Origin of the sequence: Pseudidiomarina gelatinasegens (assembly GCF_004025325.1) — a bacterium.
Lineage (GTDB): Bacteria > Pseudomonadota > Gammaproteobacteria > Enterobacterales > Alteromonadaceae > Pseudidiomarina > Pseudidiomarina gelatinasegens.
On record NZ_RSFE01000004.1, the window covers coordinates 1 to 57,671 of the forward strand.

Annotated in this window: 48 protein-coding genes, 1 other RNA gene, 1 pseudogene and 1 riboswitch (1 of these 51 running past the window's edge); of the genes and pseudogenes, 17 read left to right on the top strand and 33 right to left on the bottom strand. The window is 50.0% G+C overall.

Going from position 1 to position 57,671, the window contains the following annotated elements:
• Together EGC76_RS06005 and EGC76_RS06010 are read left to right on the top strand one after the other, a co-directional pair.
• Positions 1 to 339 (top strand): integrase core domain-containing protein (locus EGC76_RS06005; protein ID WP_164876804.1); only part of this gene is annotated, 339 nt, incomplete at its 5' end.
• A gap of 90 nt (positions 340 to 429) precedes the next feature.
• The gene (locus EGC76_RS06010; RefSeq protein ID WP_128352108.1) at positions 430 to 1,002 is read left to right on the top strand and encodes a hypothetical protein; all 573 of its coding nucleotides are present in this window, start codon (positions 430 to 432) and stop codon (positions 1,000 to 1,002) included.
• 577 nt (positions 1,003 to 1,579) lie between these two features.
• Here EGC76_RS06010 and EGC76_RS06015 read toward each other — a convergent pair.
• Positions 1,580 to 2,452: a LysR family transcriptional regulator gene (locus tag EGC76_RS06015; protein WP_128352109.1), complete on the bottom strand. Its 873-nt coding sequence runs from the start codon at positions 2,450 to 2,452 to the stop codon at positions 1,580 to 1,582.
• Between the two features lie 167 nt (positions 2,453 to 2,619).
• Here EGC76_RS06015 and EGC76_RS06020 point away from each other — a divergent pair, with 167 nt between their 5' ends.
• From EGC76_RS06020 to EGC76_RS06030, 3 genes are read left to right on the top strand one after another with little or no spacing between them, the layout of a single operon-like run.
• Positions 2,620 to 3,699: an efflux RND transporter periplasmic adaptor subunit gene (locus tag EGC76_RS06020; RefSeq protein WP_128352110.1), complete on the top strand. Its 1,080-nt coding sequence runs from the start codon at positions 2,620 to 2,622 to the stop codon at positions 3,697 to 3,699.
• A complete protein-coding gene (locus tag EGC76_RS06025; RefSeq protein ID WP_128352353.1) occupies positions 3,699 to 6,785 on the top strand; it encodes an efflux RND transporter permease subunit in 3,087 nt (1,028 codons plus the stop codon). The genes EGC76_RS06020 and EGC76_RS06025 overlap by 1 nt, the downstream gene beginning before the upstream one ends.
• The gene (locus EGC76_RS06030; protein ID WP_128352111.1) at positions 6,782 to 7,519 is read left to right on the top strand and encodes a 3',5'-cyclic-nucleotide phosphodiesterase; all 738 of its coding nucleotides are present in this window, start codon (positions 6,782 to 6,784) and stop codon (positions 7,517 to 7,519) included. The genes EGC76_RS06025 and EGC76_RS06030 overlap by 4 nt, the downstream gene beginning before the upstream one ends.
• 14 nt (positions 7,520 to 7,533) lie before the next feature.
• Here the strand turns inward: EGC76_RS06030 and EGC76_RS06035 are convergent, their stop codons facing one another.
• The 5 genes from EGC76_RS06035 to EGC76_RS06055 form a co-directional block, all read right to left on the bottom strand.
• On the bottom strand, positions 7,534 to 10,656 hold the full coding sequence (locus EGC76_RS06035; protein WP_128352112.1) for an efflux RND transporter permease subunit: 3,123 nt from the start codon (positions 10,654 to 10,656) through the stop codon (positions 7,534 to 7,536).
• Positions 10,637 to 11,848, bottom strand: coding sequence for an efflux RND transporter periplasmic adaptor subunit (locus EGC76_RS06040; RefSeq protein ID WP_164876805.1), 1,212 nt, complete (start codon positions 11,846 to 11,848; stop codon positions 10,637 to 10,639). Before EGC76_RS06040 ends, EGC76_RS06035 begins: the two co-directional genes overlap by 20 nt.
• A gap of 75 nt (positions 11,849 to 11,923) precedes the next feature.
• Complete coding sequence (locus tag EGC76_RS06045; RefSeq protein ID WP_128352114.1) at positions 11,924 to 12,268, bottom strand: hypothetical protein; 345 nt, start codon at positions 12,266 to 12,268, stop codon at positions 11,924 to 11,926.
• A gap of 52 nt (positions 12,269 to 12,320) precedes the next feature.
• Positions 12,321 to 14,384 carry a M13 family metallopeptidase gene (locus EGC76_RS06050; RefSeq protein WP_128352115.1) on the bottom strand — a complete coding sequence of 688 codons (2,064 nt, stop codon included), beginning with the start codon at positions 14,382 to 14,384 and terminating at the stop codon, positions 12,321 to 12,323.
• A 15-nt stretch (positions 14,385 to 14,399) separates the two neighbouring features.
• A complete protein-coding gene (locus EGC76_RS06055) occupies positions 14,400 to 14,684 on the bottom strand; it encodes an encapsulin-associated ferritin-like protein (protein ID WP_128352116.1) in 285 nt (94 codons plus the stop codon).
• 202 nt (positions 14,685 to 14,886) lie between these two features.
• On the opposite strand from EGC76_RS06055, the gene EGC76_RS06060 reads away from it, so the two are divergent.
• Positions 14,887 to 15,072 carry a type II toxin-antitoxin system HicA family toxin gene (locus tag EGC76_RS06060; RefSeq protein ID WP_128352117.1) on the top strand — a complete coding sequence of 62 codons (186 nt, stop codon included), beginning with the start codon at positions 14,887 to 14,889 and terminating at the stop codon, positions 15,070 to 15,072.
• 20 nt (positions 15,073 to 15,092) lie between these two features.
• Positions 15,093 to 15,521 (top strand): type II toxin-antitoxin system HicB family antitoxin, encoded by a 429-nt coding sequence (locus EGC76_RS06065; protein ID WP_128352118.1) that lies wholly within the window; start codon positions 15,093 to 15,095, stop codon positions 15,519 to 15,521.
• Between the two features lie 33 nt (positions 15,522 to 15,554).
• Here the strand turns inward: EGC76_RS06065 and lpdA are convergent, their stop codons facing one another.
• The 6 genes from lpdA to ampD all read right to left on the bottom strand — a co-directional run bounded on the left by lpdA (position 15,555) and on the right by ampD (position 23,844).
• Positions 15,555 to 16,979 carry a dihydrolipoyl dehydrogenase gene (gene lpdA / locus EGC76_RS06070; protein WP_128352119.1) on the bottom strand — a complete coding sequence of 475 codons (1,425 nt, stop codon included), beginning with the start codon at positions 16,977 to 16,979 and terminating at the stop codon, positions 15,555 to 15,557.
• A gap of 68 nt (positions 16,980 to 17,047) precedes the next feature.
• A complete protein-coding gene (gene aceF / locus EGC76_RS06075) occupies positions 17,048 to 18,844 on the bottom strand; it encodes a dihydrolipoyllysine-residue acetyltransferase (protein WP_128352120.1) in 1,797 nt (598 codons plus the stop codon).
• Between the two features lie 21 nt (positions 18,845 to 18,865).
• Positions 18,866 to 21,538 (bottom strand): pyruvate dehydrogenase (acetyl-transferring), homodimeric type, encoded by a 2,673-nt coding sequence (gene aceE, locus EGC76_RS06080; protein WP_128352121.1) that lies wholly within the window; start codon positions 21,536 to 21,538, stop codon positions 18,866 to 18,868.
• Positions 21,539 to 21,548: 10 nt separating this feature from the next.
• Complete coding sequence (gene pdhR, locus EGC76_RS06085) at positions 21,549 to 22,304, bottom strand: pyruvate dehydrogenase complex transcriptional repressor PdhR (protein ID WP_128352122.1); 756 nt, start codon at positions 22,302 to 22,304, stop codon at positions 21,549 to 21,551.
• A gap of 194 nt (positions 22,305 to 22,498) precedes the next feature.
• Positions 22,499 to 23,281 carry a regulatory signaling modulator protein AmpE gene (gene ampE, locus EGC76_RS06090; RefSeq protein ID WP_128352123.1) on the bottom strand — a complete coding sequence of 261 codons (783 nt, stop codon included), beginning with the start codon at positions 23,279 to 23,281 and terminating at the stop codon, positions 22,499 to 22,501.
• 2 nt (positions 23,282 to 23,283) lie between these two features.
• Entirely contained in the window at positions 23,284 to 23,844 is a 561-nt protein-coding gene (gene ampD / locus EGC76_RS06095) for a 1,6-anhydro-N-acetylmuramyl-L-alanine amidase AmpD (RefSeq protein ID WP_128352124.1), read from the bottom strand.
• Between the two features lie 241 nt (positions 23,845 to 24,085).
• Here ampD and EGC76_RS06100 point away from each other — a divergent pair, with 241 nt between their 5' ends.
• The 8 genes from EGC76_RS06100 to zapD all read left to right on the top strand — a co-directional run bounded on the left by EGC76_RS06100 (position 24,086) and on the right by zapD (position 31,909).
• A complete protein-coding gene (locus EGC76_RS06100; protein WP_128352125.1) occupies positions 24,086 to 24,670 on the top strand; it encodes a sigma factor-like helix-turn-helix DNA-binding protein in 585 nt (194 codons plus the stop codon).
• 87 nt (positions 24,671 to 24,757) lie between these two features.
• Positions 24,758 to 25,624 (top strand): carboxylating nicotinate-nucleotide diphosphorylase, encoded by an 867-nt coding sequence (gene nadC, locus EGC76_RS06105; protein ID WP_128352126.1) that lies wholly within the window; start codon positions 24,758 to 24,760, stop codon positions 25,622 to 25,624.
• Positions 25,625 to 25,730: 106 nt separating this feature from the next.
• A riboswitch (cyclic di-GMP riboswitch) is annotated at positions 25,731 to 25,837 on the top strand.
• Between the two features lie 192 nt (positions 25,838 to 26,029).
• Positions 26,030 to 26,551, top strand: a complete 522-nt coding sequence (locus EGC76_RS12045) for a pilin (RefSeq protein WP_128352127.1) — start codon at positions 26,030 to 26,032, stop codon at positions 26,549 to 26,551.
• Between the two features lie 101 nt (positions 26,552 to 26,652).
• The gene (pilB, locus tag EGC76_RS06115; protein ID WP_128352128.1) at positions 26,653 to 28,350 is read left to right on the top strand and encodes a type IV-A pilus assembly ATPase PilB; all 1,698 of its coding nucleotides are present in this window, start codon (positions 26,653 to 26,655) and stop codon (positions 28,348 to 28,350) included.
• A 54-nt stretch (positions 28,351 to 28,404) separates the two neighbouring features.
• Positions 28,405 to 29,631, top strand: coding sequence for a type II secretion system F family protein (locus EGC76_RS06120; protein ID WP_128352129.1), 1,227 nt, complete (start codon positions 28,405 to 28,407; stop codon positions 29,629 to 29,631).
• Position 29,632: 1 nt separating this feature from the next.
• Positions 29,633 to 30,502, top strand: coding sequence for a prepilin peptidase (locus tag EGC76_RS06125; protein WP_246013915.1), 870 nt, complete (start codon positions 29,633 to 29,635; stop codon positions 30,500 to 30,502).
• Positions 30,502 to 31,113 (top strand): dephospho-CoA kinase, encoded by a 612-nt coding sequence (gene coaE, locus EGC76_RS06130; protein ID WP_128352354.1) that lies wholly within the window; start codon positions 30,502 to 30,504, stop codon positions 31,111 to 31,113. Before EGC76_RS06125 ends, coaE begins: the two co-directional genes overlap by 1 nt.
• 31 nt (positions 31,114 to 31,144) lie before the next feature.
• Entirely contained in the window at positions 31,145 to 31,909 is a 765-nt protein-coding gene (zapD, locus tag EGC76_RS06135) for a cell division protein ZapD (RefSeq protein WP_164876806.1), read from the top strand.
• 13 nt (positions 31,910 to 31,922) lie between these two features.
• Here the strand turns inward: zapD and mutT are convergent, their stop codons facing one another.
• Genes mutT through EGC76_RS06150 form a run of 3 tightly spaced genes read right to left on the bottom strand, consistent with a single transcriptional unit; the run spans position 31,923 to position 35,976 of the window.
• Positions 31,923 to 32,321 (bottom strand): 8-oxo-dGTP diphosphatase MutT, encoded by a 399-nt coding sequence (mutT, locus tag EGC76_RS06140; RefSeq protein WP_128352131.1) that lies wholly within the window; start codon positions 32,319 to 32,321, stop codon positions 31,923 to 31,925.
• Positions 32,308 to 35,007, bottom strand: a complete 2,700-nt coding sequence (gene secA / locus EGC76_RS06145; protein WP_128352132.1) for a preprotein translocase subunit SecA — start codon at positions 35,005 to 35,007, stop codon at positions 32,308 to 32,310. Before secA ends, mutT begins: the two co-directional genes overlap by 14 nt.
• Positions 35,008 to 35,043: 36 nt before the next feature.
• Complete coding sequence (locus EGC76_RS06150; protein WP_128352133.1) at positions 35,044 to 35,976, bottom strand: M23 family metallopeptidase; 933 nt, start codon at positions 35,974 to 35,976, stop codon at positions 35,044 to 35,046.
• Positions 35,977 to 36,005: 29 nt separating this feature from the next.
• On the opposite strand from EGC76_RS06150, the gene EGC76_RS06155 reads away from it, so the two are divergent.
• Entirely contained in the window at positions 36,006 to 36,482 is a 477-nt protein-coding gene (locus tag EGC76_RS06155; RefSeq protein WP_128352134.1) for a DciA family protein, read from the top strand.
• 133 nt (positions 36,483 to 36,615) lie between these two features.
• Here the strand turns inward: EGC76_RS06155 and lpxC are convergent, their stop codons facing one another.
• The 16 genes from lpxC to mraZ form a co-directional block, all read right to left on the bottom strand.
• The gene (lpxC, locus tag EGC76_RS06160; RefSeq protein WP_128352135.1) at positions 36,616 to 37,530 is read right to left on the bottom strand and encodes a UDP-3-O-acyl-N-acetylglucosamine deacetylase; all 915 of its coding nucleotides are present in this window, start codon (positions 37,528 to 37,530) and stop codon (positions 36,616 to 36,618) included.
• An 89-nt stretch (positions 37,531 to 37,619) separates the two neighbouring features.
• Positions 37,620 to 38,843, bottom strand: coding sequence for a cell division protein FtsZ (ftsZ, locus tag EGC76_RS06165; RefSeq protein ID WP_128352136.1), 1,224 nt, complete (start codon positions 38,841 to 38,843; stop codon positions 37,620 to 37,622).
• Positions 38,844 to 38,908: 65 nt separating this feature from the next.
• Positions 38,909 to 40,141 carry a cell division protein FtsA gene (gene ftsA / locus EGC76_RS06170; RefSeq protein WP_128352137.1) on the bottom strand — a complete coding sequence of 411 codons (1,233 nt, stop codon included), beginning with the start codon at positions 40,139 to 40,141 and terminating at the stop codon, positions 38,909 to 38,911.
• Between the two features lie 17 nt (positions 40,142 to 40,158).
• The gene (locus EGC76_RS06175; RefSeq protein ID WP_246013916.1) at positions 40,159 to 40,893 is read right to left on the bottom strand and encodes a cell division protein FtsQ/DivIB; all 735 of its coding nucleotides are present in this window, start codon (positions 40,891 to 40,893) and stop codon (positions 40,159 to 40,161) included.
• A gap of 1 nt (position 40,894) precedes the next feature.
• Complete coding sequence (locus EGC76_RS06180; protein ID WP_128352138.1) at positions 40,895 to 41,818, bottom strand: D-alanine--D-alanine ligase; 924 nt, start codon at positions 41,816 to 41,818, stop codon at positions 40,895 to 40,897.
• Complete coding sequence (gene murC / locus EGC76_RS06185) at positions 41,818 to 43,311, bottom strand: UDP-N-acetylmuramate--L-alanine ligase (protein ID WP_128352139.1); 1,494 nt, start codon at positions 43,309 to 43,311, stop codon at positions 41,818 to 41,820. Before murC ends, EGC76_RS06180 begins: the two co-directional genes overlap by 1 nt.
• On the bottom strand, positions 43,311 to 44,411 hold the full coding sequence (gene murG, locus EGC76_RS06190; protein WP_128352140.1) for an undecaprenyldiphospho-muramoylpentapeptide beta-N-acetylglucosaminyltransferase: 1,101 nt from the start codon (positions 44,409 to 44,411) through the stop codon (positions 43,311 to 43,313). Before murG ends, murC begins: the two co-directional genes overlap by 1 nt.
• Positions 44,408 to 45,694: a cell division protein FtsW gene (gene ftsW / locus EGC76_RS06195; protein WP_246013917.1), complete on the bottom strand. Its 1,287-nt coding sequence runs from the start codon at positions 45,692 to 45,694 to the stop codon at positions 44,408 to 44,410. Before ftsW ends, murG begins: the two co-directional genes overlap by 4 nt.
• Positions 45,684 to 47,039 carry a UDP-N-acetylmuramoyl-L-alanine--D-glutamate ligase gene (gene murD / locus EGC76_RS06200; RefSeq protein WP_128352141.1) on the bottom strand — a complete coding sequence of 452 codons (1,356 nt, stop codon included), beginning with the start codon at positions 47,037 to 47,039 and terminating at the stop codon, positions 45,684 to 45,686. Before murD ends, ftsW begins: the two co-directional genes overlap by 11 nt.
• Before the next feature lie 3 nt (positions 47,040 to 47,042).
• On the bottom strand, positions 47,043 to 48,125 hold the full coding sequence (mraY, locus tag EGC76_RS06205) for a phospho-N-acetylmuramoyl-pentapeptide-transferase (protein WP_128352142.1): 1,083 nt from the start codon (positions 48,123 to 48,125) through the stop codon (positions 47,043 to 47,045).
• The gene (locus EGC76_RS06210) at positions 48,119 to 49,564 is read right to left on the bottom strand and encodes a UDP-N-acetylmuramoyl-tripeptide--D-alanyl-D-alanine ligase (RefSeq protein ID WP_128352143.1); all 1,446 of its coding nucleotides are present in this window, start codon (positions 49,562 to 49,564) and stop codon (positions 48,119 to 48,121) included. The genes mraY and EGC76_RS06210 overlap by 7 nt, the downstream gene beginning before the upstream one ends.
• Positions 49,561 to 51,054, bottom strand: a complete 1,494-nt coding sequence (gene murE / locus EGC76_RS06215; RefSeq protein ID WP_246013918.1) for a UDP-N-acetylmuramoyl-L-alanyl-D-glutamate--2,6-diaminopimelate ligase — start codon at positions 51,052 to 51,054, stop codon at positions 49,561 to 49,563. The genes EGC76_RS06210 and murE overlap by 4 nt, the downstream gene beginning before the upstream one ends.
• Complete coding sequence (locus EGC76_RS06220) at positions 51,047 to 52,795, bottom strand: peptidoglycan D,D-transpeptidase FtsI family protein (RefSeq protein WP_128352144.1); 1,749 nt, start codon at positions 52,793 to 52,795, stop codon at positions 51,047 to 51,049. Before EGC76_RS06220 ends, murE begins: the two co-directional genes overlap by 8 nt.
• On the bottom strand, positions 52,786 to 53,103 hold the full coding sequence (ftsL, locus tag EGC76_RS06225) for a cell division protein FtsL (RefSeq protein ID WP_128352145.1): 318 nt from the start codon (positions 53,101 to 53,103) through the stop codon (positions 52,786 to 52,788). The genes EGC76_RS06220 and ftsL overlap by 10 nt, the downstream gene beginning before the upstream one ends.
• Positions 53,093 to 54,043 (bottom strand): 16S rRNA (cytosine(1402)-N(4))-methyltransferase RsmH, encoded by a 951-nt coding sequence (gene rsmH, locus EGC76_RS06230; RefSeq protein WP_128352146.1) that lies wholly within the window; start codon positions 54,041 to 54,043, stop codon positions 53,093 to 53,095. The genes ftsL and rsmH overlap by 11 nt, the downstream gene beginning before the upstream one ends.
• Positions 54,043 to 54,501, bottom strand: a complete 459-nt coding sequence (gene mraZ, locus EGC76_RS06235; RefSeq protein WP_128352147.1) for a division/cell wall cluster transcriptional repressor MraZ — start codon at positions 54,499 to 54,501, stop codon at positions 54,043 to 54,045. The genes rsmH and mraZ overlap by 1 nt, the downstream gene beginning before the upstream one ends.
• Before the next feature lie 526 nt (positions 54,502 to 55,027).
• Between mraZ and EGC76_RS12075 the strand changes: the two are divergent.
• Positions 55,028 to 56,791: pseudogene (locus EGC76_RS12075) on the top strand (putative bifunctional diguanylate cyclase/phosphodiesterase); the annotation flags it as partial.
• A 143-nt stretch (positions 56,792 to 56,934) separates the two neighbouring features.
• On the opposite strand, the gene rnpB reads toward EGC76_RS12075, so the two are convergent.
• Together rnpB and rsmI are read right to left on the bottom strand one after the other, a co-directional pair.
• An RNA gene (gene rnpB, locus EGC76_RS06255) (RNase P RNA component class A) lies at positions 56,935 to 57,296 on the bottom strand.
• Between the two features lie 12 nt (positions 57,297 to 57,308).
• A protein-coding gene (gene rsmI, locus EGC76_RS06260; protein ID WP_128352149.1) for a 16S rRNA (cytidine(1402)-2'-O)-methyltransferase crosses the window boundary here: on the bottom strand, positions 57,309 to 57,671 show its final stretch. Its footprint extends 489 nt past the window's final position; the window shows 363 of its 852 coding nt (coding positions 490–852); its start codon lies beyond the right edge, outside the window — the gene reads right to left on this strand; the stop codon is at positions 57,309 to 57,311.

The following is a 57,671-nucleotide window of genomic DNA, read 5'->3' on the forward strand; positions in this document are numbered from 1 at the left end:
GTGGCACGCTTTTTATCGCAAGTTATCGAGGCTCGTAAGAGGCCTGACTCGATTGTTTGCGACAACGGCACAGAATTTACGAGCAAGGCTATGTTCTTCTGGAGCAAAACTGAAGGTGTACGCCTGAGCTTTATTCAGCCAGGGAAACCCACACAGAATGCCTTCGTAGAGAGTCTGAACGGAAAGTTCAGGAATGAATGCTTAAACCAGCATTGGTTTAGAACTCTTGATGAGGCACGTTACGACATTGAGCAGTGGCAGCGTCATTACAACGAAGAAAGACCACACAGTTCACTGAATTATTTACCGCCAGCTGAATATGCAAAACAGGTGGCATAGAAACTGAAATCTCATTGAAAATATGGTGTTATTTCAGGGGAAAGGTCAATGCTTTCACGAATTCAACCGCTCACAAAAGAGTAATACAATATGAAACTAAAAAAATCAGCCAACATATTATCAATCATCTTCGCAGCAACATTTTTGGTCAGTTGCGGAAGTTCAGATGACTCTACAGAGGTGGACGGACTCCCCACCTATATTGTTAATGTTGAATCGACACCACACTATTTTGGCGTAGATTCCGATATTAACATTGACGCAGTTGCACAAGTGCAGAACGGCACTGACACCGTAGCTTCTGACATTTATGGTTTTGAATACGAGTTTGGAACCTCATACGAGTTGCGTGTTTGGCAACTCGAAATTGCAGCATCCGACAGTTCAAGCGGGATTTCAACAGAGCTCGTCGAGGTGATCTCAGCGACACCTGATGCAATTGGCACAAGTTACGTTTACAACGAAGTGACATTAGAAGGAAATCCATTCACCGCGAACGAGCAAACAGCTGGCGTGTATGCATTTTACCAGTATGAATTTCTGTGTGCCGAAAACGTTGACTGTGATGGGCTTGTTGCCATAGCCGACAGTGGTGGTTTGGTGAGTGTTGAGTTTGAATACACCGGTGGCGAGGTTCCCATTACACTGGTGTGGTGGAATTAACCGCAATCCATCTCAAGTTAGTTAACGATTTAAATTAAGCCCTCAAAGCTGGACATGCCAGTTATTCGGGGCTTTTTATTTCTATACATCACAGTAAGAAATTCATCAAAAGTCACTATTATCTGCAAAGAATAAACCTTCAACGCAAAGTGTTCCGAACCAAAACACGCTTTAACACGAAAAACTATTAGCTTCCCCCCAACAATCTCTTAATTCTTCTTATGCTCACCAAAGTGAAAAACATACTTGAACTTCAACTTAGAAACGTCTACCCACTAGCAACGGACCGTTGAAAGCTAATATTTATAGGCCTTTCAAGATTGCTCATTCAAAATAATTTATTAGCGCTTATTATGGGAATTTACACGAATAATGAGCCACTTAAAATTGGGGGATTACACTCTAGCCTATTTCTCAATTTTTGCGGGACAAAATTTCATCTCAGAAGCCTCTATTTGTTTTGAATTACATGACGTAACTAATATTAATAAGCTAATGCTGAATGCAAGCATACTTCTTTGAATCATATTTTAAACATCCACTTTTTGCGTAACCATTCCAGAGCATATTTTCGCTTTTAAAAATAGTCCCAGATAATTTGGGCGGCGGGGCCTGCAATGCGCTCTGCTGAGCGAACAAGATGCACTTCCAGGTGAACCTGGTTGATGAAGTCCGGTATGTCGATGCGGATGAGATCACCGCGCGCCAGCTCATCGCCAATAATGTCACCGGGTACAATACCCCAGCCCATACCGGCTACGAGTAATTCACGCTGGGCGATGGAGTCGTTAACACGTATCCGTTGTTGGCCGGGCATACGAATCATTCGGTCCAAATTAATGCCGACGTCTTGGTTTTGCGGCATCAACATGGGTATGTCGAGTAAATCACGCCGCTGGGTGGGCAAGCCATACTTGGCCACAAGTGCTGGCGAAATGGTGACCAACAATTCAAATGGGCGGACTAACTTGGTTTCAAAATCACCATGCTGCCGAAACACGGGTAACCAAGGCGTTAATGCTAAATCGGCTTCACCTTCTCGAATGGCCCGCAAAGAGCGCAGTTGTGCTTCGCCGTTTAGCAGAAGATCAGTGGTTGGGTAACGGGTTTGCATGGCGCGCATGGCCTCAAATAAGCTGGCGGGTGCGCAGGTGTGATCGTACGAAATACGTAGCACCGGCTCTGCACCATCGCGCAACTGTTGGGTTAAGGATTGCAAACGTTGTTGCTGCCGCAGTACCTCGCGCGCCTGTCGTAAAAATTGCTCACCATAAGCGGTTAATTTTAGCCGATAGCCTTCACGATCAAACAGCGGAAACCCCACCTCGTCTTCAAGCTTCTTAAGTGCCATACTGACCGCTGCTTGGGTTCGGTGTAAGTGTTCGGCAGCCCCCAATAGCGTTCCTGTCTCACTCAATGCATTGAGCATTTGTAGTTGTTGAATCTTCATCGCAAGCGCACCGAATCTAATTAAATAAAACTGAACATGTATTCAAGATTAATTCAGTATTATTTTACATGCAACAGCGTAAAATCATTATCCGTGTTCTCGTTCCAACGAATAACCAATAACTAATAACTAATATCGCTCTCGTTTTTCATCTCACTGGAGGTTTTATGCACATTCGTTTTTTCATCCTCGCCGCCCTTGCGGCTTTAGCTGGTTGCAGCGATGCACCGCAGGAGAAACAGCGCGCGGCAGTCATACAACCGGTGAAGTTGCATACCGTCAGTTTTGCTGATGGTCAGCGTGTACGCAGTTTCCCGGCGGTGGTTGAAGCTGCGCAAGTGGCACAACTGGCGTTTCGCGTAGGTGGTGAAATTCAAGAGTTTCCGGTTAAGGCCGGGCATGAGGTTACACAAGGCCAATTGATTGCCAAGCTCGACCCAACCGATTATCAATTGGTACTGGACCAAGCGCAGGCGCGCTTTGAGTTGGCACAGGCGCAATTTCGCCGCACAGAAAACCTGGTTGACCAAGGGGTGATATCGCCACAGCAATTTGACGAAGTGAAGTCGAACCTTGAAGTTGCGCGGGCGAATGTTGAAACGGCCCGAGCCAACGTGCGCTATACCGAGTTACGCGCACCCTTTGCTGGAACCATTGCCCACGTGTTTGTTGAGCGCTATGAAACCGTGCAGCCACAGCGTCAAATCGCGACCTTGCAAATGAATAACGCAATTGATGTCAGTATTCGCGTACCTGAGGGGCTTTTTGCGCGGGTGCAACGCCAAACGAATTACCAGCCTGACGTGACCTTTGCAGCAGCGCCAGAACGACAGTTCAAGGCCAGTTTAAAAGAGTGGGATTCCACTGCCGACCCTGCTACCAACACCTACAAGGTGGTGTTTACCCTACCCGCGCCAGAAAATTTGAATGTGCTTCCGGGTATGTCGGCAATGGTGTCAGTTGATGCGAATGCTGTGTCACAGCAGGCTGAAGCCGCCATATTAGTGCCCACAGCAGCGTTGTTTTCGCCCACCTCAGATGCGCCTGACCAAGGGCATTTTGTTTGGGTTTTTAATCCTGAAACCGAGCGGGTTCAACAGCGCCAAATTACCGTTCGAGCGGTGACCAACCAGGGCGTTGAGGTTATCGACGGGTTAACGCCCGGCGAGCAAATCGTGATTGCCGGCGTGCATGCGTTGCAAAGCGAACAGCAGGTGCGTCCATGGGTTAAGGAGCGTGGCCTGTGATAAATATCGCTCGCTACAGTATAAAGCGCACCACCACCAGTTGGTTGGTGTTGCTGATTTTACTGCTTGGTGGTGTGGTGGCGCTGCAAAATATTGGCCGCTTAGAGGACCCTGAATTCACCTTAAAGCAAGCCATGGTGATTACCCAGTATCCCGGCGCCACGTCACAGCAAGTTGAAGAAGAAGTAACCTACCGGCTGGAAAATGCCATTCAAGAATTGAGCTACGTTGACCATATTACGTCGGTGTCACAGCCTGGCTTAAGTCAAATCATGATTGAGATGCACAGCACGCTGCGCAAGCATCAAATGCCGCAGGTGTGGGATGAGCTGCGCCGCAAGGTCAACGACACCCGCAAACATTTGCCGCCAGGCAGCGGCGAGCCAATGGTGAAAGACGACTTTGCTGATGTATATGGCATGACGTTCGCGATTACTGGCGAGGGCTATAGCTATCAGGATATTGCCGACTATACCGATTACCTGCGCCGCGAATTGGTGTTGGTTAAAGGGGTTGGCAAAGTACAAGTTTCCGGCAAACAAAACGAACAGGTGATCGTTGAAGTTTCACGTGAAAAACTTGCTAACTTTGGCGTGCCGCCTCAACAAATCGTTAATTTGCTGCAAACCCAAAACACCGTCAGCGATGCTGGCCGCGTGCAAGTAGGTAGCGAACGCATTCGTCTGCAAACCAGCGGCGAGTTTAAAAGCGTTAATGAACTATCCAACTTAATGATCAGCAACCCGGGTGCCGACGAACGTATCTTGTTGCGCGATGTGGCGACGGTAACGCGTGAATACCAAGACATTCCGACGCATTTAGTACGTTACAACGGTGAAGATTCCTTGTGGTTAGCACTGTCATTTGCTGAAGACGTGAACGTGGTCGATGTGGGTGAACGCGTCATGCAACGTCTGGACGAGCTGCGTTATGCACAACCAGTTGGCATGGAGGTTCAAAAAATTTATGACCAGCCTTCGGAAGTGGATAATTCGGTCAATAATTTCCTGATTAACCTCGCTGAAGCCATCGTGATTGTGGTGATAGCGTTACTGTTAACCATGGGCTTACGCTCGGGCGTACTCATTGGCAGTGTATTGCTCATCACCGTGCTTGGCAGCTTTATCTTCATGTACCTGATGGACATTCAACTGCAACGGGTTTCTTTAGGCGCCCTGATTATTGCGCTGGGCATGCTGGTTGATAACGCAATTGTGATTGCCGAAGGTATGCTGGTTGGTGTTCGGCGTGGCCTGTCACGGGTTCAAGCCGCCATTGACGTGGTGCAACAGAATATTTGGCCGTTACTGGGCGCAACCGCCGTTGCCATTATTGCCTTTGCGCCAATAGGCCTGTCACGAGATGCCAGCGGCGAGTATGCCAATTCGCTGTTCTGGGTGCTGTTTATTTCGTTGTTACTCAGTTGGTTCACAGCCATTACGCTGACACCGTTTTTAGGAAACATATTATTCCGCAAAGATGCGCGCGCCCGAACAGCTCGTGAGCAGCCGGAAGACGACGACCACGTTTATAATCACTGGGTGTTTCGTGGTTATCGCATCATGCTGCACTGGTTTTTACGCTGGCGTAAAACAACTGTTGCGGTGATGCTGTTGCTGTTGGTTGTTGCTGGCTACGGGTTTACCACAATAAAACAGTCGTTCTTTCCACCCAGCACGACACCAATGGCGTTTGTCGATTTGTGGTACCCACAAGGCACCGACATACGTGCGACAGCGCAGCAAGTGAAACAGCTGGAACATTACTTGGCCACACAGCGCGTGGATGCGGAAAACCAAAACAATGGCTTAAAATTTGTCGCCTCAACCATTGGTCAGGGTGCGCCGCGATTTACGCTGACCTACCAAGTGGAAAAGTCTTATGAAAGTTACGCGCAGCTTATTTTACGGGCGGAAAGCACCGACCAGCTGCAGGCTATTTTATTGGACTTTGAAGCTTACCTGAAGGTTGAGCAACCTGACGTTGAGTACAAAATGAAGCCCCTGGAAATGGGTCCCACGCAAACCGCGAAAATCGAAGCCCGCTTTAGTGGTTCTGACCCGGTTGTGCTGCGCCAATTGGCCGACCAAGCGCGGTCAATTATGGCACAAGACGACGGTGTGCATAACTTGCGTGATAACTGGCGCCAGCGCACCAAAGTGCTGCAACCTGAATTCAATGAAGCGGCAGCACGGCGCTTGGGCATCACCAAATCGGATGTTGACGATGTACTGAAGCGGAACTTTACCGGGCAAACAGTTGGCGTTTATCGTGACGGCACTGACTTGTTGCCGATTGTGGTGCGCGCCCCGGCCGGTGAACGTACTGATTTGAACAACTGGCAAGAGCTGCAAGTATACAGCTCAGCCTTGCAGCAGCATATTCCGCTTGGTCAAGTGGTGCGTGACATGACCTTGTTGGCCGAGGACAACCTCATACTGCGCCGCGACCGCAAGCGCACAATTACCGTTATGGCCGACCACGATATTTTTGGCGACGAAACCCCAGCTATGGTCTTGTCGCGCGTTCGCCCAGCGATTGAAGCGATTGAATTGCCGGTTGGTTATGAGCTGAGTTGGGGTGGCGAATTCGAGGCCTCAGAAAAAGCCACAGGCGCAGTATTCCAAGCTTTGCCACTCGCCTTTTTAGTGATGTTCATTATTACCGTATTGTTGTTTAGCTCCATTCGTCAGGCCAGCGTGCTCTGGACCACCGTACCGCTGAGCGTTATTGGCGTTACCTTGGGGCTATGGGTAACCAATCAGCCGTTTGGTTTTATGGCCTTGCTTGGTTTCTTAAGCTTGTCAGGCATGCTGATTAAAAACGGCGTGGTGTTGCTGGAGCAAGTGCGCGTTGAGTTGCATGCGGGCAAAGAGGCGCTTAGTGCGCTTGTTGATGCCTCAATTAGTCGCGTGCGGCCGGTCACCATGACCGCAGCCACCACCATTGTCGGAATGATCCCATTGTTATTTGATGACTTCTTTGTCAGCATGGCGGTGGTTATTATGTTTGGCTTGGGCTTCGCTACCCTGTTAACACTGGTGGTGGTGCCGGTTATGTATGCGTTAGTGATGCGAGTTAAATGAACATAAATGTATTAGGCGCCAGCGGCGGCTTAGCTGGGCTGAGCGGCAGCACCTGCCTGCAAATCAGCGAAACCATATTGATTGATGCCGGAACCGGTATCAGTCAATTGAACCTGGCACAAATGCAGCAGGTACGGCATATATTTTTAAGCCACAGCCATAGCGATCATATCTGTTGCCTGCCCATGCTGCTGGCTAACTTATTTAACGCGCTTGACCCGTCTCAGTCGGTGACCTTGTATGGCTCAAAAGACACGTTCGCTGCGCTTAAGGCACACGTGTTTAACTGGGTGATTTGGCCCGATATGACGGTGATGCCGTCGGCAGAAAAGCCACTTGTGCGTCTGCAAGAAATTGCAGCGGGCGAATCCGTTACCATTGAGGGTATAGAGATTAAGACCTTTGCCACCTACCACACCGTGCCCACGTTAGGATATGCAGTGCGCAAAGCTGGGCAACTGACGGCCTTTGTTGCTGACACGGGTTATGCCGAAAGTGTTGTCAGCGCTCTCAACGCATTGGGCCCGCTTGATGCTATTATTCTTGAATGCTCGTTTCCCAACGAACTCGAAGCGATAGCATTGCAGTCGTGCCACTTAACGCCACACCTTTGCGAAAAGCTGCTCGGCGGTTTAACCGAGCAGCCCAAACGCATTTGGATTAATCATCTGAAGCCCGACCTGGCCGAACGCATTCAGCCGCAGCTAGCCCCTGACTGGCAGCTACTGCTATAGATCGGGCTACTCATTTAAGCTGCCTTAACTTTGCGTTGCCAATACAGCCAATAAACCGCCGGTAACACAAACAAACTTAATAGTGGCGCAGCCACCATGCCACCAATCATAGGTGCGGCAATGCGCTGCATCACTTCACTACCAGTGCCCTCAGTGAGCATAATCGGCAGTAGGCCGGCGATAATGGTTATTACCGTCATTGCTTTCGGTCGCACTCGCTGCACCGCCCCTTCCATAATGGCGTCATGCAAGCTGGTGCGGGTACGCTCAGTACGGTCGTGCCACGCATTGTTCAAGTACAACAACATCACCACGCCAAACTCGGCGGCAACACCCGCCAGCGCTATCATGCCCACCACCACAGCGATGGACAGGTTAAACCCGAGCAACCAGATAAACCATAAGCTACCCGCCAATGCGAGTGGCAATGTCGCCATGATCAGCACCGCCTGTTTGAACGAGCGGAAGGTGAAATACAGCAGAATAAGGATGACCGCTAAGGTTACCGGCACCACCTCTTGCAACTTGGCTTTTACGCGTTGCATGGACTCGTATTGCCCTGACCAGCTAACGCTGTAGCGCGGTGGAAGTTGGTACGCATCCACAATAGGTTGGGCGGCGGCCAATACATCACTGACGGGTACATCTGCCGCGACATCTACGAATATCCAGCCGGTAGGCCGTGCATTTTCACTGCGAATCATTGCCGGCCCCATGGTTACACGAATATCAGCAACCTGTTCAAGAGTAACCCAGGCGCCGTCTTTGCTGACCAATGGCATGGTTTTCAAACGTTCAACGTGGTCACGCTCGGCACGCGGATAGCGCAATGTGATTGGGTAGCGTTCTGTACCTTCAACGGTTTCTGCAATGGTCGCGCCGCCGATGCCAAATTTTATCGCGTTTTGAATATCGGCTTGGGTGAGGCCATAGCGCGCCGCTTTGTCCAGTTGCGGCCGTATTTCGATATAGCGGCCACTTGCCGGACGTTCGGCAAAAACCGAACTCACGCCAGGCACATTCTGCAGTACCTGTTCCAGTTCAGCGCCAATACGTTGTATTTCTTTCAGATCAGGCCCTGCAATTTTCAACCCTAACGGCGTTTTAAGCCCGGTGGAGAGCATGTCGATACGGGTTTTAATTGGCTGTACCCACGCATTGGTGATACCAGGCACCTGCACTGTTGCATCAAGTTCCGCGATAATATCGTTAATGGTGATGCCTTCACGCCACTGGTCTTCAGGTTTTAACTGAATGGTGGTTTCCAGCATGGTCAATGGGGCTGGGTCTGTTGCTGTTTCGGCACGGCCGGATTTACCAAATACCGTATCAACCTCGGGCACTTGTTTGATTAACCGGTCAGTTTGCTGCAATAACTTGCCGACCGCGGCAGGGCTCACACCCGGCATAGTGGTTGGCATGTACAGCAAATCGCCTTCTTGCATGGCAGGCATGAACTCGCTGCCCAGCTTACTCAGCGGGTAGTAAGCACTCACTGCGGCCACAATAGCTAACACCAAGGTAAACTTTGGCCAGTTAAGCACCACATTCAATAGCGGCCGGTACACAGCAACCAACATACGCGTAAGTGGGTTACGGTGTTCGCTAATGATTTTCCCGCGCACAAAATAGCCCATCAATACCGGCACCAAGGTAATCGACAGCAATGCTGCCGCCGCCATGGCAAAGGTTTTGGTGTACGCCAACGGGGCAAACAAACGCCCTTCTTGTTGCTCTAATGCGAAAACTGGAATAAAGCTAAGTGTAATAATCAGCAGCGATAGAAATAATGCTGGCCCCACTTCACTGGTGGCTTTAGCAATGATTTGCCAATGCTCAGCCCCCTGCGGGGGCGCGCCATGCTGTTCACGGTAGCGCTCCAAATGTTTGTGGGCATTTTCCACCATCACAATGGCCGCATCCACCAAAGCACCAATGGCAATAGCAATACCACCTAAGCTCATAATATTGGCATTAATTCCCAGCCAGCGCATCACGATAAAACTCATTAACACCGCCAAAGGCAGGGTGATAATTGCCACCAGCGCGGAACGAATATGCAGCAAAAAGAGGATGGTGACTAATGCCACAAACGCCATTTCTTCAACCAGCTTGGTGGTTAAGTTATCAACGGCGCGGTGGATAAGTTGCGAACGGTCATACACCGGCGTTATTTCAACACCGTCAGGTAACCCTTGCTGCAGCGTTTTAAGTTTGTCGCGCACCCGCTCAATTGTAGCTAAGGCATTTTCGCCATGGCGCATGACAACAATGCCGCCGACCACTTCGCCTTCACCATTAAACTCCGCGATACCGCGACGACTTACTGGCCCGCGTCGCACGGTAGCTACGTCGTCTAAGGTAATCGCGGTGCCGGTTGCACTGCGCACATTCAATGGTAATTTACGTAAGTCTTCAAGTGACTGCAGGTAACCTGTACCACGCACCATGTATTCGGCTTCAGCCATTTCAATAATGCCGCCGCCTACTTCGGCGTTAGCCGCTTGAATTGCGTCACGTATGGCGCCCAAGGTTAAACCGTAGGTTTGCAAACGTTCAGGCTCAATGACCACTTGATAGGCCTGCACCATACCACCGACGGTCGCAATTTCTGACACGCCGCTTACGCTTTGCAACTCTTGCTTTAAGAACCAATTCTGCAAGCTGGTGAGTTGCCCTAAGTCATGCTGCCCGGTGCTGTCGGTTAATACATACTGAAAAACCCAACCCACACCACTCGCATCAGGCCCAAGTTCGGGCGTAACCCCCTGCGGTAAGCGCTCTTGTGCTTGGCTTAAATATTCCAATACACGGCTGCGCGCCCAATAGATATCGGTACCGTCTTCAAACAGAATATACAGGTAGGAGTCGCCAAAAAATGAATAGCCACGTACTTCAGAGGCACCCGGTACGGCCAGCATAACGTTGGCGAGCGGCCAGGTGACCTGCTCCTCCACCAGTTGTGGTGCCTGCCCGGGATAACTGGTTTTAACAATCACCTGTACATCGGAAAGGTCAGGAATGGCGTCAAGTGGCGTGCTGGTCATGGCACGCCAGCCAAACCAAGCCGCTAATATGGCCGCAATAATAACCAGTATGCGGTTACGCAGTGAGGCATTAATGATTTGCGTGAGCATCAGTGGCCTCCTGCGATTGTGGATTCTGCATACGGCTGTTGAGTAGCGTCGCTTCTGAATCAAGCAGGAATTGGCCGGCCACAACAACTTGCTCTCCGGCTTCTAAACCATGCAAGATTTCAGCTTGGTCGCCGACCACCAGACCAACATGTACGTCGCGCTGGACAAAGCTATTGTCGTCGGTTTTTACCATCACTCGGTTCGTGGTACCGGTAATCATTAAGCTGCTTAGCGGCACAGTTAGCGCATCACGTTTCGGGCCACCGTAAAGTTCTACTTCGGCTTGCATGCCAACCAGTAAGTTAGTACCCACTTTGCTGTCTGGCATTTTGATTCGTACCCGTTGGGTGCGCGCTTGGGCATCAAGCGCCGGATAAATGTAGTCGATGGTTGTTTCATGCTTGTTCAGTCCAGCTTGCGGCAAGGTCACATCAACCGGTGCACCAGCGCTGAGCCAATCGCTGTAGCGTTCCGGTACATCGGCAATGAGCCAATAGCTGTCATCGCCGGTTAAGGTCATGACTGCCAGGCCCGGCTCAATGTACATGCCTTCCGCCACATTAAGCTCTGTTACCACACCGCTATGCGGAGCAAACACTGGCACGCGGTAGATAATCTCTTTGGACTTTTCCAATTGGGCAATTAATGGCTCAGCAAACCCGAGCAGCTCTAGGCGCAATTTAGCGTCGCGCAATAAGCGCGGATTTGCCGATGCGCTGCTTAACGCCTGCAAAAAGTCTTGCTGTGCAACAACGAGTTCACGGCTGTAAATGTCATAAACTGGATCGCCCTGCTCTACCTGCTGGCCTTCACTGCGCACGTGCAAGCGCTCAATCCAACCGGAGGCACGCGTATGCAGGTGATGGCGTGCGTTGTCATTCCACTGCACGCTGGCAATGGTTGGGTAGTAACGCCATAGTGTGGTGACTTCGGCCGTGGTGGTGCGTATGCCAAGGTTCTGCTGCATTTGCGCGCTGACTTTAACATCGCTTTCTTGCACACGCTGACGCGGCTCCAGGTCCATACCACAAATTGGGCAGGTGCCAGGCTCATCACTGACAATGTGACTGTGCATGGGGCACACATATTCGGTGCTTGCCTCGTGTTCATCATGGTTTAGCTCAAATTCTTGCGCACTAAGCGTAGGAATAGCCAAGATCACACAAAGCATAAGTACAACAATAGAACGCATGTAATTCATAAGATTTCTGCCAATTAGTTATCACAACACACGAACCTACATGGCTCGTAAAACGAAACGTGTTAACTAGGCAGACATAGGGGGGCGCAGCGATGTTTCGCTACGGGTTAGCAGCAGCGCATTCACAGATGGCCACAGGGTAACCGGATGGTATAAGGCGTCGACAGCAAAGCGAGCAATTAATGCTCCGGCTGACGAGCTGCAATGGTGCTGACAATCGCTACAGCTATTGTCACAACTTTGGTGCATGGTGGTTGCTTCAACCGCCGGCTGCTCACAGCAGTCGTGCTGTTGGCTATCCGAGGTTGCCGTGTCCATCATGGCATGATGAGACATCATTGAGGCTGACGAAGGCGCAGCAGCTTGCGCTGGTCCCGAAAACGGGGCCAGCAGCAAACTAACTATAATCATCAGCTTCAACAATGTGTTCATGGTTTTGATTATAAACCTATCTCTGGTGCAATTACCAGATAGTTACACGCTCTTCCGGTGGCAAGTACAAATCATCACCTGGTTTTACGTCAAATGCTTCGTAAAACGCTGGGATGTTAACCACTGTGCCATTAACGCGATAATCAGCTGGCGAATGCGGGTCACTTAATACTTGGTTACGAACATATTCGTCACGCGCTTTGGTTTTCCACACTTGTGCCCAACCCAAGAACACGCGCTGCTCGCCAGTGTAACCGTCCATCACTGGTGACTCTTCACCGTTTAACGACGTTTGATAGGCGCGATACGCAATCGTTAAACCAGCTAAATCACCGATGTTCTCACCTAAGGTTAATTTACCGTTGATGAACGTATCTGGAATAACTTCGTAGCTATCGTACTGAGCTGCAAGCATTGAACCACGCGCATCAAATGCTTCGCGATCTGAGTCTGTCCACCAGCTGCTTAGGTTGCCGTCGCCGTCATATTTAGAACCTTGGTCATCAAAACCATGGCCTAATTCATGACCAATTACTGCACCGATACCACCGTAGTTCACAGCGTCTTCCGCATTCATGTCGAAAAATGGCGGTTGCAAGATGCCTGCGGGGAATACAATTTCGTTACGTACTGGGCTGTAGTAAGCGTTTACAGTTTGCGGCGTCATGCCCCAGTCTTCTTCTTTAACTGGCTGACCAATTTTGCTGATGTTTTCTTGATAATCAAACGCGTATGAGCGCTTGTAGTTACCAACCAAATCATCTGCAGAAACAACGAGGCCTGAATAATCACGCCATTCGCTTGGGTAACCAATGTACGGCGTAAATTTGCTCAGTTTTTCCAGCGCTTTCTGCTTGGTTTCCTCAGTCATCCACTCCAGATCTTTGATTGAATCACCGTAGGCAACGATCAAGTTATCAACCAACTCTTCCATGCGAGCTTTTGCCGCTGGTGGAAAATACTCCGCAACGTAAAGTTGACCCAACACTTCACCTAACGCGTTATCGGTTGCATCAACACCGCGCTTCCAACGTGGCTCTTGTTCTGGTGTGCCACGCAATACTTGACCATAAAAGTCAAAGCGACGGTCATTGATTTCTTCGGTTAGCGCTGACGCGAAACGATCAACAGTTTTCAACGTCATGTAGTGTTTCCACGTATCCACGCTGACTTCGTCAAACATTTCACCGAAACTTTCAAAGTAGCTTGGCTGACGCACAATAATGTCGCTTGCTACATTAGCGCCTGTGGTTTCAGCCCACGTTGCAAAGTCAAATGCATCAAACATTGTCGCTAATTCTGCCAATGACTTTTTGTTGTAGGTTTTGTCTGCGTTGCGGCTCTCGACTCGGCTCCACTGCGCTTCGGCAAGTTTGGTTTCTAGTTCGAGTATCGCAGCAGCAGCTTCTTCAGCCTGTTCATAATCAACCAGCGCAAGTACATCGGCGATGTAGGCTTGGTATTGCTTGCGAATTTCTACGAATTTTTCGTCGTCTTTCAGATAGTAGTCGCGATCAGGCAGACCTAAACCAGATTGCGACATGTACATCGCATTGATTTCTGGATCTTTGGCATCTGGATACACGTAAAAACCGAACGGAGAACTTACGCCAAGCTTGGTTAATTCAGCCATGCGTGCTGCCGCTTCGGCGTGATTGCTTACTTGCGCGGTTGCTTGTAGATCAGCAGCTATCGGCGTGTAGCCCAAGCTGTTCAGCTTTTCGACGTCCATATAGCTATTAAAAAAGTCACCAATTTTTTGCGCATTGCCGCCTTCTTCGGCAGCTTTTGCCGAGGCTTCTTCAATAATTTTGCGCAAGCGTTCCTGGTTTTCTTCACGTAGCTCTAAGAATGAACCGATACGTGACTTATCTGCTGGCATTTCAGCATTGTCATACCATGTACCATTCACATAGTGGAACAAGTCGTCTTGTGGACGTACATCGGTATTGAATGCTTCAAGGTTCAAGCCTGACGTTAATTGCTTCTGCGGCTGTTCTTGTTGGGTTTGTTGTTGTTCAGATTGCTGTGGTGAGCATGCAGCCACACCCAACGCTAATGCTACGCTTAGCGCAATGGTACTTACTTTGTTCATAATTTCCCCGTTTGTTTAATGACCTATTACTTCTTCGGTGAATAGGTATTCTTTAAGTTCTTCGTCAAAAACTTTGTCGCGACGCCGGATCCATTCTAGGGTCATGGCGGCGTGTTCTTTTTCTTCATCACGATTGTGAATAAGAATTTTTCTTAACTCGTCATCTTTGCACACATCGATACGTTGGTTATACCAATCGACGGCTTCCAATTCTTCCATTAGTGACACAATAGCTCGGTGCATATCGCGGGTTTCTTCCGACAATAGCTCGAACGGTTCGTGGTATCCTTCGTTGGCCATAAATGCCTCCGTCGTTATTCACAGTGGATTTTCGGTTAACCTTTCTACCATAAGCCAAGCCGCTTTTGTTCACAACATAAATGCTATGCTAAGCATCGCAACATCTCGATTTTTTGTCTCAAATTGTTTCGATGAATTGAATCAACGCAGGATAGCGTTGACTTATACACACGCGTGTGTATTATTGATACTAAGGATCAGTATGAAATCATCCGACCTCATAAAGCTATTAAGAACCCATAAGTGCGAATTTATTCGTCATGGCAAGGGGGACCATCAGATCTGGTATTCCCCCATTACAAAGAGAAAGTTCTCAGTTCCTCATCCCAAACGCGATCTGCCAAGAGGAACTCTGAACAGTATCAAACGTATGGCTGGCATTAATTAAATCAGTAAGGATTACTAATTATGATGTTTATGGTTGGTATTGAACGCCCAAAATCCGACACCGAAGCATGGGGGTTGATCGTTCCTGTTTTTGAAACGTTGGGCTATGGCTGTATCGCGGCATCCGATACTGAACACAAAGTTTTATATCATGCCAAGCAGGCTATTCTAACGATGGCAGAGGAGGTGCTTACCGACGGACATTTGCTGACTAGCTTAAATGGAGATTTTCAAAGCTATCGCGATGAGTTCCCAGAATATGACGACTGGATAGCATTAGAGGTTGATGTTGAACGCCTAAAAAGGGTTCAGAAAAGGATTAATATTACGCTGTCCGAGCCTCTTTTAGCTCGAGTTGACGCTTACGTCGGGTTTCATAAGGAATTTAAAGATCGGTCCGATTTTTTGGCTAAAGCCGCCGATCAATTTATGTCTGAGCAAAAAAAGTAACCCGTGAGATTACTCACGGGTTACTTTTTATCGTTACTTTTTCGCTTTTTTGTTCGGAAGGTCAGTAATTGAGCCTTCGAAGACTTCAGCGGCAAGGCCAACTGATTCATGCAAGGTTGGGTGCGCATGAATGGTTAATGCGATGTCTTCTGCATCACAGCCCATTTCAATGGCCAAGCAGATTTCGCCCAATAGCTCACCAGCATTAGAGCCAACAATTGCGCCACCAATGATGCGGTTGTTCTTATCAAACAACAATTTGGTGAAACCATCTGTTGCGCCTTGTGCAATAGCGCGGCCAGAAGCTGACCATGGGAATACTGCTGCTTCGTACTCAACACCTTGTTCTTTCGCTTCTTTCTCAGTCAAGCCTGCCCATGCAACTTCAGGGTCGGTATAAGCAATTGAAGGAATAACTTTCGGATCAAAGAAGTGTTTCTTGCCCGCAATAACTTCGGCTGCAACGTGGCCTTCGTGTACAGCTTTGTGTGCAAGCATTGGCTGACCCACTAAGTCACCGATTGCGAAGATGTTCTTCACGTTGGTGCGCAGTTGGTTGTCTACTTCAATAAAGCCACGGTCAGTTACTTTCACGCCCGCGTTTTCAGCACCTACTTTGTCACCGTTTGGTGCACGACCAACAGCAACCAATACGGCGTCATACTTCACCGGTTTCTCAGGCGCTTTGTCGCCTTCAAAAGTCACGTGAATGCCGTCTTTCTTGGCTTCAACTTTCGCCGCTTTAGTGTTCAGCATAATGTTGTCGAATTTCTTAGAAATTGACTTGGTGAACGACTTAATGATGTCTTTGTCTGCCGGCGGAATCAGTTGCTCAGTCATTTCAACCACGTCAACTTTCGCGCCCAATGCGCTGTACACACAGCCCATTTCCAAACCAATGATACCGCCGCCTAAAATCAGCATACGGCCTGGTACGAATGGCAGTTCCAGTGCATCGGTAGAGTCCCAGATGCGCTCGTCGTCATGCGGTACAAATGGCAATTTAATTGACTGTGAGCCAGCTGCGATAATCGCGTGCTCGAAGTTGATGACCGTTTCGTTACCGTCTGCGTCTTTAACTTTCAGTTGTTTGTCGCTAGCAAATTCGCCCACGCCATTCACAACTTTTACTTTGCGCATTTTCGACATTTGGCCTAAGCCACCGGTCAATTGGCCAATAACTTTTTCTTTGTGCGTACGGATTTTATCGAGGTCGATTTTTGGCTTGCCGAATTCAACACCTTCTGCGCCCATGTGCTTCGCATCTTCAATGTGCTTGGCAATGTGCAACAAGGCTTTTGAAGGGATACAGCCAACGTTCAAGCAAACACCACCTAAGGTGCTATAGCGCTCAACCATTACGGTTTCCAAACCTAAGTCTGCAGCACGGAATGCTGCTGAGTAACCACCTGGGCCGCCACCAAGAACGACTACTTGTGCCTTCACTTCTTTGCTCATAACAACCTCATCTGAATCCGGTAAAAACGTGGGGCTGATTATAACAGCCCCTGCACAATTTGTTTAATTTATAGAACCAATTTACGAATATCCGAAAGCACCGCACTTAAGTAAACACTGAAGCGGGCTGCAACGGCACCGTCAATAACGCGGTGATCATAGCTCAAGCTGAGTGGCAACATCAGGCGTGGATCAAAGTCTTTGCCATTCCACTTCGGTTTCATTTCGCTTTTCGACACGCCTAAGATGGCAACATCTGGCGCGTTCACAATTGGCGTAAACGCCGTTCCGCCGATACCGCCTAGGCTTGAGATTGAGAAACAACCGCCTTGCATGTCCTGAGCCTTGAGTTTGCCGTCACGTGCTTTCGCACTAATTTCTAGCAGCTCATCAGAAAGTTCATAGATGCCTTTTTTATCGACATCGCGGATAACCGGCACAACCAGACCATTTGGCGTGTCCACCGCGATACCGATGTGCACGTATTTTTTCATGATCAAGTGTTCGCCATCCGGCGCCAATGACGAGTTAAACACAGGGTACTCGCGCATTGCTTTAGCAACAGCTTTCATGATGAAAACCAATGGCGTGATCTTCACACCATCTTTCTTCTTCGCCTGCAATTCATTTTCTTGCTTGCGGAATGCTTCCAGCTCAGTGATATCAGCTTCATCAAACTGCGTCACGTGCGGGATGGTTACCCAGTTGCGATGCAAGTTTGGTCCGGAAATTTTCTGAATGCGTGTTAATGGCACTTCTTCAATTTCACCAAACTTGCTGAAATCAACTTTCGGTGGCGCAATGACTTGCAGACCGCCTTCACCTTGTGCAACACCGCTTGATGCATTCGCTTTCGGGCGTGACAGTTCGTATTTCACGAATTCTTGCACGTCTTCTTTAAGGATACGTTCTTTACGGCCCGAACCTTTAACTTTGTTCAAATCAACACCGAACTCGTTCGCCAAACGGCGTACTGCAGGTGACGCATAGGCCAATCCTTCGGCTTTCGATTTCTTGTCTAGCGGGTGATCGGGCACCGGCGGTTTGCGATCGGTTTTTTCAGAGTCGCTGTCAGCGGCTTTCTCAGCATCGCTGTCAGCGGCTTTCTCAGCATCGCTGTCAGCGGCTTTGCCGCTGTGAGATTGGGGGTCAGACACCGCTTCCGCGGTATCAGACCCCTGAGCTGATGTTTCGAGTTTTATGACGAGCGAGCCTTGTTTCACTTTGTCGCCAACTTTTACTTCTACAGACTTAACCACACCCGCTTCTGGACTTGGCACGTCCATGGTTGCTTTGTCGGTTTCAAGCGTGATGAGGCCGTCTTCTGCGTTAATTTCATCGCCTTCTTTGACCAGCACTTCGATGACATCAACTTCACCGTCTTCGCCAATGTCCGGAACAGTCACCTCTATCACCTTTGTCGATGCCGGCTCCGTCCCGCTCTCTCCACTACCGTGATCGGGGTCTGGCTTGGCGTCAGCCGTGCCTGACCCCTCACCTTTCTTGTCAGCATCGCTGTCGGCTTTGTCAGCATCGCTGTCGGCTTTGTCAGCATCTTTGTCAGCGGCTTCGCCGCTGTTAGATTGGGAGTCAGACTCCGCTTGCGCGGTGTCAGACCCCGACTCAGCTGCCGCTTCGAACATTGCCAGCAGGTCGCCTTCTTTGATTTTGTCGCCGACTTTTACCTTCAGTTCAGCCACAACACCGGCAAACGGTGCTGGGATGTCCATCGATGCTTTGTCGCTTTCAACTGTGATCAGTGAGTCTTCGGCTTCAAGGCTATCGCCTTTGCTCACCAGAATTTCTATGACTTCAACTTCATCACCGCCCACATCGGGGGCTTTTACTTCTTTTAAATCTGCCATGCTTGCCTCCGCTCCCGTTGCTTACGCGTACAGTGGGTTGATTTTGTTGGTATCGATGCCGTATTCCTTGATCGCTTTTTCAACGACTTTGGCATCAATATCGCCCGCCTTCGCCAACTCAGTTAGAGCAGCAACAACAATGTACTGTGGATTCACTTCAAAATGACGGCGTAAGTTTTCACGGCTGTCTGAACGACCGAAGCCATCCGTACCCAATACACGATAAGGTGTTGGCATCCATGCACGGATTTGATCCGCGTATTGCTTCATGTAATCCGTTGCCGCAATGGTTGGGCCTTTGGCTTTTTCAAACACTTTGGTTACATAAGCGGTTTTCTGCTTCTTACCTGGGTGCAGCATGTTATGGCGTTCAACGTCATAACCGTCGCGGGCCAACTCATTAAACGACGTCGCGCTGTAAACTTTTGCGGTAATGCTAAAGTCGTCGGCCAGCAATTTCGCAGCAGCACGTACCTGCTCCAAAATTGTGCCAGAGCCAACCAGCTGTACTTCGCCTTTCGCTTTACCCGAGGCTTTCACGGTTTCAAACTCGTAAATGCCTTTAACAATGCCTTCTTCAACGCCTTCTGGCATTTCTGGCTGTTTGTAGTTTTCGTTCATAACAGTCAGGTAATAGAACACATTCTCTTGTTCACCATACATGCGGCGTAAACCGTCTTGCACGATAACTGCCACTTCGTAGCCATAGGTTGGGTCGTAAGTAATACAGTTCGGCACGGTATTGAACAAGATGTGGCTACTGCCGTCCTGGTGTTGTAACCCTTCACCGTTGAGCGTGGTTCGCCCTGCAGTACCGCCGACTAAGAAGCCGCGTGCCTGGCTATCACCGGCAGCCCACACTAAGTCACCCACACGTTGGAAACCAAACATGGAGTAGTAGATGTAGAACGGAATCATCGGCTCATTGTTGGTTGAGTAGCTGGTGGCTGCTGCAACCCATGACGCCATGGCGCCGAGCTCATTGATACCTTCTTGTAGTACTTGGCCCTTGGTATCTTCGCGGTAGTAGGCAACTTGATCGGCGTCTTGTGGCTCGTACTTCTGGCCTTGGCTGGAGTAAATACCCACTTGACGGAACAAACCTTCCATACCAAAGGTACGGGCTTCGTCTGGAATGATTGGCACAATACGTTGGCCAATCTTTTTGTCTTTCAACAGCGCCGTAAGAACACGTACAAACGCCATGGTGCTGGAGATTTCACGATCACCTGAGCCTTTGGTTACAGCTTCAAATGCTTTTAATGACGGAATCTCTAGCTCAACGTCGGTTTTCGGTAAACGTTTCGGCATGAAGCCACCAAGCGCTTCACGGCGCTCGCGCATGTACTTCATTTCTTCGCTGTCGTCTGGGAACTTGTACAATGGAATGTCTTCAAGTTCGCTGTCTTTAATCGGAATATTAAAGCGGTCACGGAAGTGTTTAATTGCCTCCATGTCCATCTTCTTCACTTGGTGTGCAATGTTTTTACCTTCACCGGCGGTGCCCATGCCATAACCTTTAACGGTTTTAGCAAGGATAACCTGTGGGCGGCCTTTGGTGTTCACGGCTTTGTGGTATGCAGCGTATACTTTCATTGGGTCGTGGCCACCGCGGTTTAAGCGCCAAATGTCTTCGTCGGTCAGGTTTGAAACCATCGCCTTGGTTTCTTCGGTTTTGCCGAAGAAATGCTCGCGGGTATAAGCACCGCCCTTCGCTTTGTAGTTCTGGTATTCACCGTCAACGCTATTTTGCATAATTTCAGCAAGCTTGCCTTCGGTATCACGGTACAACAATGGATCCCAGTAGCGACCCCAAATTACCTTGATAACTTCCCAGCCTGCGCCACGGAATGTACCTTCCAGCTCTTGAATGATTTTGCCGTTACCACGTACCGGGCCATCTAAACGCTGCAGGTTACAGTTTACAATAAAGGTTAGGTTGTCTAAGCCTTCGCGCGTTGCCAAGCCAATAGCACCCAAGCTTTCTGGCTCGTCCACTTCGCCGTCGCCCAAGAAGCAATAAACGCGCTGGTTTGAACAATCTTTAATGCCACGGTCGGTTAAGTACTTCAGGTAGCGTGCCTGATAAATTGCCTGAATGGGGCCAAGGCCCATAGATACAGTTGGGAATTGCCAAAAGTCAGGCATTAAATGTGGGTGCGGATACGATGGCACGCCTTTACCGTCAACTTCTTGACGGAAGTTATTCAATTGCTCTTCGCTGATGCGCCCTTCTAGGTATGCGCGCGCATAGATGCCCGGCGAAACGTGCCCTTGAACATACAGGTAGTCGCCACCGTCTTGATCAGTCGGGGCGCGGAAGAAATGGTTAAAACCAACATCGTACAGCATGGCTGACGAAGCAAAACTTGAAATGTGGCCACCTAATTCGAGGTCCTTTTTTGAACCACGCAGAACCATCGCCAATGCGTTCCAACGAATTGCAGCACGCACCCGCGCTTCAATTGAGCGGTCGCCCGGCATGGTTGGCTCTTGGCTAGCAGGGATGGTGTTCAGGTAAGCTGTCGTTGCGTTGTACGGCAGATATGCACCGCTACGGCGAGCCTTTTCAATGAGTGATTCGAGTAAGAAATGGCCGCGCTCGGCGCCGTCTTCTTCCAACACGACCTCGAGGGCTTCAAGCCACTCGCGCGTTTCTTGCGGGTCGATGTCGTCTTTTAAATGGTCAGTCATACTTCTGTCCTTACCCTTGCTGAGTTCGGCGTAGCGACCGCTGAATTCGTGACTGTTCACGATTCGAGGTGAGCAACGCATGTTCAATATAGGCTAGCAACTGATGGCAGGTTTCTCGAGCCTGCTCCGGTTCGCCAGCGGTAATGGCAGCCACAACTTGCTGCCGATGTTCGTGTAATTGCTGCATAACGCCCGGCTTGTGCGCGAGGTCCTGCAGGTTTTGAAGAATATTTTTCTGCAACAGTGGCAACATACTGCGCACCAAGTGCAACAGGATCACATTGTGCGAGGCTTCGGTAATACGCAAATTAAACTCGGTCAGCGCCTGCGCTTGTGCGGCGAGCTCCGCACCTGGGTCTAATTGTAGCGCATTGAAGGCAGCTTTTATCGCCTCGATATCGGCACTGGTGCCACGCAAAGCAGCGTAATACGACGAGATGCCCTCTAAGGCATGACGAAACTCGAGTAAATCAAATTGGGATTCTGGATGCTGCGCTAACAAGTTTAGTAGCGGCTCTGCAACACGCTCTTGCATGTTATCGCAAACATAAGTGCCGCCACCTTGACGTCGCTCAACTAAACCACGTGCTTCAAGTTTCTGAATGGCTTCACGCAAACTCGGACGGGACACTGAAAACTGTGCGGCAAGATCGCGCTCAGACGGCAACCGCGCCCCAGCTTCGAGCGTGCCGTCAACAATCATGGCTTCAATACGTTCCATGATCACATCTGAGAGTTTAGTCTGCTGAATGCGTTTGAATGTCATATGACTACCGTTGTTCGTGCGCTGCGCTGTTCGTCCGTTTCACTGTTCGTGCGCTTTGCTGTTCGAACAGTGCGAAGCACGGACGAATAGAGAGCGTAGCGAACGTACGAATAACGAATAACGCTTTTGCTTTTGGTAATACCAATAGACCAACATTGTAGATCAGGGTTTCGTAAAAACCAAATAGATTCCGACTAAACCCAGCCACCAATGGTTAGTAACGCAACAAAAACGACGTATAACAAGAAGTTACGTTTAACCAGCGCGGTAGTGGTCGGAGCAGTCAAGTCATCGGCGAGTTCGCCCACCTTGGTCAACGCGATAAAGTTGTTTTGTGGTTTGTTGCCAATGGAGCTTAACCACACCGGCAGCGCTTTGGAGAAGTTACCAACCAGAAGAAAGCCCAAAGTCATCAGGCGGGTTGGTAACCAGTTGATAATTTGATGCACGGTTTGCCAGCGCGGGCTTTTATTGTGGCGCATGTCACGCAGCGTGGCGTAGACCAATGCACCGGTAACGCCCAACAGCACGAAGTAGATCATCACTGCGAAATAGTGCCGCAGATGAATCCATAGCAATAGGTGTTCAACGGGTGCAGCCTCTTTACGCCCTGATGCCTGCTGCAATAATTTCAGCTGGCGTGCTTGTTCAGCGCCGTCCTCTTCAGATTCGGCCTGCAAGTAACGCTTGTAAGCTGCACGCGCAGCCGGTGCTTGAATGGCGGCCAGTATACCGGCGGCACTCACCAAGAAGGTCAGCAACACATTGTTTAGCAGCGCCAGCACAAAGCCGATAAACAGCGCGGGGATAATTGCCCAGAGTACTTGGCCTAAATCGTGCTGACGCCAAGCCTCCAGTTGCGCGCCGCGCACCTGCCAATGTTGCCAGCGTAAAATAATACGACGCCAATGCAAGTTACGGGTAATTTCTAGCGTTCGTTCTAACGAATATGCAAGCAATATTACCAACAAATACATGCTTATACCTTCTTACTGAGCAATTGGTGGAACCGCTGCCAGTCAAATGCTGGGCCTGGGTCGGTTTTGCGCACTGGCGCAATGTGTTCGTGCCCTACTATACGACGCCGCGTTAAGCCCGGGTAGTATTCGATGAGTTGTCGGGCCACTTCAGCGAGGCGCTGGTACTGTTCATTAGTGTAGGGCTGGTGGTCTGTTCCCTCAAGCTCTATTCCAATTGTGAAGTCGTTACAGCGGCGGCGGCCGCAATAGTGCGAGCGACCAGCATGCCATGCACGACGATGAAACGGCACATATTGAATCAACTCACCGTCGCGGCGAATTAAGCAATGCGCGGAAACACGCAGCCCCTCAAGCACAGCGAAGTCTGGATGCGCGCTGGTATCCAATGTTCCCATAAACAAGTCGTCGATATACGGCCCGCCGAATTCGCCAGCAGGCAGACTAATGCCATGCACCACCAACACGCTGATGTCGTTCGCGTCGGGGCGTTCGTCGGCGTGGGGCGATTCGCGGTGCTGAGCCTGTGGTAGCCAGCCGTTGTTGATGTTCGGTGTTGTCATGTGTGTGACTTCTTGTGCCTCGTTGTGTCTCGTTAACTAACCACAGCTAACCAATGCGGTGCTGAGCAACAGCTAACACCATAGTTTTATCTTCAGTAATTTTATAGGCTTTTTCTAAATCAGATGTAAATTCAAGGCAAAGTAACGTACCGATTAGATTGATTTTACTGTAATTAAATTTGATTACTTTTATTTATGTAATTATATTTAATTACTAATAGCAATCGAGGGAGCATCCGCCATGACGTCCAGAAGCGCAGTGTTGACCGGCGAAGTCGTCGATTTTCCAAAGAATAGCTCCCAAAGCAGTCGGCACTTAAGTGCGCACATTGAACTAGGGCTGCGGTTACTTCATGACTATGTCCCATTTTCCTATGATGTGTTTCGCGGCAAACACTTTGTTATTCAAACGGCGCAAGCAAGTCATGCGCTTGATATTGCCATGCTGTTACGGTTATTTCTTAAATCAAAGCAACAGCACGATGAATGGGATGTACGAATTGGGGTTGGGTTAACCGAAGACTTATCGAACCAAGCACTGGCGTCTTTAAAGAAAGACCGGCTTATGGTTCTAACCGGAAGCCCCAGCACAGATGACCGGTTAAGATTAACAACCAAGTTTGCTGATACGTTGCTTTCGCAGTTAACGTCCACCCAAGCTCAGGTACTCAGCTATTACCTGAGATTTATGCCGATAACCCATCAAGATTTAGCGGATAAACTGAATAAGTCACGTGTAAATGTCACGCAGATACTTAATAGCACGCATTATAAGTTGTTCGAATTGTATCTCACTGAAGCAAGGCAACTATTGGCAACGGATTAATAATTAGCAACTTTCTTGTGAGAAACGTCCCACAGCCCTACAATATGCCACATTGAGTAATGATCACCGTACACAAAAGGCACATGCATGGACACTCGAGTAGACCCTACTTTATTGGCAGCAGACCGCGAACAAATGGTGCAGCGCGCCCTGCAAGAAGACTTAAACGGACTCTCTGCTGATTTAGACATTACCGCGCAACTGATACCTGCCACCGAACAAGCACGTGCCACTATTATTACCCGTGACGATGCCGTGGTGTGCGGCGTTGATTGGGTGAACGAAGTGTTTAAGCAGCTGGGCAGTACCGTTACAGTAAACTGGTTGGTGGCCGATGGCGATGTGGTTGATGCCGACTCGGTACTCTGTGAACTGGAGGGGCCCGCCCGTATCATTCTAACCGGCGAGCGCACTGCACTTAATTTTCTGCAGACGTTATCGGCCGTCGCAACCACCACTGCACATTATGTTCGGCATTTAGAAGGTAGCGAAACGCGGTTGCTGGATACCCGCAAAACCGTTCCTGGGTTGCGTACAGCATTAAAGTACGCCGTAGTATGTGGCGGCGGCTTTAACCACCGTATTGGGCTGTACGATGCCTACCTTATTAAGGAAAACCACATCATGGCATGTGGCGGTATAGCGCAAGCAATTGGTAAAGCTCGCGAACTAAATCCAGGTAAGCCCGTCGAAGTAGAAGTCGAGAATTTAGACGAATATAATGATGCTCTGCGCGCTGGGGCAGACATAATTATGCTCGATAACTTCCCTTTACATGATATTTACACGGCAGTAGAGCAACGTGCTGGCTCTACACGCCTAGAAGTGTCCGGCAACATTACTGATAAGCGCTTGACTGAGTTAGCATTAACTGGCGTGGATTACATTTCATCCGGAGCTTTAACAAAAAACATACAGGCTGTTGACCTTTCTTTAAGATTTCAAAAACTTTAACTATTGACGAATTAAATTGATCTGCTATGTTTTAGAGGCAATGCGCAACTAAAAGCCCCCACTGTCGAATGAAAAGACAGGAATGGTGGTTCTTAGGTGCCAGGCATGCTTTAAAAGGCAAAGCTACTGAGAGGTAGTGACGCAAAACCTCCGGTCCAACTGGTATGGGCGGCTTTATAGCCAACCAAATTAGCGGATAGCGGGGCTGCAGGCTAAAGTCTGGTGGATGAAGTAGCTTTCCGATGTTATGTCGATAAAGCAAAAACCACTTGTTCTTTCGGCTGATGCAGATGACTTGTTGTGGTTGTTTTTTGTGACCATCCAAGTGCTGATGTGCATCTGGATGCTACTTAGACAGACACAACAACAACTAATAAGTTCGAAATTACTTTCGGGAGATATTTCATGAAAGCGCAAGTACAAAAAGGTTTTACCTTAATCGAATTGATGATCGTTGTTGCGATCATTGGTATCTTGGCAGCTGTAGCAATTCCAATGTACAGCGACTACACCCAACGTGCTAAAGCTTCTACTGGTTTAGCTGCATTGGCTAACTACAAAACTACTGTAGCTATGTGCTATCAGACTTACGGTGCGTTAACGAACTGTAATGCAACGACTGGTGATACTACAGTGACAAACGCTGACGGTACATCTTCAACAGTACCAGGTACGCCGACGCCAATTCCACCAGCAATCACCGACGCTGACAATGTCAACGGTGTAACATCTGCAGATGTTCAAGGTGGTCTGATAACGGCCACTTTAAAAGCAGTTGATGTTGATGGAAACCCAATCCAGGTAAGCATCCAACCTACTGCTTCAACGGGTGGTGGTGTTCTAACATGGACTATCGGATGCTCAGATTTTAGCAAAGGCTCTCGAGTTGATGGTTGTTCAGCTGCTACTCAGGCTCCTGCAGCTTAATTAACGTAGTCTATTGTTGATTCGTTGACTGAACTTGTATGAGGCCTCAAACATGAATTGTGTTTGAGGCCTCTGATTATGCGTATTCTTAGGTAGAAACCATGCTGCACCACTCCCTCGCGGCTTTGCTGCTGCGTGACAAACTCATTCCTGAAGATAAGCTCACCCGTTGCAGTGAGTATGCTTGGGAAAATAAGCTTCCTTTTAGTGCCTGCTTAATTGAGCAAAAGCTTATTTCGCCAAGCGAACTTGCCAACTTTTGTTACCTCGAGTCCAACGCGCCCTGGCTTGATCTCGACGCTTTTAACGCCGATTACATACCTCAAGAATTCATCAACGAACGTTTAATTCGTAAGAACCACGCGATTCCGCTCTACCTGCGCGGCAATGTACTTTATGTGGCTGTTTCTGATCCAACTCGGATTGAAACGCTCGATGAATTCCAGTTCCGTACACGTATGCAAACGGAAGCGGTGCTCGTTGAAGAAAGCAAACTGCAAAAACTGATTGATACGGTGCTGGAAAACGACTCTTCGGCGCTGGGTGTTACAGCCGAAGATGAACAAGAACTTCGCGATATCGATGCCACGGATGAGCGCCAGGATGACACCGGTGCGGTATCAGCAGACGTAAAAAATGACGCGCCCATTGTTATTTACATCAACAAGATGTTGTTGGATGCCATTAAACGCGGTGCCTCGGATTTGCACTTCGAACCCTATGAGCAGGAATATCGGGTGCGCTTTCGTATCGATGGCGTGTTGCATGAAATTGCCAAACCACCTGTGCAGCTAGCAGGCCGCATCGCAGCGCGGTTAAAAGTTATGTCGCAGCTTGATATTGCCGAGCGCCGACTGCCCCAAGATGGACGTATAAAACTTAAACTTTCCAAACATAAAGCCATAGATTTCCGGGTTAGCTCATTGCCGACTTTGTACGGCGAGAAAATTGTATTGCGGATACTTGATGCCGCAGCTGCCATGATCGGTATCGAATCACTCGGTTATGAACCTGATCAGCAAAAGCTTTATGAAGAAGCACTAGAAAAGCCGCAGGGCATGATTCTGGTTACCGGCCCAACGGGTTCAGGTAAAACCGTATCACTGTATACAGGCCTCAATATTCTTAATACCCCCGAACGCAATATTTCTACCGCCGAAGACCCTGTAGAAATTAACTTAATGGGGATTAACCAGGTTCAGATTAACGTCAAAGCCGGTTTGGGTTTTGCCGATGCGCTGCGCTCGTTTTTGCGGCAAGACCCTGACGTGGTCATGGTGGGTGAGGTACGTGACTTAGAAACAGCAGAAATTGCGATTAAAGCGGCGCAAACGGGTCACTTGGTGCTATCTACGTTGCACACAAACTCAGCCGCTGAAACACTGACTCGTCTCATGAACATGGGCGTGCCGGCGTATAATATTGCGGGCTCAGTGACACTGATTATTGCGCAGCGACTGGCGCGACGCCTCTGCGGCCATTGCAAGGAAGAAGAAAAACTGCCAAAAGAAGAGATGCTGCGCCAGGGTTTTAGTGAAGAACAGATAAAAACTGCCACTGTTTATAAAGCAGTAGGTTGCGATCAGTGCACGAACGGTTATAAAGGTCGTACAGGTGTATACGAGGTAATGCCGATTACACCCAACATCGCAGACCTTATAATGACCGGTTCATCGTCGTTGGATATTGCCAAACAAGCACGCAAAGATGGTATTAATTCTTTGCGCGAGTCGGCATTACTTAAGGTTGCCAAGGGCACCATTAGCTTGATTGAAGCGAACCGCGTGACCAACTTCTAATTCGACTTACCAGAAGAATAAACAAAATAATAATCAGAATAAGTAGGTGCAGTAATGGCAAAAAAACCTCAGACCATGAAAGAAATCACCGAGTTTGCCTGGACTGGTATCAACAGGCGCGGACAGAAAGTTAAAGGCGTACTGCGCGCCGATAGCGACCGCATGGTGCGTACCAAGCTGCGCGCCCAAGGCGTAATGCCGAAAAGCGTGAAGAAAAAGGGTAAGCCGTTACTGGGCGATAAAAAGATTGTTGGTGCTGATATTGCTTTATTTACTCGCCAAATTGCCACCATGCTTGCTGCTGGTGTGCCGCTATTGCAGTCATTGGAAATGGTGGCGAAAGGTGTTGAGAAAGTCAAAGTTCGTAACCTCATGCTCACGATTGCCAACGATGTCGCTGCAGGCTCACCGTTAGCTGGTGCTTTGCGCAAACACCCAGACGTATTTGATAGTTTGTATTGTGATTTAGTTGATTCCGGCGAGCAGTCCGGTTCACTCGAAACCATCTTTGATCGTGTCGCCACGTACCGGGAAAAGTCCGAACAATTGAAGGCGAAAATCAAGAAAGCTTTGGTTTATCCAGCCTCTGTTATCGTGGTCGCAATTGCCGTAACAATTATTTTGCTGGTATTCGTGGTACCACAGTTTGAGGCGGTGTTTAAAGACTTCGGTGCTGAACTGCCCGCCATGACCCAATTTGTGGTGACCTTATCGGAAATCGTCCAAGCCTACTTTTTATACGTTATCGCTGGATTTATCGTCGCTGCTTGGTTGTTCAAACGGGCCTATAGTAAAAGCCAAGCATTGCGCGACAAGGTGGATAAATACTCCTTAAAAATTCCGGTTATCAAAGAGATTTTGAATAAGGCTGCGGTAGCCCGTTTTGCCCGTACGTTGTCGACCACTTTTGCCGCTGGTGTGCCGCTGATTAGCGCACTTGATTCAGCCGCCGGTGCTTCTGGCAATGCTGTCTATCGCGACGCGATTTTCCGCATCCGCGATGAAGTAACTTCGGGCATGCAAATGAATACGGCCATGCAATCGCAGGATTTGTTCCCGACCCTAGCCGAACAGATGGTTTTTATCGGCGAAGAATCCGGTTCATTGGACGACATGCTTGCGAAAGTTGCCGATATTTACGAACGTGAAGTTGACGACTTAGTCGATAACCTGACCGCTCTGCTCGAACCAATGATCATGGTTGTTATCGGGGTGCTGGTAGGTGGTTTGATTGTCGCCATGTACTTGCCTATCTTTTCACTCGGTAAGGTGGTCAGCTAACGTGGATATTATCTTTGATTATCCAGCGCATACCTGGTGGGTTACGGTGTTCGGGTTACTTTTAGGCTTAGTGGTTGGCAGTTTTTTAAATGTGGTGATTGGCCGTTTCCCGGTCATGATGCAACGCCAATGGCAACGTGAGTGCGCCGAAGTAACCGGTGTAACCCCGTCGGAGCAACACGAACCCTTTAACCTTGCCAAACCGAATTCGCATTGCCCTAAGTGTAAGTCACCCATCAAATGGTACGACAACATTCCGGTTATCAGTTGGTTGTTGTTGCGCGCCAAATGCCGCAGTTGTGGCACGCATATTTCTGCACGTTACCCGCTGATTGAACTGCTCACGGGAATCGTCTTTGCGCTGATTGTGTGGAACCTTGGGTTCACCTTCACCACCTTTGTGTACTTATTTTTGGCGTGTTTGCTAATTAGCATGTTCTTTATTGATGCCGACCACATGCTGCTGCCGGATCAAATGACCTACCTGATGCTTTGGACTGGCTTAGGCTTTGCGGTTTACAGCGGGCATATTCCGCTTCAAGATGCGGTGATTGGTGCCATAGCCGGCTATCTGGCTCTCTGGAGCGTCTACTGGGCGTTTAAACTGGTAACAGGGAAGGAAGGTATGGGCTACGGCGATTTTAAGCTGCTAGCGGCCTTTGGCGCTTGGCACGGCTACCAGTTATTGCCGGTGACGATTATCGCAGCTGCGGCAAGCGGCGCAGTTATCGGTATTGTTTGGCAGCAAATCAACCGTAACAAGCAAGGCCAACCCATACCTTTTGGTCCGTTTCTAATTTGCGGTGGTGTTATTGCCATGTTGTGGGGTGAGCAACTACTTCGCGGCTACCTTAATTGGGTTCATGGCTAATGTTTGTGGTGGGTGTTACCGGCGGCATTGGTAGCGGCAAAACCACCGTCACCGACTTGTTTAAAGCGCACGGAATTACCATTGTCGACGCCGACGTGATTGCCCGCCATATTATGGATACTGGCAGCCCCGCTTTAGCGGCTGTCGAACAGCGCTTCGGCACCGAAGCGTTGCATGATAACGGCAGCTTAAATCGGGCGTGGCTACGCGAACGCATTTTTAATCACCCCGAAGACAAGCAATGGCTGAATGACCTCACTCACCCGCTTATTCGCGAGCAGTTGCTGCGCGAACTCGAAGCTGCCACGTCGCCCTACGTGATTCTCTCGGCGCCATTGCTGGTGGAAAATCGGTTAACTTCACTTTGTGATCGGGTGCTGGTTGTTGATGTCAGTGAAGCCACACAAATTGAACGAACGCTTATGCGCGATGATGTTTCCAAAGCGCAGGTGCAGGCTATTATTGAGGCTCAAGCAACACGCCAACAACGCTTGGATGCTGCCGACAATGTTATCCACAATGATGGCGACCGAAGCCTTCTTGTTAACCAAGTTGAGAAATTGCACGAAATTTACCTGCGTTTAGCAGATACCAATACGCCAAGTGATTGAAAGTTCGCTGTAAGCAGCTATGATAGAGACCATGAATAACAATAATAATACGGCGACTATTGAATACGAGTACCCGCTACTTGAGCGGGTGCGCACTTATTTGCGCCTGGAGCATATTGTACATGCTCTGCAACCCAACACCCCTGTTAGCCAGCAGAATTTCACCCGATATTTTAGCGCATTATTTTCCGTGCTCGATTTGTGCGAGCGCAGCGACGTGCGCACCGATGTACAAAAAGATTTAGAACGGCGCAAAGCCCAGTTGAAAATTTGGGCTGAACACCCGGATGTGAATCAACAACAACTGCAAGAAACCATGCAGCGGGTTGGTGATGCGCTGCAGGCTATTCAGCCAATGAGTCGCGTGGGCAGTAACCTTAAGCAAGACCGCTTACTTAGTGCAATTCGTCAGCGGTTCGCGATGCCCGGTGGCACCTGCAATTTTGACGTGCCACAGCTGCATTTTTGGCTGCACCAACCGCAGGAAGTGCGCGATGCAGACACGAACCGTTGGTGGTCTGAACTTGACGTGCTGGTAAATGGTTTGCTGCTGGAATTGGAGCTGATGCGTGGCCAAGCCCGCTTTCAAACCGCGAGTGCTCCCAATGGATTATTGCAAGAAAGCACCGAACCGTTGAGTTTGCTGCGTATTCGTGTGGCGGCAGACTTGCCCGCCTACCCGGTTATTTCTGGGCATAAACAACGCTTTAGTATTCGCTTTTTGCGCTATGAACCGGTGAACGGAAAAGCCTCGTACGATCAGAACGTGGAATTTGAACTCGCGCTCTGCCCTTAACGCTCTAGCCGCGCTATAACGTTAACAACCGCTCAATAATGGCTTCGTTGGCTGCTGGAAATGGGTACGCCTCAAGCTGATGCACAGGCACCCAAGCCCACTCCTGCCCTTCTTTTTGCTGCACAGCACCACGAAACGCAGTCACCATCCACACGTCCAGAAGCACCTGTTTATCGGGGTAATCGAATTGAATAGCAGTTAACGGTGAGGCGGCATCCACCGTGATATTACATTCTTCATGCAACTCACGGCACAATGCACTGTAAACATCTTCGTCGGCTTCGACTTTGCCGCCGGGAAACTCCCACTTATTGCCCTGATGCAAATGAGCGTGACGACGGCTAATGAACACATCACCGTTGGTGTTTTGAATGACACCAACGGCAACATGTACGCGTTTAGATTTTGCCATGGCACTGTTTAAATTTCTTACCTGAACCACATGGGCATGGGTCATTGCGGCCAACTTGCTTGGCTGAACTGGCTTGTGCCGGAGCTTCGCTGGTACCACTGGTTGGCGCACCTTCGTGCTGATATTCCTTTTGCTGTGACGCTTCTGCAGCACGACGTTTAGCTTCAACCGCTTCTACGTCTTCTTCTGCACGCACGCGCACTTTGCTTAGAATGGTCACCACTTCTAGCTTCAATGCTTCAAGCATTTCGGCAAAGAGTTCAAAAGCTTCACGCTTATATTCTTGTTTCGGGTTCTTCTGCGCATAACCACGCAAGTGGATACCTTGACGCAGATGATCCATCGCCGCAAGATGCTCTTTCCAATGCATATCAAGGCTTTGCAGCATGATGGTTTTCTCGAACTGACGAATTACTTGCTCGCCAACCATCTGTTCTTTGTCGCGGTAGGCTTTAACCAGCTCATCAAGAATTCGCTCACGCAATACTTCTTCGTGCAATTTGTCGTCTTCATCTAACCATTGCTTAATTGGCAACGGTAGGGCGAAGTCGGCACGCAAGCGCTCTTCTAATCCGTCGAGATCCCACATTTCCAGCAATGACTGCGGCGGAATGTATTCGCTGATCACGCGATCAATCACATCGGCGCGAATCACTTCGATGGTTTCTGAAATATCGCCTTCGTCGAGCAGTTCGTTGCGTTGCTCGTACACCACTTTACGCTGGTCATTGGCAACATCATCGTATTCAAGCAATTGTTTACGGATATCGAAGTTGCGGCCTTCAACTTTGCGTTGCGCGTTTTCGATAGCGCGGCTGACCCACGGATGCTCAATAGCTTCACCTGGCTTCATGCCAAGACGCTTCATCATGGTCGCCATGCGCTCCGATGCAAACATGCGCATCAAGGCATCTTCAAGCGATAAGTAGAAGCGTGACGAACCTGGGTCACCCTGACGGCCTGAACGACCACGTAACTGGTTATCGATACGGCGTGATTCATGACGCTCGGTACCAATAATATGCAAGCCACCAGCTTCTATGACCGCGTCGTGACGTTTCTGCCACTCGGCTTTCACTTCTTCAATTTTTTCTGGGCTCGGGTCTTTCAGCTCAGCAATTTCAGTTTGTAAGTTGCCGCCCAATACAATGTCGGTACCGCGGCCAGCCATGTTGGTGGCGATAGTGATTGCACCTGGCATACCCGCTTGCGCAACAATTTCAGCTTCACTGGCGTGAAATTTTGCGTTCAGTACTTTGTGCGGAATCTTTTTCTTCTTCAGTAACTTCGACAGCAGCTCTGAGGTTTCAATTGAAATGGTACCCACCAACGCTGGGCGTTTGGCAGCACGGCATTCTTCAATATCGGCCACAATGGCGTCATATTTTTCTTCAGCAGTAATAAAGATCAAGTCTGCACGGTCATCACGAATCATCGGCCGGTTGGTTGGAATCACCACTGTTTCCAAGCCATAAATAGACTGGAACTCGAACGCTTCCGTATCGGCAGTACCTGTCATACCTGCCAGCTTGGTGTACAAGCGGAAGAAGTTCTGGAAGGTAATTGATGCCAAGGTTTGGTTTTCGTTTTGAATTTTAACGCCTTCTTTGGCTTCAATGGCTTGGTGCAAGCCTTCTGACCAACGACGCCCTTCCATGGTACGACCGGTGTGTTCATCAACAATGATGATTTGGTCGTCTTTGACAATGTAGTCGACGTCTTTTTGGAACAAGTGATGCGCACGTAACGCTGCGTTGACGTGGTGCAGCAGGGTAATATTTGCCGCAGAGAACAAAGAGTCGTCTTCGGCCAACATGCCACGTTCTTTTAGAATTTCTTCCACGTGCTCTTGACCGTGTTCGGTCATGTGTACTTGCTTAGACTTTTCATCAATGGTGAAGTCACCCACACCGCGCTCTTCTTCGGTGTCTTCTTTTTCCTGACGCTCTAGCAACGGTACAATGTCATTCATTTTCATGTACATTTCTGAGCTGTCTTCGGCGGCACCTGAGATGATCAACGGGGTACGCGCTTCGTCAATCAAGATGGAATCCACCTCATCGACAATTGCATAGTTCAATTCACGCTGCACGCGCTCTTGTGGGCTGAACGCCATGTTGTCGCGCAGATAGTCGAAGCCAAATTCGTTGTTGGTGCCGTAGGTAATGTCGGCTGCATAAGCTTCACGCTTCGCCTGCGGGTTCATACCTGGAATATTGAAAGCAACACTAAGGCCTAGGAATTCAAACAAAGGACGGTTGGTTTCGGCATCGCGGCGCGCCAAATAGTCGTTTACGGTAACAATATGAACGCCTTTACCAGAAAGTGCATTCAGGTAGGCTGACAAGGTGGCGGTAAGGGTTTTACCTTCACCGGTACGCATTTCGGCAATGCGGTTGTCGTTCAAAATCATACCGCCCACCAACTGCACGTCGAAGTGGCGCATTTTAAACACCCGCTTCGATGCTTCGCGCACGGTGGCAAAGGCTTCGACAAGTAGGTCGTCTAACTTTTGGCCTTGCTCGACACGCTGCTTAAATTCAACGGTTTTTTGTTTGAGTTCTTCGTCGCTAAGTGCTTCAAATTCAGGTTCAAGCGCATTAATTTGCTGAACCTTTTTTTGTAAACCTTTAAGAATGCGATCGTTGCGGCTACCAAATACCTTGCGGAATAAACTACCTAACATGTGAATCTAATTTCCTGTTGTAGCAATCACTCGGCTTTAGTCAGCCGAGCGATAGACATATTTGTATGGGTCGATTTGACGGTTATTACGTAACACTTCGTAGTGCACATGCGGCCCTGTTGAGCGCCCTGTGCTACCGATAAGAGCGATTTGCTGCCCCCGTGTTACCACGTCACCTTCTTTGACTAACAGCTCTTTGCTGTGGCCGTAGCGGGTTTTTAAACCGCCCCCATGGTCAATTTCGATTAACTTGCCATAACCTGAGCGCTCACCAGCCCAGGTTACAACGCCAGCACCCGTCGCATAAACACCGGCACCTTCTTCAAGGCTCGCGAAGTCTAAGCCTTTGTGCATTGCGGGGCGACTATTAAACGGGTCTTTACGAATTCCGTATTGCGACGACAGCCAACCAGACTCAATTGGACGCCCGGCAATGTAGCTCTCTGCTGAGATATGGTGACTCATCATCACAGACTCAAGGAGTGCAAGCTGTTTTTGTTTGCTGGAAAGCTCACCGAGCATGCCTTCGATTTGGTCGATGACATCGCGGCCATCTACTTTTGGCGCATCGATGATTGAGGCCTCGGGGCCACCCATGACTTCAACCAGGGGTTCGTCAAAGGCGAACTCACCGTTATCTAAATCAGCGACCGAGGCTAAACGTTGCCCTAAGGCATCTAAACGGCGTAACTGTGACTGCATCTCACCCAAATAGATGGTCATGGCAGTCAGTTTTTTCTCGGTCTCGTTTTTTAATTCGAGCACCGCCTGCTCTTGTGCAGCCAATGCCAGTTTTTCTTCTGTAATTTTTGCCCGCGCGCTATCTGGGTCTAACCCCTGATGCACCCACGGCTTCGTCACAGCAAGTACACCAAACGCAGCAAGGCCAGCCAGCGACAGGATACGTCGACGACTTAGCGCAAAACTGAATTTAACTTTGGTGCCTCGGTAGAAGACTGATAAACTCATGCAATCTCTCGCTGCTAATTATATATGTTATGGCACGAAAACGACCACGCGATATTCAACAACTGTTCGGCGGTCAGCGCTTACAGCGTTTTACTGACTTTACAGAGCAATACCAACGCTGGCAACAGCAATTGCAACAATGTTTTGATGCACTGCAGCTGTCGCCTTTATTGGCACATTGTAAAGTGGTGTCGGTTCGTGCGCACACCCTTGTGCTGGAAGCTTCATCAGCGGCCTTGGCCAATCGAATAAAGCTGCAGCAAAGCCGCATTATAACGCATTTTCAATCTGAATCTACGGGGCATATCTCGCGCCTTGAAGTTCAGGTGCGTCCACAAATGCGTACGCCTTTGGCGCAAAGCATGGCAAAACCCACGCAAGCTGTTCAAAAAACAGGCAATAACGATGATGAAACGGTTGCGAAATTACGTCAGCAGGCGGAGTTATGTGAGGAGCCGCTGCGCTCGCAGCTGCTCGCTTTAGCGGAGAAATACGAGAAAAACTAAAAGCAAAAGCGATATTAGCTATTGGATATTGGCGGAAACAAAAAGACCGCTTCCAGCCTCAGCGGTCTTCTCTAATATCTAATATCTAATATCTAATATCTAATATCTAATATCTAATATCGTACTTGCTTTTCTACGCCAGCGACGGTGTGGCGAAGGCGATTGGCGCGCTTTCTGCTTCAGCTTCGAAGGTGACGAACTCCCACGCTTCTTGATTCTGCAATACCGCACGCAACAATTGATTGTTCAGCGCATGGCCTGATTTGAATGCACGTAAGTTACCTAAAATTGCGTAACCGCCCATGTATAAATCACCAATCGCATCTAAAATTTTATGCTTGACGAACTCGTCGTCGTAACGCAAACCGTCGTTATTCAGAATACGGAATTCATCCAATACCACGGCGTTGTCGAAGCTGCCGCCTAACGCAAGGTTATTAGCGCGCAGCATTTCGATGTCTTTCATGAAGCCGAAAGTGCGTGCACGACTGATTTCTTTAATAAAATTACTGCTATTAAAGTCAATGCTTAGCACTTGCCCGGTATCGGCAATGGCCGGATGGTCGAAGTCGATGGCAAAGTCGATACGGAACCCATTATGGGGTAGTAGTTCCGCCCACTTGTCATCTTCTTCAACACGAATCGGCTGTTTAATCTTAATAAACTTTTTCGCTGCGCCTTGCTCTTCAATTCCCGCGCTCTGCAGCAGGTATACAAAGGGGTGTGAGCTACCATCCATGATCGGGATTTCATGGCTATCAACTTCAATGATCAGGTTATCGATGCCCATCGCCGCAACCGCCGCAAGCAAGTGCTCCACGGTTGATACGCGAACGTTGTCATCGTTGATCAGACAGGTACACATACGCGTATCCCGCACTAACTCAGCGTTAGCAGGAATATCTACAGCAGGGTTTAAATCTACGCGGCGAAACACCAGACCTGTATTCGCAGGTGCTGGTCGCAGCGTAAGCTGAACCTTGTTGCCTTTATGCAAACCAACACCAGTGGTTGCAATCGGCTGCTTGATTGTACGTTGTTTAATCATGTCTGCTCTTCTTCTCATCAAGTCTTTTGACCAGCAAAAGGCGCAATAGTTTAACGGATTATCTAAAAAACCGCAAGAAAACGAGGTTCCTAATCGACTTGACGGCGTAAAAATGCCGGGATGTCGAGATAATCCATGTCTTTGCCTTGATTTGCCTGAGGTTTCGCCGTCGGCTTGCTTGCTACCGGTTCGGCTTCCATGGACTCTTCGTCAGCTTCTGGTTCAATGTTGCGTGCAGTTGCAGTATTGCCATAACTGCCGCCACTGCTGGTGTTGCTACCACTGCTTCGGCTGCCGTAACTTGGTGCAGGCTCACGACGGTTCACTAATGCGATGTCGGGCTTACGCTCGCCACCAATGCCCGTTGCAACCACAGTGACACGCAACTCTTCAGACATGTCCATGTCAATGACAGTACCGACGATGACGGTTGCATTCTCAGATACAAACCCTTTCACAACGTTACCGACAATTTCAAATTCTTCCATGCTCAAGTCCATGCCAGCGGTGATGTTCAACAACACACCACGTGCACCAGACAGGTCGATGTCTTCCAACAGCGGGCTGTTGATGGCCATCTCTGCCGCTTCTTGAGCGCGGTCTTCGCCGCGTGCGACGCCGGTACCCATCATGGCAGTACCCATCTCACGCATTACCGCACGTACGTCTGCAAAGTCGACGTTGATCAGGCCGTCGCGGGTAATTAAGTCTGAAATACCTTGTACAGCCCCTAATAATACGTCGTTTGCCTTAGCAAAAGCATCAAGCAGGCTGGTACCTTTACCTAAAACTTTCAAAAGCTTTTCATTAGGAATGGTAATTAGCGAGTCAACGTTGCGCGCTAATTGTTCAATACCTTCTTTGGCTGCAGCCATGCGACGTTGGCCTTCGAATGGGAATGGTTTGGTTACCACTGCCACGGTCAAAATGCCCAGTTCGCGTGCCACTTCGGCAACAACAGGTGCAGCACCCGTTCCGGTGCCACCGCCCATACCGGCAGCAATGAATACCATATCAGCGCCTTGCAGATGCTTGCGAATTTCGTCGCGCGCTTCTTCTGCGGCCTGACGGCCAACTTCTGGATTCGCGCCAGCACCAAGCCCTTTGGTGATGTCGGTGCCCAGTTGAATGGTTGCGTGAGCGCCATGATTGCGCAACGCCTGCGCATCGGTGTTGGCAACAATAAATTGCACACCTTCAATGGACTCGCTAATCATATGTTTGACAGCGTTACCGCCGCCGCCTCCGACGCCAATGACCTTAATCACTGCGTCCGAATCAAAGTTGTCGACTACTTCGAATACTTCAGACATGTTGTTTCTCCTTATACCTGCTTATTGTACTACCCCTAGTGAAGATATCCAAAACGTTGTTTTCTTTAAAATTCGCCTTTAAACCAGCTCAGCAAGCGTTTTCCTAAACCAATCACGTTGGTTGTGCTTGCCTCACTTTGGCGGTTTTGAACATCTTCCTGACCATAACGTAGCAAGCCAACCGCTGTTGCATAGGTTGGATCTTGCACGTAATCGCTCAGACCGTGCATGCCCAGTGGCTCACCTAAGCGCACTGGCATTTGAAATATTTCTTCTGCGAACTCAATAGCGCCTTCCATGCGCCCGCACCCGCCGGTTAATACAATACCGGCTGCAATCTGGTCTTCGAGTCCGCTTTGGTTGATTTGATCACGTATCAACTCAAATAATTCTTGATACCGAGGCTCCACCACCTCTGCCAAAATATGGCGCTGCATGGTACGCGATGGGCGTCCCCCCACAGATGGCACCTCGATGTTGTCGTCTTTGCTCACTAGCTCACGCAATGCGCACGCGTATTTTGTTTTGATTTCTTCGGCGTGGTTCAGCGGCGTGCGGAATATCTTGGCAATGTCGCTGGTGACTTGATTCCCAGCTGCCGGAATCACCGCCGTGTGACGCAGTACCCCACCGGTGTAAATATTGATGTCGATGGTGCCAGCACCCATATCCACCAGGGCGACACCCAAGTCTTTTTCGTCATCGGTTAGCACCGCATAGCTTGACGCAAGCGCCGAAAAAATCAGCCGATCTACGCTTAAGCCGCAACGCTCAACCGCTTTTACAATGTTCTTAGCCATATCGTTGGCGCAGGTAATGATGTGTACCTTGGCTTCCATGCGTACGCCTGACATGCCGATTGGACTCTTTATGCTTTCTTGCGAGTCGATGATGAATTCCTGCGGTAATACGTGCAAAATGCGTCGTTCTTGCGCTATTGGCACCGATTTCGCCGCGTGAATCACGCTATCAACATCGTCTTGCGTTACTTCGGCTTCGTTAATTGGCACCATGCCGGATTCGTTTTGGCAGCCAATGTGGCGCCCGGAAATATTCAGGTATACCGATGCAATGCGGCAATCAGCCATCAATTCCGCTTCTTCAACGGCCCGTTGAATGGACTGCACCACAAGATTCAGATCATTAACGCCGCCTTTATCCATGCCGCGCGCAGTTGCCGCACCAACACCAATCACGCTGATGTCGCTGTCAGGCATAACTTCGCCTATCAGCGCCACCACTTTGCTGGTGCCAATGTCTAAACCTACTACCATGTTCCGTTCTGCTGCTTTCGACATGTTGCGTTTCTCTCTTTTTATTCTTCGTTTTCGTCTTTCCAGGCCACCGCAACGCCGGTGTCATAACGTAAGTCCACATAGTCTATCGGCTTGGCTTTATGCCGAATTATGGTTGGGAACAAATCAATAAAGCGTTGTACCCGTTCCAGTAACCCTTCACGACCTAGCCGCAAACGAATGCCAGACAACAACTCCACATCCACTGCGAAACGCTCGGAGAGCGTCAGGGCCACCACTTGGTGGCCGTTAATTTTGAGCAGTTCATGTACTTGTTGATACTGCTCAACGGTTTCTTGTACTGCATGTTCAGGGCCATTGAGTTTTGGTAACAACACATCAATGACCGATTTATCCACTTCAAACACTTCGCCTTTTGCACTCACCAGCGCATCGGGTCGTGTTGCTTCGTTCCAGTGCCCGATTGGCTTTTGTTCAACCAAAAACACTTTCAAAATGTCGGGCCATTCTTTTCGTACTGAGGCCTGCTCTATCCAGGGCTGGGCTTCCAGTCGTGTTCGAATGCTATTTACATCGGCTGAGAAAAAGCTTCCCAGCTCTTCTCCCGCTAATGCATCGCGTACGTCGGCGCGTTTCAAATACTGCAACTCACCTTGTACCACTAATCGTTTCAACGGCACTTCGTTGGCGTCCATCGCCAAATAATACAGCCATGCAACGCCCGCTATCGCTCCGATGACGACGCTGAGAAAAAAACTAAACCCCAGCCAAAACTGCCAGCGGACTGCCGCCACCTTAAACCTCGCTAAGTTCGAGTATGCGCAATACCAACTGCTCGAAACTCATACCCACTGCTTTAGCCGCCATCGGCACCAAGCTTTTGGTGGTCATGCCGGGCACCATGTTCGCTTCCAACAACTTAAAGTTGCCTTCTTGGTCGCACATCACGTCAATGCGACCCCAACCTTTGCCGCCAACCGCACGAAACGCTGATACCGCCAATTGTTCTAAGGCGCGCTCTTCCAGTTCGCACAATCCAGCCGGACAATGATATTGTGTGTCACCGGCCTGGTACTTGGCATCGTAATCATAAAATTCATGGGTAGACTGCACGCGAATTGCCGGCAATGCCTGGTCACCCACAATGGATACTGTGTATTCAGGGCCACTTAACCAACTTTCGACCAAAGCTTCCTGATCGTATTTGTGTGCCAACGCCACGGCCTGTTCCAGTTCAGCTGCATTGCGCGCTGGACTCATACCGATACTGCTGCCTTCTTGAGCGGGCTTCACCATGACTTTGCCACCGAGCTCTTCAATCATTGAGGCCCAATCAACTGGCTTGCCACGAACGATAACGGCACTTTGCGCAACCGGTAGACCGGTCGACTGCCACACGCGCTTGGTGCGTACCTTATCCATTGCTAGGGCGCACCCTAACACGCCACTGCCGGTGTACGGAACGCCTAGATACTGCAGTGCGCCTTGAATGGTACCGTCTTCACCGCCGCGCCCGTGTAACACAATAAAGGCGCGATCAAAGTGTTGGTCAACCAATCCTGTTAGCGGTTGCTCCGCAGGATCAAACCCATAGGCGTTGATGCCCTGTGCCTGCAGGGCGGCTAATACTGCCTGACCTGAGCGCAACGACACGTCGCGCTCGGCAGAATCGCCGCCAAACAGCACAGCTACTTTGCCAAAGTCTTTGCTCGTAGCCATTACGACTTCTCTCCCTGCAATTGATCGGCTTTGGCGCGCAACGATGCAGGCGCCAATTCGGTTGCCACTAAATCACGTGCGATTGCACCAATGGTGCCAGCGCCTTGCGCCAGTAACATGTCGCCGGGCTGCAGCACATCGGCTAAAACCTTGTACAGTGCACTGCGGTCACCAACATAAATCGGCTCCATTTGCCCGCGCATGCGAATTGCTCGCGCCAAAGCACGGCTGTCTGCTCCAGTAACGGGTGCTTCACCTGCGCTGTAAACATCAAGTAACAGCAGCACGTCCACCTCACTGAGTACATTCACGAAATCATCGAATAAATCCCGTGTCCGTGAATAACGGTGCGGCTGAAACGCCATCACGATACGCCGCTCGGGCCAACCGGCTCGAGCAGCGGCGATGGTTACAGCCACTTCCGATGGATGGTGCCCATAGTCATCGACCAACAGCACATCGCCTTGCTGGCCATTGTGTTCGCTCGCAAAAGCGCCGAGGTGTTCAAACCGACGTCCGATGCCACCAAATTTCTCCAGTGCGGCGATGATTGCCGCATCACTGACACCTTCGTCAGTTGCCACCGCGATAGCCGCGAGGGCATTCAAAGCATTGTGTCTACCTGGCAAATTCACTGTTACTGGCAAAGGCTGTTGGCCAGCGCGATGCACTGTAAATGAGCTCATGCCACCATTCTGGTGATAATCTGCACCACGCACATCCGCGTCGTCGCTGAACCCATAAGTAATTATCTGTCTGCCCACGCGCGGCAATAATTCACGTACCACCGGGTCATCCACACACATCACTGCTAAACCGTAAAATGGCAGGTTGTGCAGGAAGTCGATGTAGGTGTCGAGCAGCTTATTGAAGTCGCCCCCGTAGGTGTCCATGTGATCGGCTTCGATATTGGTCACAACTGCAACCATCGGCTGCAGGTGTAAGAACGATGCATCTGACTCGTCAGCTTCGGCAATCAAGTACTTGCTAGTACCCAAGCGTGCATTGGTGCCAGCGCTATTGAGCAAGCCACCAATAACGAAGGTGGGATCTAAGTCGCCTTCGGCAAATACGCTGGCGATTAAGCTGGTAGTAGTAGTTTTTCCGTGTGTGCCTGCAATGGCGACACCATGGCGAAACCGCATTAACTCGGCCAGCATTTCAGCACGACGTACCTGCGGGATTAACAATTCTTTGGCAGCCACTAACTCTGGGTTGTCGGCCTTAATCGCCGATGACACCACAATAACGTCAGCTCCTTTTACATGCTCGGCAGCATGGCCGATAAAGATTTCTGCACCAAACCCGCGTAAACGCCGAGTATTCGCGTTCTCGGCCAAATCTGAGCCAGCAATTTCATAGCCTTGATTCTGCAATACCTCAGCAATGCCTCCCATCCCAGCGCCGCCAATACCGACAAAGTGGATGCGGCGCACACGACGCATCTCCGGTACATTAACGACTGTAAATGGGGTTGCTTTGTCTTGCTTCATTACTTGATGCCTACGGTTAATTTTTCTGGATTTGCCCAACGCTCGCACTGATTCACAACGGCTTCAGTCGCGTTCGGATAAGCTGCTTGTGCGGCATGCTTCTGCATGGCCCTGCGCATTTCTTCGTCGCGCAATAATTCATTTAATACCTGAACCAATGGTTCTATCTGTACCAGTTCTGACTGAGGTAACAATCGCGCGGCACCTGCCTCAACCAACTCGCGTGCATTGGCCGTTTGGTGGTCATCCACCGCATGCGGCAGCGGTACGAAAATTGCTGGGGTACCTACTACAGCCAATTCTGCAACGGTAAGTGCCCCGGCGCGACAGATCACAATGTCGGCGCTGCTGTAGGCCCGATGCATATCGGTAATAAATTCTTCCACCTGTACTTGGGCAGTTACGGGCCCATAAGCAGCCTTCACTGCGGCCTCACGGCCTTGCCCGCATTGGTGCTGAACTATTAAATTCTTCTGCAGTGCGGCGTCCAATTGCGCAATAGCGGCCGGTACGGCTTCGTTTAATGCTTGCGCACCAAGGCTGCCACCCACAATTAATAGCTTCAGTTTGCCGTCGGTAGACGTGGCAACTTCCTTTGCCGACCAGTTGGCACGCAACGGATTGCCAGTAATCTCCGCCATGGGCAACTGCTTCTTCGCAGCCCCGAAACCAAGCATGACGTGCTGCGCAAAGCGCGCTAATAACTTGTTGGTTAAACCTGCTACAGCATTTTGTTCGTGTACCAGTAAAGGTACGCTCAGCGACCGTGCAGCAAGCCCTGCAGGCCCGCACACGTAGCCGCCAAAGGTCAGCAATAGTTGCGAGCGATGCCGTTTCAGCAATTTACGGCACTGCAAGAATGCTTTGAATAGACGCCATGGCGTGCCCAATTTACGCATTACCCCATGCCCGCGCATACCTTGCATGGTGATTTGTTCCAGCTTAAAGCCCGCCGCTGGCACAACTTTACTTTCAAGTCGCTGCTCGGTTGTTCCCAACCAAACCACTTCCCACCCGTAGCTGCGTAACTGCTCGGCTACAGCTAAAGCAGGAAACACGTGACCGCCGGTGCCGGCAGCTGCAATCATAATGCGATTCATGCGCGACCTCCGGCTTTAGTCGACGCTCTGCGCCGCGGTGCCACTTTGATTTGGCTGACGCGCACTTCGTAGTCAACGCGCAGCAAAATACCTATTGCAATACAGCTAATCAGTAAACTGGTACCACCGTAGCTAATCAACGGCAGCGTCAACCCTTTGGTAGGCAACAAACCTGCTGCAGCGCCAATGTTCACCATGGACTGAAACGCAAACCAAATGCCAATTCCGTATGCGATAAAACCGCCGTATTGATGTCCGGCATGCAAGGCTTTTCGCCCCAACTGCATGGTGCGAATCACTAACGCGAACGACAACACCAATACCACGACAATACCGAAGAAACCGAGCTCTTCACCAACAACCGCCATAATAAAGTCGGTGTGTGCTTCAGGCAGGTATTGCAGCTTCTGAATGCTGTTTCCTAAGCCTTGCCCGAACCAATCACCGCGCCCGAAAGCCATGAGTGACTGCGTTAACTGATAGCCACTACCGAACGGGTCTTGCCATGGATCCATGAACGACACTACCCGGCGCATGCGGTACGGTTCTTTAACAATTAATAAGGTAATGGCCAGCGCAAAGGCGACCAGTACTGCGAAAAATTGCCACAACCGGGCGCCAGCAAGAAATAACATGCCCACCGCGATACATGACATGACCACGAGCGAGCCAAAGTCTGGCTGCAATAACAGCAACCCTGCAAAAAAGAACAACACGATTAGCGGCTTAATGAAACCACGTAAGTTTTCCTGCACTTGGTCCACACGCCGCGTTAGGTAGCTGGACATATAAACCACAAAGAACAATTTCGCGACCTCAGCCACCTGCAAGGTGAGTGGGCCGAGTTTTATCCACCGCTTGGCGCCGTTTACTTCATGTCCAATAACCAACACCATGGCCAACATGCCCATGGCGATCAGTAACAGTGAGCCGCTACCGCGATACCACCACTGCACAGGAATTTGTATCACCGTAAAGAGCAGCACGAGACCCAGCCCGACATACATGCCGTGGCGAATCATGAAGTGAAACGGATTACCGGTAAGTCGCTCTGCTGCTGGGAATGACGCTGAAGTCACCATGATTAAGCCAATGGCAATTAAGCTCAGCGTCAGCCACAGTAATACCCGGTCATACAACAGCGTTGCATCACTGTCTGCCCACCAATCGCGCCAGCGCTGCCACAATGGCGCACCCATAGCATCCAGCATTGGCTGGATACCAAGTTCCAGCTGCTGCTCGGTGCCATTGGCAGTGCGCGCTTTGTGCGCTTTAGCGACCATAATGTGCCTCCACTGCAGCGCGGAATTCATCACCGCGATGCTCGTAATTCTTAAACATGTCCAAACTTGCACAGGCTGGCGAGAGCAGAACCATACTTTGTGGCGTTGCCAACTCAGCTGCCGTGCTTACGGCTTCTTCAAGGTTGGTGACACGCACTGCGTGTTCAACTTGATGAGCAATGCGCTCACCGTCTTTACCCAATACAATCACTACATCTACGTGCTGCAAAGCCGCTCGGAAGTGGCTGAAGTCAGCCCCTTTGCCATCACCGCCAGCAATCAATATTAATTTGCCGTTTACCAATTGGCGCATGCCAAAAATTGCAGCCTCTGCCGCGCCGATATTCGTGGCCTTGGAGTCGTTTACCCACCGCACCTGATCGAATTCGCCAATAAGCTCACAGCGGTGCGGCAAGCCTTTGAATGCTCGTACCGCACCAAGTACATCTTGGGGCTGAATATCGAGCGCGTAGGCTAAGGCTAGCGCTGCCTGTACGTTTAATAGGTTGTGTATGCCGGTTAACTGCAATTCACTGGCTTTCAACAACGACTCGCCACAAAAGCTAATCGCAAACTCACCTTCATGCTCCGTTAAGCCAAACATCGCTGGACCATGGTCGTTACTTGGGCCAAGCCCGAACGTAATCTGGGCGTCCATCGGAACCTGCACCGGTGCAGTCATTTCCTGTTCGCGATTCCACACTGCAACATCGGTGCGGTTATAAATACGATGCTTCGCATTTGTGTAGTCGCGCAAGTCACTGTAACGGTCCATGTGGTCATCGCTGATGTTCAGGATGGTTGCGCCACGCAAGTGCAAATCGTGCATGAGTTCGAGCTGAAAACTTGAGAGTTCAATAACGAAGGCATCCACAGGCTGACCGACCAGCTCAAGCACCGGAACCCCAATGTTGCCCCCCATCGCCACTTTTTTACCGGCCGCGATGAGCAACTCTGTCACCAACCGCGTTACCGTTGATTTACCATTTGACCCGGTAATACCTAACACCGGCTTATTGGCATGGCGCGCAAACAAGTCCATGTCGCCGACTACCGGTATTGCCGCATCAATCGCGAGTTGCAACGCTGGAGTACGCAAGTCAACACCCGGGCTAACGACCAACAAGTCCATACCAAGAATGTGTTCCAGCTCAAGTGCACCGGTGTGAATCTCAAGGTTAGGCGCCAGTTGTTTGAGTTCTGCCATACCCGGTGGTTCAACACGGGTGTCAAATACCACTGGGTTAATATCACGCTGCAGCAAATAGCGTACGCACGATAGCCCAGTTTGGCCGAGGCCAACTACGCCGATCATCTCATAGCTGTCTAATGCTGCTAATTTCATGATTTATCTCAGTTTCAATGTTGCTAAGCCAATAAGTACAAATACCAGGCTCAATATCCAAAACCGTACGATAACGCGCGGCTCTGGCCAGCCTTTTAATTCATAATGGTGATGTATAGGCGCCATACGAAAAACCCGTTTACCGCGCAATTTATAAGACCCTACTTGCAATATTACGCTGAGGGTTTCCATCACAAAAACGCCGCCCATAATAAACAGCACCAATTCTTGACGCACCATCACGGCAATGATGCCCAGCGCAGCGCCCAAAGTCAGCGAGCCGACATCGCCCATAAAGACCATGGCCGGATAGGTGTTGAACCATAAGAACCCCAAGCCTGCCCCGAAAATTGCGGTACACACAATCAACAGTTCGCCAGACAATGGTAAAAATGGAATATTGAGATACTGCGCAAAATTCGCGTTACCTGAGGCGTAGGCGAATACACCCAGAGCACCGGCAACCATGATGGTTGGGACAATCGCTAAACCGTCGAGGCCGTCCGTTAAGTTCACGGCGTTGCTGGTGCCCACCACTACAAAATATGCCAACAAAATGTACATCATGCCCAGTTGCGGCATCACGTCTTTGAAAAATGGAACCAGCAGTTGCGTTTCTGCGCCGATGGTTGCGTTTGCGTACAAATAGACGGCTGCTAAGGTTGCGATGAGCGACTGCCAAAAATACTTCCAACGCGCCGGTAAACCGCGTGAGTTCTTCTGCACCACTTTACGGTAGTCGTCAATAAAGCCCACCAAGCCAAAGCCAATGACTACCGCTAACACCACATGCACGTAGCGGTTGGTTAAGTCAGCCCATAATAATGTCGACAGCACGATGGACGCGATAATCAATACCCCACCCATGGTAGGGGTGCCGGCTTTACTTAAATGCGACTGCGGACCGTCGTCACGCACCGCTTGGCCGACTTGTAAACGCTGCAAGTACTTGATGAGCGTTGGGCCCATCCATAATGAGATTAGCAGTGCTGTGAGCACGCTAAGAATAGCGCGCATAGTTAGGTACGAGATGACGTTAAAAGCACTCGCGAATTGGGTTAAGTATTCGGCTAACCAAACTAGCATGCGTGCTTTCCTTCTGGTGAAGTCATAGGTTGCAGTTCTTCCTGACGGTGTTGCAACGCTTCAATGACACGCTCCATTCGTGCGCTGCGCGACCCTTTTACTAAAATGGTTATCGGGGCTTTGGCTTGCTTCACCGTAGCAATGATGGCTTCGACCAAGCCTTCAATTGCCGAGAAATGACGGCCGCCGCGCCCATTAAAAACTTCGCTCGCACTTTGGCTCAATACTCCTGCGGTGTACAAATTATCGATACCCGCGTTAATGGCGTAAGCGCCTACTTCTTCATGGTATTCCCGAGCTTGACTGCCAAGTTCACCCATGTCACCAAGCACCATCATGCGGTAACCTGGATAGGTAGCGAGCATGTCCAGTGCGGCCTTGACCGAACCCACATTGGCGTTATAGCTATCGTCAATGAGGCGAATATGGTCGTTGAGGCGAATCACGTGTAACCGACCTGCCACTGGTGTTAATTCAGCCAATGCGGTTTGTGCATCAGTGAGCGCACAACCTACCGCAACCGCAGCCCGAATAGCCACTAGTGCGTTGTCAACATTGTGTAAACCAGGCAAGCTAAGCTTAATATGTGCTTGCTGTGGCGTGGCTCCGCCCAGTTCAACATCAAATTCGGCACACCCTTGCTCATCCACTGAGATATTGCGCGCACGCACTGTAGGTTGTGGTTGCTGCGCATCGGCCTGTTCGCGGCCAAAGGTTTCGTGATGAATGCTGCTGAGCTGCTGCGCCCAGCCTTGCACAAAGTCGGAATGAAATGGCGTAAGCGCTAAACCATGCGGACCTAGCCCACGGAAAATTTCAGATTTCGCGCGATAGACTCCATGAATGTCACCAAAGCCTTCAACATGTGCTGGCGCCACGTTGTTAATTATGGCCACATCCGGTTGGGTTAAACGCGTGGTATAAGCAATTTCACCTAAATGATTGGCACCGAGTTCAATTACCGCAAACTGATGGTGCGGCTCTATCCGTAATAAGGTAAGCGGCACCCCAATATCATTATTAAAGTTACCCGCAGTTGCCAGTACCTCGCCTTGCTTGCGTAATATTGCCGCAAGCATTTCTTTAACGGTGGTTTTACCGCTGCTACCGGTAATTGCAATGGTTTTTGGTGCTACTTTTGCTTTCACTGCGGCACCAAGTAGGCCTAACGCATGGCGTGTGTCTGCCACTACAATCTGCGGCGCGCCTTGACAGTCTTCTGGGCTAAGTTCGCGTTCTACCATGACTGCTGCTGCACCATCGCGGATTGCTTGGCTGGCAAAGTCATGGGCATCAAAATTTGGGCCTTTTAAGGCAATAAACAGGCATCCTTTGGGCATGTGCCGCGTGTCAGTGCTGACTTGATTCACGGTACGGTTGGCGCCAATTAAGCGCCCTTCAACAGCTGCGGCAATCCACGCGAGATCTATGCGAATCATGATAATTCCTCCGCGGACTGGCTGGTTGCAGTGATTTCTGCAACCAGTTTGCGTTCATCATAATCAATGCGCTGTTGGCCGATGACCTGGTAGTCTTCGTGCCCTTTACCTGCCAGCAATACAACATCATCAGCTTTGGCCTGTGCAATCACCTGGCGCACTGCGTTGTCACGCCCCATGATGACTTGCACGCGCTGGCGGCTCGGCATGCCAGCAAGAATATCTTTGACAATTTGCTCAGGCTCTTCCGTGCGCGGATTGTCGTCAGTAACAACCACCTGATCAGCCAAATCTGCAGCGACTGCGCCCATTTGAGGCCGCTTGCCACGGTCGCGGTCGCCACCACAGCCGAACACACACCACAGTTGGCCGTGGCAGTGGCGGCGTAATGCGCTCAGCACCTGCTGCAGGGCATCAGGGGTGTGTGCATAATCCACAATCACTAAAGGTTTACCGGCGGTTCCACCAAACGCTTCCATGCGGCCAGGTACTGCATGCAATTTGGAACTTGCGGCCACTACCGTTTGCGGCGAATGCCCAAGCGTTATTACGGCACCGATAGCAGCTAATAAATTGTAAACATTAAAGCCACCTAGCAACGGCGAGTGCACAGTTAACTGTTCGAGATTGTCATGGCTATGGCGCACATTTAACGTAAATTCAGTGCCGTCATGCGCATACCGAACTTCACTTGCCCATAAACTGTGCGCCGCTGACTGCGGCGTTAAACTAAAGCGCCAGCTGTCGGTGCGGTCGGGCAACCAAGCCGCTACTGCAGCATCATCGGCATTCAGTACACTGAACTGCGTGTCGAGTTCGGTAAATAAGCGGCGTTTCGCGCCAGCGTAGTTGGCCATGGTGCCATGGTAATCAAGGTGATCACGACTTATGTTGGTTGCGACACCTACTTTAAAATGCACGGCTTCAACGCGGCGTTGCACTAATGCATGTGAGGAAACTTCCATCGCCACAGCCTGCGCGCCTTCGCTGCGCAGCACTTGCAGACGATGCTGTACGGCGATCGCGTCAGGCGTGGTGTGAGTTTCAGGCAATAAACGCCCCGGGAAGCCACTGCCGGTGGTACCGATAACACCACAACGCACCCCAAGCGCCTCAAGCAATTGGGCTGCAATGTATGTCACTGAGGTTTTACCGTTGGTGCCCGTAACACCAATCACATCGATTGCTTGCGACGGCTCGTGGAAAAAACGTCCAGCAATGTGTGATAGTTGATTTTTCAGCTGTGGGACTTCAATGACCCACGTTGAGCCACGTAACTCCATACCCACCGCTTCAGAGTCGGCCAGCACCACTGCTGCTCCGGCTGCGATTGCGGCATCAATGAAATGACGTCCATCCACCTGATAACCAGGTACGGCAATAAAGAGATCGTTCGCAGCAACTTGGCGACTGTCGAGCTTCAGGCCACCCACTTTCACAGCGGGTAGTTGCATCGGGTATTCCGGTAGCAAGGTCATGAGATCAATCACGTGAACCTCCGAAGCCGGCAGCTTTTAATTCTGTGTTGGCCAAATTATCGGGTGGCACATTCATAACCCGCAGCGCGTCGCTGACAATTTCAGCGAATACTGGCGCCGACACCTCGCTGCCATAATATTCGTCGCCACTGGGTTCATTAATGGTAACCACTACGGCGATGCGCGGATTACTAACTGGCGCCACGCCTGCGAATAACGTGACGTATTCATCGCCATAGCCACCCGCAATCGCCTTACGCGACGTACCGGTTTTGCCAGCCACGCGGTAGCCACGAACCTGCGCGCGACTGCCTGAACCATTAGCCACCACACTTTCTAACATGGCTAATACGGTGTTAGCGTTTTGCTTGGAAATCACTTGCTCGCCTTCGGGCCTGCCTTCGCGGCGTTGAATGGTTAATGGGTTACGAATTCCGTCGTTACCAATAATCGCGTACATCTGCGCTAACTGAAGCGTGGTTGCCGACATGCCATAACCGTAAGATAAAGTTGCAATTTCAAAGTCCGACCAACGCTGGCGGTTTTGTAAAATACCAAAGCTCTCGCCCAACATGGCGACTCCTGTATCGTTGCCGAAGCCCACTGCAGCATAGGTGTTGAGCATGGTGTCGATACCTGCTGCTAATGCTACTTTGGCAGTGCCAACGTTACTTGAGTTCTCTAAAATTTGTGTAATGGTCAGCTCACCCCGATTGCGTGGGTCACTGACCCGGCGGCCACCTAAACGCAGCCAGCCTGGGCTAGTGTCAATCACATCACCGGCCTTAATCACGCGTGACTCCAGGCCAGCAAGAATGGCCAGCGGCTTAACCGTAGAGCCCGGTTCATAAGCGTCTGTAATAGCCCGATTGCGCAATTTGTGCGGCTGCATGTCGGAGCGATTATTTGGGTTGTAGGACGGGCTGTTGACCATTGCGAGCACCTCGCCGGTTTGCACGTCAAGAATCACGGCTGAACCTGAAGTCGCCTGGTGATAGCGCACGGCTTTTTTGACTTCGGTATACGCCAGCGATTGCAAACGTTGATCAATACTCAGCGTTAATTGTTGTGGTTGTTGCGCTTCGGTAACTCGTATTTCTTCAACAACCCGCCCTGCCGCGTCCTTGCGATAAACTCGCTCACCGGGAATACCGGTAAGTACTTGGTTATAAATAGCCTCAAGGCCATCAATGCCGAGGCCGTCAATGTCGGTGAAGCCCACCACATGTGCGGCAATTTCACCAGCGGGATAAAAACGCCGCGATTCAGTTTTCAGATACACGCCTGGAATACCTAATTGACGCACAAAGTCGGCCACGCCCGGTGTTACTTTGCGTTCCAGGTACACAAACCGACGGGTCGGATCGGAAACTTTGCTCATCAGATCGTTTACGTCGGTGCGGAACACCTCCGCCAATGCTAACCAGCGCTCACGATTATCAAGCCCGTTGCCCTCATGCACGCGTTTAGGATCTGCCCATACCGTTTGTACCGGAACACTTACCGCCAGCTCGCGACCATTGCGGTCAAGAATACTACCGCGTTGTACGGTCGTTGCGTCGGCGCGTAGTGAACGGCGATCGCCCTCATAGATCAGGCGCTCAGGTTCTATAATTTGGATATATGCTGCACGAGCCACCAAGCTGCCGAACACGCCCAAAACCACCAGCATCGCGAAGTAGAAACGCGCCTTGCTTAAGTGTGGTTGCGCTTTTTTAGTTGCGCGACGGTTTGGCTTTGGTGTTATTGCCATGGCACTAGCACCTCCTGTTCAGCTTCTGCACGCACCATATTCAGGCGTTGCTCAGCAATGCGTTCTACCCGGTTGTGCTCGGTCAGAGTGTTCTGTTCAATCTGTAAATGCCGCCATTCAATATCAAGCGCATCACGCTCCGACAGCAACTCATCACGCTCGATAGTAAGCAAGCGATGCCCATGCGAAACGTAGATAACTGCCAACGCACTTGTTATAGCCATTAAAAACAGCAACACCAGCACAAGGTGCTGGCGAAAATCGTCAAACAAAACAGATACTAACGCAGGTACTCGGCTAGCTTTCATAATCTAACCTCGCTGCAATGCGTAGCACCGAACTGCGGGCGCGTGGGTTTAATTGTGTTTCGGCGGCCGACGGTTTGATTGCTTTGCCAACCAAGCGCAATGTTTGGCCCCGATCAAAGTCGGCATCACGAATAGGCAACCCGGCGGGAATTGAGCGGCCTTTGGCCTGGCCCCGCATAAAGCGTTTTACCAACCGGTCTTCAAGGCTATGAAAACTAATAACTACCAAGCGGCCCTCGGGTTTTAAACCTGTCACGGCTGCCGTCAATGCCGTTTCAATTTCATCCAGCTCGCCGTTGATATGAATACGAATACCTTGAAAGCTGCGGGTAGCTGGGTGCTTGTGTTTGTCTTTAAATGGCACGGCGTTGGAAATCAGCTCAGCCAATTCACGGGTGGTGGTCAGCGGCTGTTGTTCGCGGTGCTTAAGCACGGCTTGCGCAATACGCCAAGCGAAACGTTCTTCTCCATATTCGCGCAGTACAAATGCAATTTCATCGGCACTGGCATGATTTAAAAAGTCGGCGGCAGTGGGACCACAGCTGGTATCCATGCGCATGTCGAGTGGGCCTTCGCGCATGAAACTAAAACCGCGTTCGGCGTCATCCAATTGTGGGGAGGAAACGCCAAGGTCGAACAGAATGCCATCCAGTTGCCCGGACAGTTGCTGGGCTTCCAGCACTTCTGCTAAACGTGAGAAAGGGGTGTGGATAATGGTAAAGCGTGGATCATCGCGCAAGGATTCAGCTGCTGCTATCGCGGTGGGGTCACGATCCAGTGCATAAAGTTTACCTTGAGCGTTTAATTGAGCCAGAATTGCGCGCGAGTGCCCCCCTCTACCGAAGGTAGCATCTAAATAAATTCCGTCTGGTTTGATCGCAAGGCCCGCGATGGACTCTTGTAACAACACCGAGACGTGTTGTTGCGCTTCTGTTGTCATTATAATGAGAAGTCTTGTAGTCGATCAGTGAGTGCCAAGTCGTCTTGTTGCTCCGCTGCCATATCGGCTGCGATCTGTTCTTGCCAAGCCGCTTCAGACCAGAGTTCAAATTTATTGAGCTGACCAATAATCATGATCTTTTTGCTCAGGTCCGCATGTTGACGCAAGGTTGGTGCAATCAAAATACGGCCATTTTTATCCATCTGGCAATCTTCGGCGTGACCCAGTAACAGACGCTGGAGACGACGCTCCGCGGGGTTCATGCTGGATAAGGTGGTGAGCTTCTGTTCAATCAACTGCCACTGTGGCAACGGATACAGCAATAAACAGGGTTGCTTGATATCGATGGTGCAGACCATTTGCCCGTCACAATCCAAAAGCAAGCTCTTGCGATACTTTGACGGTATCGCGAGCCGGCCTTTGTCATCTAGACTGAGTGCTGCTGCGCCACGAAACATAATATTGATCCACTTTTACCCACAAATCCCCACAATGTGACAGTCTAGGTGCCGATCTTTCCACCTGTCAAGCAAAAATCCTAAGTTTGCGGTGTGCGACCGCTCTTGACGGAAAGGTTCATGTAAAGGATGATGCGGTAGGTATGTCATCTAGCATATAATTCTAACAATAAGCTTTCTCATATAAATGAAGCAGATAGATGTTGTGAGTTTTCCAGATAAGTTCGGTAAGCAGTCCGAACGCTGGCGCTTATTGCGCTACCTTGTTGTCGTGCTCTTCATCGCGTCGGCTTTGCTGTATGCGGTTTACCTTGTGGTTGACGGTGAACGCCAGCAGCAACTCGAGGTTGAAAAGCGGCGTGCCGGGGAACATTTAAGCGCAATGCGCGGCCAGATTGAGCAACGTCTACAAGCTAATATGCTTGCGCTTAGAGCTTTGCGCCCAGAAATTCTTTGGCAAGACAACCCCGACCGAGTGCGCTTACAGCACATCATGGATGAATTCCTTTCGTCCAATCTTGACATCATGCATGTTGCGCTTGCTCCTGAACTTGAAGTTAAATTTGTTTACCCCGTTGAAGGCAACCAGTCGATGATTGGGTTCAACTACCGCCTTGATACCGAGCAATATGCCGGCATATTACGTGCTATTTCCGTTAAAGACGTGGTGCTTACGGGCCCCTTGCGTCTTACGCAGGGGCGCGAAGCGTTAATTGCGCGCATGCCAGTGTTTCGAAACGATCGTACGCTGTGGGGCATCGCTTCTTTAGTTATCGACCACGTGCATCTATTAGATGGCGTGCGCTTCTATCAGCATCCAAACTACTCGTTTGCAATTCGCCATGCGGTGACCGAGTCTGAGACAACCGCTGTACCATTTGCTGGCGAAAATGATGTGTTTCAGCAAGATGCTTTGGTTACGGAGATTACCTTCCCGCGTGGGCGTTGGGAACTTGCAGCTTATCCGCGAGACGGCCGCTGGGTTGCCACCAACGCCGACTTCTGGTTGCACTGGGCTATTGGTATTGGCTTAACGGCGGTTATTTTATCTGCCTTCTTAATGCTGATATTTACCCAGCATCGTCTGCGCGGTGCAATTTCCACCATTGCTTATCAAGCACGCTATGACGGGCTGACCGATTTACCAAATCGTAATTTCTTCTCTGAGCAACTTGGCGCTGATATTCGCTCTGCATTACGCAATCAACAAAAGTTTGCGTTGTTGGTTCTTGATCTTGACCATTTGCGCGAAATCAATGACGTGCTCGGCCATGAAGTTGGCGATGCACTGCTACAGCGCGTAGCTGAGCGGATTCGTACCAGTATTCGTGAAGATGACTTACTCGCTCGTATTGGCGGTGATGAATTTGCGATTGTGTTGCGTGACCTGAATGATCCAAGTGAAGCGGAAATTCGCGCGAAAGCCATTATGAATGATCTGTTGCATACGCTGGATATTGAACACAACCATATTAATATGACCGCCAGTACCGGCATCGCAATGTTCCCGCATGACGGTCAAGAAGTTCAGCAGCTACTGAAGCACGCAGAATTAGCAATGTATGCCGCTAAAACTCAAGGTGCTATGAGTGTGCATTTCTTTGATGAGCAATTGCGTCAAAGTACCGAACGGGATATCAATCTGCACCATCAGATTATCAAAGGCATTGAAGCCGAACAGTTTGAAGTGCATTACCAACCTGTTATTGAAACGGAAACCGGTTTACTGACGCGTTGTGAAGCACTGCTGCGCTGGACACATCCTGAGCGCGGCGCTATTTCGCCAGCCGAGTTTATTCCGATTGCGGAAAAAACTGGCGCAATCATAGGGTTGGGTGATTTTGTGCTGCGCCAAGTTGTGCGCGATTGGAAGAAAATGAACGCAGCTGGGCTTGATTTGTCCATCGCGCTTAACCGTTCACCGCGAGAGTTTAACGATCGCCAAGCCGCAACCCACTGGTTAAACGTAATCGCCGCTGCCGATGTGCCGCCGAATCGCCTGATGTTTGAAATTACCGAGTCGATGCTGATGCGCAATAAAGAACGCCAATTTGCGAATTTGCGCAAGCTGCGTGATGCGGGCATTACACTTGCCATAGATGACTTCGGTACCGGCTATTCGAGCTTGAACTACCTGCGCTCATACCCAATTGATGTGATTAAAATTGACCGCAGCTTCTTGCATAACGTACCGCATCAGGGTCAACAAAAAGCTTTGGTTGAAGTGCTGATTCGTATCGCCCACACCTTGAATATGAAAGTGGTTGCGGAAGGTGTTGAACATGAGCAGCAAGTTGAATTTCTGCAGCAACAACACTGTCACTTCCAGCAAGGATTCTTCTACGGCCGAGCAATGCCACTCAATGAATTTATTCGATTCACGCAGCAATTTAATCGCAACGTGATGGATAACAATGGTATCCAGGGTGAAGTGTCGGGAGCCAGCCGATAAGCCGGGTTCTGTCGAGGACAATCATTCGTCTAGCCGCTAAATCACTCTAGCGTTCAAGCAGTCTACCCGGGTTCAACGCGGGCCGCGCCAATGAACCCCTATTTGACCTTGCTCCGGGTGGAGTTTACCGTGCCACGAACTGTTACCAGCCGCGCGGTGCGCTCTTACCGCACCCTTTCACCCTTACCTGATCCTGCTTACGCAGGCCATCGGCGGTTTGCTCTCTGTTGCACTGGTCGTCGGCTTACGCCGCCCAGACGTTATCTGGCACCCTGCCCTATGGAGCCCGGACTTTCCTCCCCTTATGTGCAAGCACACAAGCAGCGATTGCCTGGCTGACTCCCGAGCGCGCATTCTACGTGTTATCTTGCTCGAGTGCTAGCTGATACAAGGTGTTTTTACGCGCACCGTGAATTTCAGCGGCCAGCGCAGCGGCTTTTTTTAGTGGTAACTCTTTGCGCAACAAATTTAATGTCTTCATGGCTGCAGGGTTTACATCCTCTGCCGCCTGCTCTTCAGCACCACCTAAAATCAGCACAATTTCGCCGCGTTGTTGATTGCTGTCTTCGATAACACGTTGTTGCACTTCGGCAATGCTGCCACTCAAATACGTTTCGAATTGCTTGGTGAGTTCACGCGCCATAACTAACGGCCGGTCGGCGCCAATTTCGCTAACCATGTCGGCTAAGGTGTCAGCAATTCGATGCGGTGATTCGTA

Excerpts from the sequence above, each read along its gene's own strand:
- EGC76_RS06060 (WP_128352117.1), top strand. The coding sequence starts at position 14,887 with ATGAAATCATCCGACCTCATAAAGCTATTAAGAACCCATAAGTGCGAA.
- nadC (WP_128352126.1), top strand. The coding sequence starts at position 24,758 with ATGGACACTCGAGTAGACCCTACTTTATTGGCAGCAGACCGCGAACAA.
- coaE (WP_128352354.1), top strand. The coding sequence starts at position 30,502 with ATGTTTGTGGTGGGTGTTACCGGCGGCATTGGTAGCGGCAAAACCACC.
- EGC76_RS06015 (WP_128352109.1), bottom strand. The coding sequence starts at position 2,452 with ATGAAGATTCAACAACTACAAATGCTCAATGCATTGAGTGAGACAGGA.
- lpxC (WP_128352135.1), bottom strand. The coding sequence starts at position 37,530 with ATGATTAAACAACGTACAATCAAGCAGCCGATTGCAACCACTGGTGTT.
- EGC76_RS06050 (WP_128352115.1), bottom strand. The coding sequence starts at position 14,384 with ATGAACAAAGTAAGTACCATTGCGCTAAGCGTAGCATTAGCGTTGGGT.
- murC (WP_128352139.1), bottom strand. The coding sequence starts at position 43,311 with ATGAAGCAAGACAAAGCAACCCCATTTACAGTCGTTAATGTACCGGAG.
- EGC76_RS06120 (WP_128352129.1), top strand. The coding sequence starts at position 28,405 with ATGGCAAAAAAACCTCAGACCATGAAAGAAATCACCGAGTTTGCCTGG.
- EGC76_RS06040 (WP_164876805.1), bottom strand. The coding sequence starts at position 11,848 with ATGCGTTCTATTGTTGTACTTATGCTTTGTGTGATCTTGGCTATTCCT.
- ftsA (WP_128352137.1), bottom strand. The coding sequence starts at position 40,141 with ATGTCGAAAGCAGCAGAACGGAACATGGTAGTAGGTTTAGACATTGGC.
- EGC76_RS06020 (WP_128352110.1), top strand. The coding sequence starts at position 2,620 with ATGCACATTCGTTTTTTCATCCTCGCCGCCCTTGCGGCTTTAGCTGGT.
- EGC76_RS06180 (WP_128352138.1), bottom strand. The coding sequence starts at position 41,818 with ATGGCTACGAGCAAAGACTTTGGCAAAGTAGCTGTGCTGTTTGGCGGC.
- EGC76_RS06035 (WP_128352112.1), bottom strand. The coding sequence starts at position 10,656 with ATGCTCACGCAAATCATTAATGCCTCACTGCGTAACCGCATACTGGTT.
- mutT (WP_128352131.1), bottom strand. The coding sequence starts at position 32,321 with ATGGCAAAATCTAAACGCGTACATGTTGCCGTTGGTGTCATTCAAAAC.
- EGC76_RS06100 (WP_128352125.1), top strand. The coding sequence starts at position 24,086 with ATGACGTCCAGAAGCGCAGTGTTGACCGGCGAAGTCGTCGATTTTCCA.
- EGC76_RS06065 (WP_128352118.1), top strand. The coding sequence starts at position 15,093 with ATGATGTTTATGGTTGGTATTGAACGCCCAAAATCCGACACCGAAGCA.
- zapD (WP_164876806.1), top strand. The coding sequence starts at position 31,145 with ATGAATAACAATAATAATACGGCGACTATTGAATACGAGTACCCGCTA.
- mraY (WP_128352142.1), bottom strand. The coding sequence starts at position 48,125 with ATGCTAGTTTGGTTAGCCGAATACTTAACCCAATTCGCGAGTGCTTTT.
- EGC76_RS06155 (WP_128352134.1), top strand. The coding sequence starts at position 36,006 with ATGGCACGAAAACGACCACGCGATATTCAACAACTGTTCGGCGGTCAG.
- EGC76_RS06220 (WP_128352144.1), bottom strand. The coding sequence starts at position 52,795 with ATGGCAATAACACCAAAGCCAAACCGTCGCGCAACTAAAAAAGCGCAA.
- EGC76_RS06210 (WP_128352143.1), bottom strand. The coding sequence starts at position 49,564 with ATGATTCGCATAGATCTCGCGTGGATTGCCGCAGCTGTTGAAGGGCGC.
- aceE (WP_128352121.1), bottom strand. The coding sequence starts at position 21,538 with ATGACTGACCATTTAAAAGACGACATCGACCCGCAAGAAACGCGCGAG.
- ampE (WP_128352123.1), bottom strand. The coding sequence starts at position 23,281 with ATGTATTTGTTGGTAATATTGCTTGCATATTCGTTAGAACGAACGCTA.
- murD (WP_128352141.1), bottom strand. The coding sequence starts at position 47,039 with ATGAAATTAGCAGCATTAGACAGCTATGAGATGATCGGCGTAGTTGGC.
- mraZ (WP_128352147.1), bottom strand. The coding sequence starts at position 54,501 with ATGTTTCGTGGCGCAGCAGCACTCAGTCTAGATGACAAAGGCCGGCTC.
- pdhR (WP_128352122.1), bottom strand. The coding sequence starts at position 22,304 with ATGACATTCAAACGCATTCAGCAGACTAAACTCTCAGATGTGATCATG.
- ftsW (WP_246013917.1), bottom strand. The coding sequence starts at position 45,694 with ATGGTCGCTAAAGCGCACAAAGCGCGCACTGCCAATGGCACCGAGCAG.
- ampD (WP_128352124.1), bottom strand. The coding sequence starts at position 23,844 with ATGACAACACCGAACATCAACAACGGCTGGCTACCACAGGCTCAGCAC.
- secA (WP_128352132.1), bottom strand. The coding sequence starts at position 35,007 with ATGTTAGGTAGTTTATTCCGCAAGGTATTTGGTAGCCGCAACGATCGC.
- pilB (WP_128352128.1), top strand. The coding sequence starts at position 26,653 with ATGCTGCACCACTCCCTCGCGGCTTTGCTGCTGCGTGACAAACTCATT.
- EGC76_RS06055 (WP_128352116.1), bottom strand. The coding sequence starts at position 14,684 with ATGGCCAACGAAGGATACCACGAACCGTTCGAGCTATTGTCGGAAGAA.
- EGC76_RS06045 (WP_128352114.1), bottom strand. The coding sequence starts at position 12,268 with ATGATTATAGTTAGTTTGCTGCTGGCCCCGTTTTCGGGACCAGCGCAA.
- rsmH (WP_128352146.1), bottom strand. The coding sequence starts at position 54,043 with ATGACAACAGAAGCGCAACAACACGTCTCGGTGTTGTTACAAGAGTCC.
- lpdA (WP_128352119.1), bottom strand. The coding sequence starts at position 16,979 with ATGAGCAAAGAAGTGAAGGCACAAGTAGTCGTTCTTGGTGGCGGCCCA.
- EGC76_RS06150 (WP_128352133.1), bottom strand. The coding sequence starts at position 35,976 with ATGAGTTTATCAGTCTTCTACCGAGGCACCAAAGTTAAATTCAGTTTT.
- ftsZ (WP_128352136.1), bottom strand. The coding sequence starts at position 38,843 with ATGTCTGAAGTATTCGAAGTAGTCGACAACTTTGATTCGGACGCAGTG.
- EGC76_RS06030 (WP_128352111.1), top strand. The coding sequence starts at position 6,782 with ATGAACATAAATGTATTAGGCGCCAGCGGCGGCTTAGCTGGGCTGAGC.
- EGC76_RS06010 (WP_128352108.1), top strand. The coding sequence starts at position 430 with ATGAAACTAAAAAAATCAGCCAACATATTATCAATCATCTTCGCAGCA.
- ftsL (WP_128352145.1), bottom strand. The coding sequence starts at position 53,103 with ATGAAAGCTAGCCGAGTACCTGCGTTAGTATCTGTTTTGTTTGACGAT.
- aceF (WP_128352120.1), bottom strand. The coding sequence starts at position 18,844 with ATGGCAGATTTAAAAGAAGTAAAAGCCCCCGATGTGGGCGGTGATGAA.
- EGC76_RS12045 (WP_128352127.1), top strand. The coding sequence starts at position 26,030 with ATGAAAGCGCAAGTACAAAAAGGTTTTACCTTAATCGAATTGATGATC.
- murG (WP_128352140.1), bottom strand. The coding sequence starts at position 44,411 with ATGAATCGCATTATGATTGCAGCTGCCGGCACCGGCGGTCACGTGTTT.